General features: G+C 72.9%; 44 protein-coding genes and 1 riboswitch (1 of these 45 running past the window's edge). Of the genes, 13 read left to right on the top strand and 31 right to left on the bottom strand.

What is annotated here, in order from left to right; genetic code table 11:
• From ABEB07_RS03555 to ABEB07_RS03545, 3 genes are all read right to left on the bottom strand, one after another.
• Window positions 1-741 carry the 5' portion of a M23 family metallopeptidase gene (locus ABEB07_RS03555; protein ID WP_345666973.1) on the bottom strand. It extends 18 nt beyond the left edge of the window, so the window shows 741 of its 759 coding nt (coding positions 1-741); its start codon is at window positions 739-741; its stop codon lies off the left edge, out of view.
• Between the two features lie 12 nt (window positions 742-753).
• Window positions 754-916: riboswitch (cyclic di-AMP (ydaO/yuaA leader) on the bottom strand.
• Window positions 917-1,137: 221 nt separating this feature from the next.
• Window positions 1,138-2,526 (bottom strand): M16 family metallopeptidase, encoded by a 1,389-nt coding sequence (locus ABEB07_RS03550; protein ID WP_176150830.1) that lies wholly within the window; start codon window positions 2,524-2,526, stop codon window positions 1,138-1,140.
• Window positions 2,523-3,890, bottom strand: coding sequence for a M16 family metallopeptidase (locus ABEB07_RS03545; RefSeq protein WP_345666971.1), 1,368 nt, complete (start codon window positions 3,888-3,890; stop codon window positions 2,523-2,525). The genes ABEB07_RS03550 and ABEB07_RS03545 overlap by 4 nt, the downstream gene beginning before the upstream one ends.
• A gap of 419 nt (window positions 3,891-4,309) precedes the next feature.
• Here ABEB07_RS03545 and ABEB07_RS03540 point away from each other — a divergent pair, with 419 nt between their 5' ends.
• Window positions 4,310-6,766, top strand: coding sequence for a DNA gyrase/topoisomerase IV subunit A (locus ABEB07_RS03540; protein WP_176150829.1), 2,457 nt, complete (start codon window positions 4,310-4,312; stop codon window positions 6,764-6,766).
• 149 nt (window positions 6,767-6,915) lie between these two features.
• Here the strand turns inward: ABEB07_RS03540 and ABEB07_RS03535 are convergent, their stop codons facing one another.
• Window positions 6,916-8,091, bottom strand: coding sequence for a CobW family GTP-binding protein (locus ABEB07_RS03535; RefSeq protein WP_345666970.1), 1,176 nt, complete (start codon window positions 8,089-8,091; stop codon window positions 6,916-6,918).
• Window positions 8,092-8,332: 241 nt separating this feature from the next.
• Here ABEB07_RS03535 and ABEB07_RS03530 point away from each other — a divergent pair, with 241 nt between their 5' ends.
• Both ABEB07_RS03530 and ABEB07_RS03525 read left to right on the top strand, forming a co-directional pair.
• On the top strand, window positions 8,333-8,716 hold the full coding sequence (locus ABEB07_RS03530) for a DUF6082 family protein (protein ID WP_345666969.1): 384 nt from the start codon (window positions 8,333-8,335) through the stop codon (window positions 8,714-8,716).
• 91 nt (window positions 8,717-8,807) lie between these two features.
• The gene (locus ABEB07_RS03525; protein ID WP_203633915.1) at window positions 8,808-9,044 is read left to right on the top strand and encodes a hypothetical protein; all 237 of its coding nucleotides are present in this window, start codon (window positions 8,808-8,810) and stop codon (window positions 9,042-9,044) included.
• A 268-nt stretch (window positions 9,045-9,312) separates the two neighbouring features.
• On the opposite strand, the gene ABEB07_RS03520 is transcribed toward ABEB07_RS03525, so the two are convergent.
• Window positions 9,313-10,479, bottom strand: coding sequence for a citrate synthase/methylcitrate synthase (locus ABEB07_RS03520; RefSeq protein ID WP_345666968.1), 1,167 nt, complete (start codon window positions 10,477-10,479; stop codon window positions 9,313-9,315).
• A 106-nt stretch (window positions 10,480-10,585) separates the two neighbouring features.
• On the opposite strand from ABEB07_RS03520, the gene ABEB07_RS03515 reads away from it, so the two are divergent.
• From ABEB07_RS03515 to ABEB07_RS03505, 3 genes are all read left to right on the top strand, one after another.
• The gene (locus ABEB07_RS03515; RefSeq protein WP_345666965.1) at window positions 10,586-11,842 is read left to right on the top strand and encodes a citrate synthase; all 1,257 of its coding nucleotides are present in this window, start codon (window positions 10,586-10,588) and stop codon (window positions 11,840-11,842) included.
• 53 nt (window positions 11,843-11,895) lie between these two features.
• Window positions 11,896-12,840, top strand: coding sequence for a sucrase ferredoxin (locus ABEB07_RS03510; protein ID WP_176150823.1), 945 nt, complete (start codon window positions 11,896-11,898; stop codon window positions 12,838-12,840).
• Window positions 12,841-13,026: 186 nt separating this feature from the next.
• The gene (locus ABEB07_RS03505; protein WP_345666964.1) at window positions 13,027-14,727 is read left to right on the top strand and encodes a sensor histidine kinase; all 1,701 of its coding nucleotides are present in this window, start codon (window positions 13,027-13,029) and stop codon (window positions 14,725-14,727) included.
• A 145-nt stretch (window positions 14,728-14,872) separates the two neighbouring features.
• On the opposite strand, the gene ABEB07_RS03500 is transcribed toward ABEB07_RS03505, so the two are convergent.
• The 3 genes from ABEB07_RS03500 to ABEB07_RS03490 all read right to left on the bottom strand — a co-directional run bounded on the left by ABEB07_RS03500 (window position 14,873) and on the right by ABEB07_RS03490 (window position 17,678).
• Complete coding sequence (locus ABEB07_RS03500) at window positions 14,873-15,931, bottom strand: ABC transporter substrate-binding protein (protein WP_345666963.1); 1,059 nt, start codon at window positions 15,929-15,931, stop codon at window positions 14,873-14,875.
• Between the two features lie 78 nt (window positions 15,932-16,009).
• Complete coding sequence (locus tag ABEB07_RS03495) at window positions 16,010-16,873, bottom strand: ABC transporter permease (RefSeq protein ID WP_176150820.1); 864 nt, start codon at window positions 16,871-16,873, stop codon at window positions 16,010-16,012.
• On the bottom strand, window positions 16,863-17,678 hold the full coding sequence (locus tag ABEB07_RS03490; RefSeq protein WP_176150819.1) for an ABC transporter ATP-binding protein: 816 nt from the start codon (window positions 17,676-17,678) through the stop codon (window positions 16,863-16,865). Before ABEB07_RS03490 ends, ABEB07_RS03495 begins: the two co-directional genes overlap by 11 nt.
• A 159-nt stretch (window positions 17,679-17,837) precedes the next feature.
• Here ABEB07_RS03490 and ABEB07_RS03485 point away from each other — a divergent pair, with 159 nt between their 5' ends.
• Window positions 17,838-18,530, top strand: coding sequence for a response regulator (locus ABEB07_RS03485; protein ID WP_345666962.1), 693 nt, complete (start codon window positions 17,838-17,840; stop codon window positions 18,528-18,530).
• Between the two features lie 87 nt (window positions 18,531-18,617).
• Here ABEB07_RS03485 and ABEB07_RS03480 read toward each other — a convergent pair whose 3' ends face one another.
• From ABEB07_RS03480 to ABEB07_RS03455, 6 genes are all read right to left on the bottom strand, one after another.
• The gene (locus ABEB07_RS03480) at window positions 18,618-20,213 is read right to left on the bottom strand and encodes a solute symporter family protein (protein ID WP_345666961.1); all 1,596 of its coding nucleotides are present in this window, start codon (window positions 20,211-20,213) and stop codon (window positions 18,618-18,620) included.
• Window positions 20,210-20,764, bottom strand: a complete 555-nt coding sequence (locus ABEB07_RS03475) for a DUF485 domain-containing protein (protein ID WP_345666960.1) — start codon at window positions 20,762-20,764, stop codon at window positions 20,210-20,212. The genes ABEB07_RS03480 and ABEB07_RS03475 overlap by 4 nt, the downstream gene beginning before the upstream one ends.
• 69 nt (window positions 20,765-20,833) lie before the next feature.
• Window positions 20,834-21,523: a response regulator transcription factor gene (locus ABEB07_RS03470; RefSeq protein ID WP_176150815.1), complete on the bottom strand. Its 690-nt coding sequence runs from the start codon at window positions 21,521-21,523 to the stop codon at window positions 20,834-20,836.
• Window positions 21,520-22,671, bottom strand: a complete 1,152-nt coding sequence (locus tag ABEB07_RS03465) for a sensor histidine kinase (RefSeq protein WP_345666959.1) — start codon at window positions 22,669-22,671, stop codon at window positions 21,520-21,522. Before ABEB07_RS03465 ends, ABEB07_RS03470 begins: the two co-directional genes overlap by 4 nt.
• A complete protein-coding gene (locus ABEB07_RS03460) occupies window positions 22,668-23,192 on the bottom strand; it encodes a DUF1453 domain-containing protein (protein WP_345666958.1) in 525 nt (174 codons plus the stop codon). Before ABEB07_RS03460 ends, ABEB07_RS03465 begins: the two co-directional genes overlap by 4 nt.
• A 208-nt stretch (window positions 23,193-23,400) precedes the next feature.
• Window positions 23,401-25,524 carry a DNA gyrase/topoisomerase IV subunit B gene (locus tag ABEB07_RS03455; protein WP_345666957.1) on the bottom strand — a complete coding sequence of 708 codons (2,124 nt, stop codon included), beginning with the start codon at window positions 25,522-25,524 and terminating at the stop codon, window positions 23,401-23,403.
• Window positions 25,525-25,964: 440 nt separating this feature from the next.
• Between ABEB07_RS03455 and ABEB07_RS03450 the strand changes: the two genes are divergently transcribed.
• A complete protein-coding gene (locus ABEB07_RS03450) occupies window positions 25,965-26,195 on the top strand; it encodes a DUF7455 domain-containing protein (RefSeq protein ID WP_164587710.1) in 231 nt (76 codons plus the stop codon).
• A 133-nt stretch (window positions 26,196-26,328) separates the two neighbouring features.
• On the opposite strand, the gene ABEB07_RS03445 is transcribed toward ABEB07_RS03450, so the two are convergent.
• From ABEB07_RS03445 to ABEB07_RS03420, 6 genes are all read right to left on the bottom strand, one after another.
• Entirely contained in the window at window positions 26,329-27,189 is an 861-nt protein-coding gene (locus tag ABEB07_RS03445; protein WP_345666956.1) for a S1 family peptidase, read from the bottom strand.
• 122 nt (window positions 27,190-27,311) lie between these two features.
• The gene (locus ABEB07_RS03440) at window positions 27,312-28,853 is read right to left on the bottom strand and encodes an RNA polymerase sigma factor (protein ID WP_164587708.1); all 1,542 of its coding nucleotides are present in this window, start codon (window positions 28,851-28,853) and stop codon (window positions 27,312-27,314) included.
• 458 nt (window positions 28,854-29,311) lie between these two features.
• Window positions 29,312-30,199, bottom strand: a complete 888-nt coding sequence (locus ABEB07_RS03435) for a FadR/GntR family transcriptional regulator (RefSeq protein WP_345666955.1) — start codon at window positions 30,197-30,199, stop codon at window positions 29,312-29,314.
• Between the two features lie 162 nt (window positions 30,200-30,361).
• The gene (locus tag ABEB07_RS03430) at window positions 30,362-33,004 is read right to left on the bottom strand and encodes an ATP-binding cassette domain-containing protein (RefSeq protein ID WP_345666954.1); all 2,643 of its coding nucleotides are present in this window, start codon (window positions 33,002-33,004) and stop codon (window positions 30,362-30,364) included.
• Between the two features lie 142 nt (window positions 33,005-33,146).
• Window positions 33,147-33,905 carry an NUDIX hydrolase gene (locus ABEB07_RS03425; protein ID WP_345666953.1) on the bottom strand — a complete coding sequence of 253 codons (759 nt, stop codon included), beginning with the start codon at window positions 33,903-33,905 and terminating at the stop codon, window positions 33,147-33,149.
• Window positions 33,906-34,032: 127 nt separating this feature from the next.
• A complete protein-coding gene (locus ABEB07_RS03420; protein WP_345666952.1) occupies window positions 34,033-35,694 on the bottom strand; it encodes a DUF4192 domain-containing protein in 1,662 nt (553 codons plus the stop codon).
• Window positions 35,695-35,944: 250 nt separating this feature from the next.
• Between ABEB07_RS03420 and ABEB07_RS03415 the strand changes: the two genes are divergently transcribed.
• Together ABEB07_RS03415 and ABEB07_RS03410 are read left to right on the top strand one after the other, a co-directional pair.
• Window positions 35,945-38,110, top strand: a complete 2,166-nt coding sequence (locus ABEB07_RS03415; RefSeq protein WP_176150807.1) for a RecQ family ATP-dependent DNA helicase — start codon at window positions 35,945-35,947, stop codon at window positions 38,108-38,110.
• Window positions 38,111-38,507: 397 nt separating this feature from the next.
• A complete protein-coding gene (locus tag ABEB07_RS03410) occupies window positions 38,508-39,122 on the top strand; it encodes a hypothetical protein (RefSeq protein WP_345666951.1) in 615 nt (204 codons plus the stop codon).
• 163 nt (window positions 39,123-39,285) lie between these two features.
• Here ABEB07_RS03410 and ABEB07_RS03405 read toward each other — a convergent pair whose 3' ends face one another.
• The 5 genes from ABEB07_RS03405 to ABEB07_RS03385 form a co-directional block, all read right to left on the bottom strand.
• Complete coding sequence (locus tag ABEB07_RS03405) at window positions 39,286-39,915, bottom strand: hypothetical protein (RefSeq protein WP_176150805.1); 630 nt, start codon at window positions 39,913-39,915, stop codon at window positions 39,286-39,288.
• A 68-nt stretch (window positions 39,916-39,983) separates the two neighbouring features.
• Window positions 39,984-40,685 carry a ribonuclease HII gene (locus ABEB07_RS03400; RefSeq protein WP_176150804.1) on the bottom strand — a complete coding sequence of 234 codons (702 nt, stop codon included), beginning with the start codon at window positions 40,683-40,685 and terminating at the stop codon, window positions 39,984-39,986.
• Window positions 40,686-41,017: 332 nt separating this feature from the next.
• Window positions 41,018-41,926 carry an ADP-ribosylglycohydrolase family protein gene (locus tag ABEB07_RS03395; RefSeq protein WP_164587488.1) on the bottom strand — a complete coding sequence of 303 codons (909 nt, stop codon included), beginning with the start codon at window positions 41,924-41,926 and terminating at the stop codon, window positions 41,018-41,020.
• Window positions 41,927-41,938: 12 nt separating this feature from the next.
• Window positions 41,939-42,598, bottom strand: coding sequence for a histidine phosphatase family protein (locus ABEB07_RS03390; RefSeq protein WP_345666949.1), 660 nt, complete (start codon window positions 42,596-42,598; stop codon window positions 41,939-41,941).
• Between the two features lie 112 nt (window positions 42,599-42,710).
• Window positions 42,711-43,316: a YdbC family protein gene (locus ABEB07_RS03385; RefSeq protein ID WP_164587490.1), complete on the bottom strand. Its 606-nt coding sequence runs from the start codon at window positions 43,314-43,316 to the stop codon at window positions 42,711-42,713.
• Window positions 43,317-43,473: 157 nt separating this feature from the next.
• Here ABEB07_RS03385 and ABEB07_RS03380 point away from each other — a divergent pair, with 157 nt between their 5' ends.
• Window positions 43,474-44,010: a TerD family protein gene (locus ABEB07_RS03380; RefSeq protein WP_164587491.1), complete on the top strand. Its 537-nt coding sequence runs from the start codon at window positions 43,474-43,476 to the stop codon at window positions 44,008-44,010.
• 96 nt (window positions 44,011-44,106) lie between these two features.
• Here ABEB07_RS03380 and ABEB07_RS03375 read toward each other — a convergent pair whose 3' ends face one another.
• Together ABEB07_RS03375 and nrdR are read right to left on the bottom strand one after the other, a co-directional pair.
• Complete coding sequence (locus ABEB07_RS03375) at window positions 44,107-46,995, bottom strand: vitamin B12-dependent ribonucleotide reductase (protein ID WP_176150801.1); 2,889 nt, start codon at window positions 46,993-46,995, stop codon at window positions 44,107-44,109.
• 160 nt (window positions 46,996-47,155) lie between these two features.
• Window positions 47,156-47,719 (bottom strand): transcriptional regulator NrdR, encoded by a 564-nt coding sequence (gene nrdR, locus ABEB07_RS03370; RefSeq protein ID WP_176152155.1) that lies wholly within the window; start codon window positions 47,717-47,719, stop codon window positions 47,156-47,158.
• A gap of 484 nt (window positions 47,720-48,203) precedes the next feature.
• On the opposite strand from nrdR, the gene lexA reads away from it, so the two are divergent.
• Window positions 48,204-48,983 (top strand): transcriptional repressor LexA, encoded by a 780-nt coding sequence (gene lexA / locus ABEB07_RS03365; protein WP_164587497.1) that lies wholly within the window; start codon window positions 48,204-48,206, stop codon window positions 48,981-48,983.
• A gap of 146 nt (window positions 48,984-49,129) precedes the next feature.
• Here the strand turns inward: lexA and ABEB07_RS03360 are convergent, their stop codons facing one another.
• The 4 genes from ABEB07_RS03360 to ABEB07_RS03345 all read right to left on the bottom strand — a co-directional run bounded on the left by ABEB07_RS03360 (window position 49,130) and on the right by ABEB07_RS03345 (window position 55,887).
• Window positions 49,130-51,106: an ATP-dependent DNA helicase gene (locus tag ABEB07_RS03360; protein ID WP_345666948.1), complete on the bottom strand. Its 1,977-nt coding sequence runs from the start codon at window positions 51,104-51,106 to the stop codon at window positions 49,130-49,132.
• A 125-nt stretch (window positions 51,107-51,231) separates the two neighbouring features.
• On the bottom strand, window positions 51,232-52,041 hold the full coding sequence (locus ABEB07_RS03355) for a GNAT family N-acetyltransferase (protein ID WP_176150799.1): 810 nt from the start codon (window positions 52,039-52,041) through the stop codon (window positions 51,232-51,234).
• Window positions 52,042-52,187: 146 nt separating this feature from the next.
• A complete protein-coding gene (locus ABEB07_RS03350) occupies window positions 52,188-54,182 on the bottom strand; it encodes an IucA/IucC family protein (protein ID WP_345666947.1) in 1,995 nt (664 codons plus the stop codon).
• Window positions 54,183-54,375: 193 nt separating this feature from the next.
• Window positions 54,376-55,887 carry a diaminobutyrate--2-oxoglutarate transaminase family protein gene (locus ABEB07_RS03345; RefSeq protein ID WP_345666946.1) on the bottom strand — a complete coding sequence of 504 codons (1,512 nt, stop codon included), beginning with the start codon at window positions 55,885-55,887 and terminating at the stop codon, window positions 54,376-54,378.
• Window positions 55,888-56,364: 477 nt separating this feature from the next.
• Here ABEB07_RS03345 and ABEB07_RS03340 point away from each other — a divergent pair, with 477 nt between their 5' ends.
• A complete protein-coding gene (locus ABEB07_RS03340) occupies window positions 56,365-57,603 on the top strand; it encodes a trypsin-like serine peptidase (RefSeq protein ID WP_345666944.1) in 1,239 nt (412 codons plus the stop codon).
• Window positions 57,604-57,671 lie beyond the last annotated feature (68 nt).

The raw sequence follows: 57,671 nt of genomic DNA, 5'->3' as shown, positions 1-57,671 counted from the left end.
GTGGCGCAGGTAGGCCACCGGGTCGACGTCGGAGCCGTAGTCCGGGGAGGTGCGGGCCTCGAAGTGGAGGTGCGGTCCGGTGACGTTGCCGGTCGCGCCGGACACGCCGATCTGCTGACCAGCGGTGACCTGCTGGCCGACCGTGACGCCTATGGACGACAGGTGGCCGTACTGCGTGTACATGCCGTCGGCCATCCGGATCACGATCTGGTTGCCGTACGCCCCGCCCCAGCCGGTCTCCACGACCGTGCCGACGCCGACCGCGTGCACGGTGGTGCCGGTCATGGCGTGGAAGTCGATGCCCGTGTGCGAGCCGGAGGACCACAGGGAGCCGCCGGTCTTGTAGCCGGTGGAGACGTAGGAGCCGGAGATCGGCGGCACGAAGGCGTTCAGGCGCTCGCGCTCGGCCTCGCGGGCGGCCCGCTCCTTGGCCTCGCGCTCCTTCTTCGCCAGCGCCGCGGCCTTCACGCGCGCGGCCTGCTCGGCCAGCTTCTGCTCGGCGGCGTGCTGCTGGGCGACGGCCTGGGCGTCGATCTTCGCGGCGACGGTGTCACCGATGCTGATGACCGGGGTGAGGCCGGTGTCCTCGGGGGCCGGGGTCTCGGCGGCGAGCGCCGGGGCGGCGGCCAGGGTGCTGAGCACGCCGGTGGTGGTGAGGGCCGCTACGCCCGCCGCTCGGGCGGTGGTGCGGTGCATCCGGCTGGGCCGGCGGTGCTTCCCGGTGGCGCGGGTGAACGCCATGCAGACGTGGGTCCTTTCCTTCCCTCTCGCCTACCGGGTTAGCTGACGGGTTCGGAGCAGGAAGGTCTCCTACGGGCCCCCTCGCTGGCGCGCGGGCGTCCGATTCACCCCAGGGACTGAGTGGGTCCCCGGCTCCCCTGGCTCGCGCCGTACGGGGACTCGGCGATGGCTGTCCGGTGCCGCGGGTGCGGCGCACTGCCGACGAACAGCCGGACCGACGCTAGACGGGGCCGCTTTCAATTCCCAAACGGATCCGCTGTTTTGTAGCGCAGACCACAGGTCAGACGGGCAGCCTCTCCCGCAATTCGGACATGACGGGGCCCTGGTGACGCTTCGGTCACCAGGGCCCCACGCGCGCGTGCGCGCCGTTGCCGCCCGCGCGGGCGGCGGATGCCGCTACTCGGCTGGGACGACGGTGACCTGACCGATGCCCAGGGCCTCGACGGGCTCCTTGATCTGCGCCGCGTCACCGACGAGGACGGTCACCAGGCGGTCCACCGGGAAGGCGTTGACGACGGCCGCGGTGGCCTCCACCGTGCCGGTGGCGGCGAGCTGCTGATAGAGCGTCGCCTGGTAGTCGTCGGGCAGGTGCTGCTCCACCTGGTCGGCCAGGGTGCTCGCCACGGCGGCGGCCGTCTCGTACTTCAGCGGCGCCACGCCGACGAGGTTCTGCACGGCGACGTCCCGCTCGGCGTCGGTGAGGCCGCCGGCGGCGAGCTTGCGCAGCACCGTGAACAGGTCGTCAAGGGCCGGTCCGGTGTTCGGCGTGTCGACCGAGCCGCTGATGGCGAGCATCGCGGCGCCCGAGCCGTCGGGCGCCGAGCGCAGCACCTGGCCGAAGGAGCGCACGCCGTAGGTGTAGCCCTTCTCCTCGCGCAGGACGCGGTCCAGGCGGGAGGTGAGGGTGCCGCCCAGGCAGTAGGTGCCGAGCACCTGCGCGGGCCACACCCGGTCGTGCCGGTCGGGTCCGATACGGCCGATGAGCAGCTGCGTCTGGACGGCGCCCGGGCGGTCCACGATGATCACGCGGCCGGTGTCGTCGGCGGTGACCGGCGGAACGGGCCGCGGCTTGGCCGGCGAGCCGGTCCATGCGCCGAGGGTCTCGCCGAGCAGCTCGTCGAGGTCGATGCCGGTGAGGTCGCCGACGACCACCGCGGTGGCCGTGGCGGGCCGCACGTGCCGGTCGTAGAAGGCGCGGACGGCCGCCGCGTCGACGGCGCGGACGGTGTCCTCGGTGCCCTGGCGCGGGCGCGAGACGCGCGCGGTGGCCGGGAACAGCTCCTTGGAGAGTTCCTTGGCGGCGCGGCGGGAGGGGTTGGCCAGCTCGTGCGGGATCTCGTCGAGCCGGTTGCCCACCAGCCGCTCCACCTCGGAGTCGGCGAACGCGGGCGCCCTGAGGGCGTCGGCGAGCAGGCCGAGCCCCTTGGCCAGGCGGGAGGCGGGGACCTCCAGGCTGAGCCGGACGCCGGGGTGGTCGGCGTGCGCGTCGAGGGTCGCGCCGGCGCGCTCCAGCTCGGCGGCGAACTCCTCGGCGGAGTGCTTGTCGGTGCCCTCGGAGAACGCCCGCGCCATGATCGTGGCGACGCCGTCCAGGCCGTCCGGCTCGGCGTCCAGGGGTGCGTCGAGCAGGACCTCGACGGCGACGACCTGCTGGCCGGGGCGGTGGCAGCGCAGCACGGTGAGGCCGTTGTCCAGGGCGCCGCGCTCCGGCGCCGGGAACGCCCACGGCCTGGCCTCGCCGGCCTGCGGCTGGGGGTGGAAGTCCATGGTGGCCAGCTCGGTCACTTCGCCGTCTCCTCGGTCTCGTCGGTGGCCGCGGCGTCCGCGTCCTGGGCGTGGTCCGCGGCGGGCGTGGGCTCGTAGACGAGCACCGCGCGGTTGTCGGGGCGCAGGCGGGCCTTGGCGACCTCCTGGACCTCCTCGGGCGTCACCTCCAGGACCCGCTGGACGGCGGTCAGGGCGAGCTGCGGGTCGCCGAACAGGACGGCGAAGCGGCACAGTTCGTCGGCGCGGCCGGCGACCGTGCCGAGCCGGTCCAGCCACTCGCGCTCCAGCTGGGCCTGCGCCCGCTCCATCTCCTCGGCGGTGGGGCCCTCCTCGGCGAACCGGGCCAGTTCCTCGTCGATGGCGGCCTCGATGACCGGCACCTCCACGTCGCCGGACGCCTTGACGTCCAGCCAGCCCAGGGAGGGCGCGCCGGCCAGCCGCAGCAGGCCGAAGCCGGCCGCGACGGCGGTGCGGTCGCGGCGCACCAGGCGGTTGTAGAGCCGGGAGGACTCGCCGCCGCCGAGGACGGTCAGGGCGAGGTCGGCCGCGTCGCCGGCGCGCGTGCCGTCCTCCGGCAGCCGGTAGGCGGCCATCAGGGCGCGGGCCGGGACCTCCTCCTCGACGACCTCGCGCAGCTGCTCGCCGATGACGTCGGGCAGGGCGCCGTCGCGCGGCTCGGGCTTGCCGTCGTGGGCCTCGATGGAGCCGAAGTACTTCTCGATCCAGGCGAGCGTCTGCTGCGGGTCGATGTCGCCGACGACCGACAGGACGGCGTTGCCCGGCGCGTAGTACGTGCGGAAGAACGCGCGGGCGTCCTCCAGGGTGGCCGCGTCCAGGTCCGCCATCGAACCGATGGGCGTGTGGTGGTACGGGTGGCCCTCGGGGTAGGCGAGGGCGGTCAGCTTCTCGAAGGCGGTCCCGTAGGGGACGTTGTCGTAGCGCTGGCGGCGCTCGTTCTTGACCACGTCGCGCTGGTTCTCCATGGACTCGTCGTCCAGGGCCGCGAGCAGGGAGCCCATGCGGTCGGCCTCCAGCCAGAGGGCGAGCTCCAGCTGGTGGGCGGGCATGGTCTCGAAGTAGTTGGTGCGCTCGAAGCTGGTGGTGCCGTTGAGGGAGCCGCCGGCGCCCTGCACCAGCTCGAAGTGGCCGTTGCCCTTGACCTGGGCGGAGCCCTGGAACATCAGGTGCTCGAAAAGGTGAGCCAGACCGGTGCGTCCCTCGACCTCGTGACGGGAGCCGACGTCGTACCAGAGGCACACCGCCGCGACCGGGGTCAGGTGGTCCTCGGAGAGCACCACGCGCAGGCCGTTGGCCAAGCGGTGCTCGGTCGCTGTCAGGCCGCCGGAGCCTGCCTCGGCTGTGGCCGTGTGACCCATGGGCATGTACGTCCCTTCGATCGCGATGGCGGTCCGCAAACCGCCCTTTTCCTGCCGGTCCTGCCACTGTATTCAAGCGCGCGCACCCCTGGCGAAGTTCCCGGACGTCGTACGCCGAGAGCGAGCACGAAAGGGGGACGGCGCGGCGACTCGCCGCCGCCCGGCGGGAACCGCGAGAACCGCGGGGAGCGCGGCGGGTGGACGGGCGGTGTGCGGGGGGCGCGGCCGGGGGTGCGGACGGGGTACCGGTGGCGCGGCGGAGTGGGCGTGGCGGTCTGCGGCGGCCGGGGGCGGGGGTGTTGGGCGGGGCGGGAGGCGGTGGGCCCGGCGGCCGGGGGGCGGGGTACGGTCCGCGTTGTCAGTCGGGCGGTCCACAATGGTCCGCGTCAGATCCCGTCACACGCTTCAGCAAGGAGCCGGCAGCGATGGCCCGCCGCAGCACGAAGACCCCGCCGCCCGACGAGCCGTACGAGGAGAAGATCCTCGACATCGACGTCGTCGACGAGATGCAGGGCTCCTTCCTCGAGTACGCGTACTCGGTCATCTACTCCCGCGCCCTGCCGGACGCGCGGGACGGCCTCAAGCCGGTGCACCGCCGCATCGTGTACCAGATGAACGAGATGGGGCTGCGCCCCGAGCGGGGCTACGTGAAGTGCGCCCGCGTCGTCGGCGAGGTCATGGGCAAGCTCCACCCGCACGGCGACGCGTCGATCTACGACGCGCTGGTGCGGCTGGCGCAGTCCTTCTCGATGCGCGTCCCCCTGGTCGACGGCCACGGCAACTTCGGCTCGCTGGGCAACGACGACCCGCCGGCCGCCATGCGGTACACCGAGTGCCGGATGGCCGAGGCGACGAGCCTGATGACCGAGTCGATCGACGAGGACACGGTCGACTTCGCGCCCAACTACGACGGCCAGGAGCAGGAGCCGGTGGCGCTGCCCGCCGCCTTCCCGAACCTGCTGGTCAACGGCGCGTCGGGCATCGCCGTCGGCATGGCCACGAACATGCCGCCGCACAACCTCGGCGAGGTGATCGCAGCCGCCCGGCACCTGATCCGCTACCCGAACGCGGACCTGGACGCGCTGATGAAGTTCGTCCCGGGACCCGACCTGCCAACCGGCGGCCGGATCGTCGGCCTCTCCGGCATCCGGGACGCCTACGAGAGCGGCCGCGGCACGTTCAAGATCCGCGCCACGGTCACGGTGGAGACGGTGACGGCGCGCCGCAAGGGCCTGGTCGTCACCGAGCTGCCCTTCGCGGTGGGCCCGGAGAAGGTGATCGCCAAGATCAAGGACCTGGTCGGCTCGAAGAAGATCCAGGGCATCGCCGACGTCAAGGACCTCACCGACCGCGAGCACGGGCTGCGCCTGGTCATCGAGATCAAGAACGGCTTCGTGCCGGAGGCGGTCCTGGAGCAGCTCTACAAGCTGACGCCGATGGAGGAGTCCTTCGGCATCAACAACGTCGCCCTGGTCGACGGCCAGCCCCTCACGCTGGGTCTGAAGGAACTGCTGGAGGTCTACCTCGACCACCGCTTCGAGGTCGTGCGGCGCCGCAGCGAGTACCGCCGCGGCAAGCGACGCGACCGGCTGCACCTGGTCGAGGGCCTGCTCACGGCGCTGGTGGACATCGACGAGGTCATCCGTCTGATCCGCTCCAGCGACAATTCCGCACAGGCCAAGCAGCGGCTGATGGAGCGGTTCTCGCTGAGCGAGGTCCAGACGCAGTACATCCTCGACACCCCGCTGCGCCGGCTCACCAAGTACGACCGGATCGAGCTGGAGGCGGAGAAGGAGAAGCTCCTCGCGGAGATCGAGGAGCTGACCCGGATCCTGGACTCGGACGCGGAGCTGCGCAAGCTGGTCTCCACGGAACTGGCGGCGGTGGCCAAGAAGTTCGGCAACCCGCGGCGCACGGTGCTGCTGGAGGCGGGCGCCGTGCCGGTCGCCGCGGTGCCGCTTCAGGTGGCGGACGACCCGTGCCGCGTCCTGCTGTCCTCGACCGGCCTGCTGGCGCGCACCCCGAACGGCGGTCCGCTCCCCCGGGACGCGGACGGCAGGCGGGTCAAGCACGACGTGATCGTCTCCGCGGTCGAGGCCACCGCGCGCGGCGAGGTGGGTGTGGTGACCTCGGCCGGCCGCCTGCTCAGGGTGAACGTCGTCGACCTGCCGCAGCTGCCCGAGACGGCGACCGCGCCGAACCTCTCCGGCGGCGCGCCGATCGCCGAGTTCGTCTCCCTCGGGGACGACGAGACGGTGATCTGCCTGACCACGCTGGACGAGTCCTCGCCGGGTCTCGCCCTCGGCACCGAACAGGGCGTCGTGAAGCGGGTGGTGCCCGACTATCCGACGAACAAGGACGAGTTGGAGGTCATCACCCTCAAGGAGGGCGACCGCATCGTCGGCGCGGTGGAGCTGCGCACCGGCGAGGAGGACCTGGTCTTCGTCACGGACGACGCACAGCTGCTGCGCTACCAGTCCTCCCAGGTCCGGCCGCAGGGCCGCCCGGCCGGCGGTGTGGCGGGCATCAAGCTCACCGAGGGCGCCAAGGTCATCTCGTTCACGGCGGTGGACCCGGCGGCGGACGCGGTGGTCTTCACGGTCGCGGGCTCGCGCGGCACGCTCGACGACTCCGTGCAGACGACGGCGAAGGTCACGCCGTTCGACCAGTACCCGCGCAAGGGCCGGGCCACCGGCGGCGTGCGCTGCCAGCGGTTCCTCAAGGGCGAGGACTGCCTGTCGTTCGCCTGGGCGGGCCCCGTCCCGGCGCGGGCGGCTCAGAAGAACGGCACCCCGGCCGAACTCCCGGACATCGACCCGCGCCGTGACGGCTCGGGCGTGTCGCTGGCCAAGACGGTGGCGGCGGTGGCTGGGCCGGCCTGATCCGGAGAGGTGGCCCGGGCCCGGGTCGGGTCAGGCGTCCGTCCGGGTGAGGGTGCGGGTGCGGGGCCGGGTGCGGGTGCGGGGCCGGGGTCTTCGTCCGTCCGGGCGTACGGCCTGGGTCTGGATCCGCCCGGACGCAGGGCCTGGGCCTAGAGCTCGGGCGTCCGGTGCGGGTCGGGCGTCCCGAAGTCGAGTGTCCCGGTGTCGAGTGCGTCGGTGGTCCGCGGGGCGTCCTGGGCCCCCGGTTCCTCAGGCTGCGGCACGTAGCGCAGGACACCCCACATGGCGTGCTCGTCGGCGGTGTGCGGGGCCTCCGACTCGCACGCCTGGAGCTCCTTGTCCAGGGCCGGTACGTCGATGCCGGCGCCGATCAGCACGAGCTGGGTGCGGCGGGGCGCGCCGGCCGGCCACGGCTCGGGGTAGAAGCGCAGGAACCGGCCGACGGCGTGCACCGCGTACCGGTTGCGGGCGTCGTGGGGCCCGAAGTCGACGTACCCCTTGACGCGGTAGAGGCCCTCGGGGCGGCTGTCCAGGAAGCGCATCAGCCGGCGCGGGTCGAGCGGCGTGTCGCAGGCGAAGGACAGGGTGTCGTAGCCGGTGTGCGGGTGGCCGTGGTGGTCGCCCTCGGCGCCGTCCTCCTCGTGCACGTGCAGGTCGTCGAAGGACAGCTGCCCGACGCGCTCCTCGCTCGGCCGGCAGTCGAACAGGAAATCGGGGTCGACGCGTCCGTAGGCGGCCCGGACGACGGCGGCCCGGTCGACCAGGGACCGTACGAGTCCGAGCACCCGTTCGCCCCCGTCGCCCCCGTCGGCCCGGTCGGCCTTGTTGACGACCACGAGGTCGGCGAGCGCGAGGTGGCGGTCGATCTCCGGGTGCTGGGCGCGCGTGGCGTCGAACTCGGCGGCGTCCACGACCTCGACGAGACCGCCGTACACGACCCGGGGGTTCTCGCTGGCGAGGACCATGCGGACGAGTTCCCGGGGTTCGGCGAGCCCGCTGGCCTCGATCACCACGACGTCGATGCCGGCGGCGGGCCGGGTGAGCCGGTCGAGGTAACCGTCGAGCTCGCCGGCGTCGACCGCGCAGCACAGGCACCCGTTGCCGAGGGAGACGGTGGAGTCGCCGAGCGCCCCGGCGACGGCCATGGCGTCGATCTCGATGGCGCCGAAGTCGTTGACGATCGCGCCGATCCGGCTGCCGCCGCTGTGGTGCAGGAGGTGGTTGAGGAGCGTGGTCTTCCCGGAACCCAGGAATCCGGCGAGCACGACGACCGGAATCTGCCGCACCGTGGGGCCGGGGCCCTGAACCGGGCTCGACTGCTTCACCGCGCTACCTCGCTCACACCGACACGCGCACCGGCTCACGGCCGCGGTGCGCGCAGGACACTGGACGGCGCCCAGGATACGAGCCGCGCGACTCGTGCCGAGGTGAACGGTCGGCAGCAGCGCGCACCGGGCAGACGTCGGGCACGGCGCTGGAGTGTGCGACCCTCGCCTCGGTTCCCTCCGTGCGCCGCCTCTCCGCCTCCCCGCCGACCGGCGGACGGCCGCCTGAACGGGGGTTGACATGGGCACATGGAAGAAGGGCGCGGGGAGATTCGGCTCCGCCGCGACCGGGCTGCCGCTCGCCACCGCCACGCTGACGCCGGCCGCGCGCCGACGCCGACTGGAGGCGGAGCGGCTGGCGGCGCGGCGGCGGAAGCTGGGGGAACTGTCCTCCCGGCGCGACACCCTGCGGCACCAGCAGCGCATGCACGGGGACCTGGACGAGCGGGAGCTGTTCGGACGGCTGCGCGAGATCTTCCAGGACCCGGTGATGCGGGACTACTGGGAGGAGTCGAGGGAGCAGCGCGCCACTCTCGAACACACGTCGGACGAAGCACGGATGGGGCGGATGGTCGACGGCCTCATCCGCGCCCGGGAGTGGGGAACGAGGGCCCCGCACGGGTGACTTTCAGGTCGTGCGGCCACATCCTGCCCATCGGCCCCAGTACCGTGCTCTGGCCACAACTGTGCCCAGAACGTGTAAGGACCGGTGACCCTTGAAAATCGTGCGCCGCATCGGTGTGCCGCCGAGCGCCCGTGGCAGTACCTCGGGAGCCAACTGCCCCGACCTCTTCGAGCTGAGCGACGGCGACTTCGCCGTCATCGGCACCGAGGCCACCGAGGCGCTGGAGCGTGAGCTGCCCGCCGACGCCTCCCGCGCGGACTACGAGCGCATCGTCGTCGTCAGCCGGGAGACCCTGATCCGCGCCAAGGCGGACATCCCCGACGCCTGACACTCCCGCACGAGCACGCGTCCACCCCTGACCCGGCCCGTCGCTCCTCCCGGCCGCACGCAACCGCCCACCGCGCCGGATCCGTCCGCCCGGCGAGCGGTCCGGCATCCCGTCCCTGCTCGACGCCCCGCCGATGAGGTCTGGTGCCAGAACGGCACCAGGCCGCACGCCCGCTCCCGTTCTCGCCCGCGCTCCCGCCGCCTTGCGGTCGTCTCCCCCGTCTCTCTCGTCGCCCTCGCGCCCCCGACGGCGCCCCCTCCGGTTCGCCTCAGGCCGCCGCCGGCAGCTCCGCCGGCGCCTGCGGGCCCACGTACCGCGCCGCCGGCCGGATGATCTTCGAGTCCTCCGCCTGTTCGAGGATGTTCGCGCTCCAGCCGACCACGCGGGCCGCCGCGAAGGTCGGGGTGAACATCTCCCGGGGCAGGCCGCACAGTTCCATGACGACGCCGGCGTAGAACTCGACGTTCGTGTGGAGTTCGCGGCCGGGCTTCAGCTCGGCGAGGATCGCCTCGACCCGCCGCTCGACCTCGACGGCGAAGTCGACCCGCGGCCCGCCGAACCGCTGCGCCGTCTCGCGCAGCATCCGCGAGCGGGGGTCCTCGGTGCGGTAGACGGCGTGACCGAAGCCCATGATGCGCTCACCGGCCAGCACCCGTTCGCGGATCCAGGCGTCGACGCGGTCGGGTGTGCCGATGGCGTCCAGGGTGTCCAGCGCCCTGCTGGGCGCGCCCCCGTGCAGGGGCCCCGACAGCGCGCCGACCGCGCCCACCAGGCAGGCCGCCACGTCCGCGCCCGTCGACGCGATCACCCTGGCGGTGAAGGTTGACGCGTTGAAGCCGTGGTCAACGGTGGAGATCAAGTACTGCTCGACCGCCCTGACCCGCTCCGGGTCCGGGTCCTCCCCCGTCAGCATGTAGAGGTAGTTGGCCGCGTACGACAGGTCCGCGCGCGGCTCGACCGGCTCCAGCCCCCGGCCGAGCCGGTGCAGCGCGGTCAGCAGGGTGGGGACGGCGGCGCACGCCACCAGCGTGTCCCGGCGCCGCTGCTCGGCGTCGACGTCGTACACCGGGCGGAAGCCGCGCGCGGCCCCGAGCAGCGACAGCGCCGTACGCAGCCCGGCGAGCGGGCCGGAGCCGGCGCTCGCCGCGGCCACGCCGGGCAGCGCCGCGCGGACCTCGTCGGGCAGCCGGCGCAGCTCGGCGGTGCGCGCCGCGAAGGCGGCGCCGCGGTCCGCGTCCGGCAGCTCACCGTGGACGAGCAGGTGCCAGACGTCCTCGAAGCGACGGTGGTGCGCGAGGTCGACGGCGGAGTACTGGCGGTAGTGGTAAAAGCCTTCGAGTCCGCGGACGTCACCGATTCGGGTGTCCGTCACGACGACTCCGGCGAGCCCTCGCGGCGCGTCGAGGACTGTGGACGCGGTCCTGTCGCTGGTCATGATTCCTCCCTTTACTTGATTCGACTGTCCATGCTTGACTATAAGGCTGTCAATATTGATTACATCAATGCTTCGTCCGTACGTCCGGACGGTTACGGTGTGCTCCATGCGTGATCAAGAAGCTCCCGTCGGCCCCGCGGAGCGGCGGCTGAGCACGAAGGAGACCGCCGAACTGCTCGGCGTGAAGCCGGAGACCGTGTACGCGTACGTGAGCCGCGGACAGCTCGGCAGCCACCGCGTACCCGGCGGCCGGGGCAGCACCTTCGACGCCGCGGAGGTCGAGGCGCTCGCCCGGCGCAACAGGCGGGAGAGCGCGGCCACCGCCGGCGCCGGCGCGGAACTGTCGGTGCGGACCCGCCTCACCCTCATCGAAGGGGACCGGTACTACTTCCGCGGGGTCGACGCGACGGAACTGGCCGCCCGGCACACCTACGAAGAGGTCGCCGAGTGGCTGTGGACCGGACGGCTGCGCCCCGGAGCCGCCTTCACCGCGCCCGAGGCGTCCGCCGCCGTCGCCCGCCGGGCCGTCGACGCGCTGCCCGAGCACGCGAGCCCCACCGACCGGCTGCGGGTCGCCGCCATCGCCGCGGCGGCGGCCGACCCCCTGCGGTTCGACCTGTCGGAGGACGCCGTGCTCGGCACCGCGCGGGTCCTCATCCCGACCCTCGTCGACGCGCTGCCGCCGGTCCTGCACGGCCACCGCGACGAGGGGCCGCTCGCCCGGCGCCTGTGGGCCCGGCTGACCGGCCGTCCGGCCGACGACGCCTCGCTGCGCGTCCTGGACACCGCGCTGGCCCTGCTCGTCGACCACGACCTGGCCGCCTCGACCCTCGCCGTGCGGGTGGCCGCCTCCGCCCGCGCCCACGCGTACGCCGCCGTCTCCGCCGGGCTCGGAGTCATCGAGGGGCCCCTGCACGGCGCGGCCGGCGGCCTCGCCCACCGGCTGATCCTGGAGGTGCTGGACCGGGGCTCGGCCGGCCCGGTGATCGCCGACGAACTGCGCGAGGGCCGCCGCATCCCCGGACTCGGCCACCGCCTCTACACCGGCGAGGACCCACGCGCGCGTGCCCTGTTCACGCTCCTGGAGGATCTTCCGCAGGCCGCGCCCGCCCTCGCCGCGGCCCGGGACATCGTGGCGACCGCCGCCCGCAGCACCCCGCTGCACGCCAACGTCGACCTGGCCCTCGCCGTGTTCACCACCTCCAGCGCCATGCCCGCCACCGCGAGCGAGACCGTCTTCGCCGTCGCCCGCACGGCCGGCTGGATCGCCCACGCCCTGGAGGAGTACGGGGAACGCCCGCTGCGCATGCGCCCGAGCGGCCGCTACGTCGGGCAGCGGCCCCCGCAGCCGCTGCCGGAGTAGCCCGTCCCGCGGCCGGAAGTCACCGTGCGCGCGGGCAGGTTAGGCTTACCTCTGTGAGTACGTGCGCGACTGTCTCCCGGCAGCTCGACGAGCCGGTGTCCGCCACCGCGCCCACGGCGACGACGTGGCTGCTCCTGGAGCAGTCCGGGCCGTGGGGCGCCGAGGCGCTCACGTCGAGCCACCTCGACCCGGCCCTGGGACGCGCCCTGGAGCGGGCGGCCCAGGGCACCGGTGTCCGGGTGGCGCTCATCCGCCGCCCCGGCCGGCACGCCGACTTCCACGCCCCCGCCGCGCGGCACGTGTACGCCGCCCACACGGTCCCGGGCGGCGCCTGGCTGCACGGCGCCCTGACCACCGCGCCGGAACGCCTGCTGGACCTCGACTTCCACGCGCTGGGCGGCGGCGACCACCGCACGTTCGACACGGCTCTCGGCGGCCGGCCGCACACCGGCGACCCGCTCGCCCTCGTGTGCACCAACGGCAGGCGGGACCGGTGCTGCGCGCTGCTCGGCCGGCCGCTGGCGGCGGAACTGGCGGCTTCCGGAGTGCGCGGCGTCTGGGAGTCCACCCACCTCGGCGGCCACCGCTTCTCGCCGACGCTGCTGATCCTGCCGTACGGATACGCGTACGGCCGGGCCGAGGCGCGCACCGTCAAGGAGGCCCTGCGGGGCGTGCGGGAGGGCCGCGTCGTCCTCGACGGCTGCCGGGGCCGCACCGCCTGGCAGCGGCCCGCGCAGGCGGCCGAGCTGGCCGTGCGCGAGGCCACCGGCGAGTACCGCGCCGACGCGCTGACCGTGACGCGCGCCGACGCCCTGGGCGCCGACGGCGACACGCCCCGCTGGGAGGTGACCGTCAGCCACACCGACGGTCACCAGTGGCACGTCGTCGTGGCACAGGGCGCCGCCCTACCGCCCCGCCCGGAGAGCTGCGGCGCGGCGGTACTGGGCGGCCCGTCCCGGATGGACGTGGTGTCCGTCCGGGAACTCGCGCTGTCCTGAGACGGGGGCAGGGGCGCCCGGCGGCGGCCCGCGCCGAGACGGACTCGGGGAGGGCACGGCGCGGGGAGGGCACGGCGCGGGCGCGGGGTGGACGTGGGCACAGGTGCGGGCGGGACGCGGGAGGCGTCTGGGAGATCCGTGCCGTACCCCTGTGGGCGGCGCGTGCCGCCGCGTACCGTCGTCGCCATGACGTCCACCGCCCCAGCACGCCGCCGGCGCCTCGGTCTGCCGCGGCGGGTGTTCTCGCAGGTGCTGCTGATGCAGCTGGCGGTCGCCGCCGGGGTCGCCGTCCTCGCGACCGGGCTGTCCCTGGCCCCGCTCAGCCACCAGCTGGACGACCAGGCGATGCGCCGCGCGCTGGCCATCGCCGAGACCACCGCCCAGGACCCGCGGATCGCGCGGGACCTGCGGAGCACCGCGCCGAGCGTGCGGGGGCCCGTGCAGCGGGAGGCGGAGCGGATCCGGCTGGCCACGAGCGCCGAGTACGTCGTCGTGATGGACATGCGCGGCACCCGCTGGTCCCACACCGACCCGCGGCAGATCGGCCACCGCGTCTCGACGGACCCCAGGGCGGCCCTGGACGGCCACGAGGTCATGCAGATCGACACCGGCACCCTGGGCCGCTCCGCCCGCGGCAAGGTGCCGCTCCGCGATCCCGACGACCACCGCGTCATCGGCGCGGTCTCGGTCGGCATCGCCTACGACAGCGTCCGGGCCAGGCTGGTCGACGCGATCCCGGGCCTGCTGGCGTACGCGGGCGGCGCGCTCGCGGTGGGCGCGCTGGCCGCCTGGCTGATCTCCCGGCGGGTCCAGCGGCAGACGCGGGACCTGGCCTTCTCGGACATCGCCGCCCTGCTCGCCGAACGGGAGGCGATGCTGCACGGCATCCGGGAGGGTGTCGTCGCCCTGGACCGCGGCGGTCGCGTCCGCCTGCTCAACGACGAGGCCCGGCGGCTGCTCGGCATCGGTGACGAGGCCGTCGGCCGCACCCCGGACGAGGCGCTCGGCGAGGGCCGTACGACCGACGTGCTGGCCGGCCGGGTGACGGGCACCGACCTGCTCGCCGTGCGCGGCCGGCGGGTCCTGATCGCCAACCGCATGCCTACCGACGACGGCGGCGCCGTCGCCACCCTGCGCGACCGCACCGAACTGGAGCAGCTGGGCCGGGAGCTGGACTCCACGCACGGCCTCATCGACGCGCTGCGCGCGCAGGACCACGAGCACGCCAACCGCATGCACACTCTGCTCGGGCTGCTGGAGCTGGAGATGTTCGACGACGCGGTGGAGTTCGTCGGCGAGGTCGTCGGCGACCACCGGGCCACGTCGGAGCAGGTGATGGAGAAGATCCGGGATCCGCTGCTGGCCGCCCTGCTGGTCGGCAAGGCGACCGTCGCGGCCGAGCGCGGGGTCGCGCTGTGGGTGTCGGACCGGACCTGGCTGCCGGACGGACTGGTCGACCCCCGGGGTCTGGTGACGGTGGTCGGCAACCTGGTGGACAACGCGCTCGACGCCGTGGCGGCGACACCGCACGCGCGCGTGGAGGTGGAACTGCGGGCCGAGGGGCGGACCGTCGTCCTGAGGGTGTGGGACACCGGCCCGGGGATCCCGGCCGACCGGCGCGACCTGATCTTCACCGAGGGCTGGTCCACCAAGCAGCCCCCGGCGCACGGCAAGCGTGGCCTGGGCCTGTCCCTGGTGCGCCGGCTCGCCGAACGGCACGGCGGCGGCGTGACGGTGGGCGAGGCGCACGGCGGCGGCGCGGAGTTCACCGTCGTCCTGCCCGAGGCGCTCGCCGAACCGGCCCTCCAGCCCTCGACGGCGCACCGCGCGGAGGCCGGGCCGGCCGGCGCCGCCGACGTGGAGCGGGCCGGCGGGACGGCGCGTTGAGCGGGGTACCGGCGGACGCGGCGCCGCGGGCCGCCCGGACACCGCTCGGGTGGGGGCGGCCCGCGGCCGACGGCCCGGCCCGTGGGGCGGGGGCGGTGGCGGTGTCCCTCCCCCGCGTACGGATGCGGCCGATGTCCTGCTCGTCTCAGCCGGTGGCCTTCTTCACGAACTCGGTGGTGTAGGTCTTGCCCAGGTCGACGTCGGCGTTCTTGATCGTGGGGTTGAACGCCTTGAGGACCTTCTCGACGGTCTCGGGGCCGCCCTCCGGCATGACACCGTCCTCGGTGAACATGGGCAGGGTGCTCTTGATGGCCGCCGCGTACAGGAACTTGTTGCCCTGCGAGTAGTCGTCGGGCATCTTGTCGGCGATCTCGGACGCGCTGTGGGTGGACATCCACTTGAGCGTCTTGACGAACGCGTTGGCGAGCTTTTGGACGGTGTCCTTGTGGCCGTTGACCCAGTCCGTGCTCATGTAAAGACTTGACGAGGGATAGGGGCCGCCGAGGGCCTCCAGCGAGCCCTGCGGGGTCCGCATGTCGACGAGGACCTGCCCGGCCTTCTTGTCGAGGATCGTGGCGACGGTCGGGTCGGTGGTCATGCCGCCGTCGATGGAGCCCTTCTGGAGCGCGGAGACGAAGGTCGGCCCGGCGCCGACGGCGACCGGCGTGAACTCGCTGACGCTCACCCCGTTCTTGACCGCGAGGTACTTGGTGAGGAAGTCGGTCGAGGAGCCGAGGCCGGTGACGCCGAGCTTCCTGCCCTTGAAGTCCTTGGGCGAAGCGATCTCGTCGGCCGCCTTGGCGGAGACGACCTCCACCTCGCCGGGCGCGTGCGAGAACTGCACCACGGACTCGATGTCCTTGCCCTTGACCTGGAGGTCGAGGGTGTGGTCGTAGAAGCCGACGGCGCCCTGCACCTGCCCGGAGACGAGGGCGGTCTCGGCCTGGACGCCGGCGGGTTCGCTCAGCAGCTCGACGTTCAGGCCCTGGGCGGAGAAGTAGCCGAGGCGCTGGGTGAGCATGGCGGGCAGGTAGATGACCTTGTCCAGACCGCCGACCATGATCTTCACGTGCTCGCCCTTGCCGCCGCCCCCGCCGCCGGAGCCGGCGGTGGTGCCGGCCGCGTCGTTGGCGCAGGCGGTGAGGGTGGACAGGGCGAGCAGGCCGGCGGCGGCGGACGCCGCGAATCTGGCGGGCTTGCGCATGGCGGTTCACGTCCTTGTGAGGGAATGGTACGAGGAGGAGAGGGTCCGGGGAGGGAAGAGTGCGGGGCCCGAGTTCGCTCAGTCGCCCGTGTCCGTGGGCTTCCAGCGGAAGATGCGCCGCTCGGCGAAGGTGAGCAGTCCTTCGGCGACGAGGGCGACCGCGGCGAGGATGACCATCGCGGCGTAGACGCCGGCCGCGTTGAACGTGCCCTGGGACTGCGCGACGAGCAGGCCGATGCCCTTGGTGGCGCCGATGTACTCGCCGACGATCGCGCCGATCAGCGCGAAGCCGAAGCTGACGTGGAGGCTGGTGAAGATCCAGGAGGTCGCGGACGGGATGACCACCTGGAGCGTCACCCTGCGGTCGCTCGCGCCGAGGATCCGGGCGTTGGAGACAAGGTTGCGGTCGACCTCGCGGGCGCCCTGGAAGGCGTTGAAGAACACCGGGAAGAAGACGAGGACGACGGCCGAGGCGATCTTGGAGACCGGTCCGAGCCCGAACCAGATGACGAAGATCGGCGCGAGCACGATCCTCGGGATGGAGTTGAGCACCTTGATGTAGGGGCCGAGGACGTCGGCCAGGAAGGCGACGCGGCCCAGCGCGATGCCGAGGACCACACCGGCCACCACGCCGAACACCCAGCCCAGCAGCGCTTCGTAGAGCGTGTACCAGATCTGCTCGCCCAGTGAGCCGAGCGCGGTGCCGTGGGTGATCCAGGTCCAGATCTGGTCCCAGATCCGCGAGGGCATCGAGAAGTTGAAGGGATCGATGACCTCGGCGCGGGAGAGCACCTCCCACAGACCGAGCACGGCCACCAGGAGCAGGGCGCGGGCCGCGTTGACGGTCGCCTTGCGCCGACGGGCGGCGCGGGCCCGCGACTGGGCCCGGTCGGGCGTCCCGGCCGTGTCGACGACGGGCGTGTCGAGGATCTCAGGCGACACGGGCGGCACCCCTCTCGCGGGTGATGCGGACCTCTTCGCCGAGGGACTCCCAGATCTCCCGGTAGATCTCGATGAACCGGGTCTGCAACCGCACCTGTTCGACCTTGCGCGGCCGGGGCAGAGCGATGTCGAAGACCCGCTTCACGGTGGCGGGACCGGCCGTCATCACCACGACCCGGTCGGCGAGCGCGATGGCCTCCTCCAGGTCGTGGGTGACGAAGACGACCGAGGCGCCCGTGCCCTCCCACAGCTCCAGCAGCTCGTCCGACATCAGCGCCCGGGTCTGCACGTCGAGCGCCGAGAAGGGCTCGTCCATCAGCAGGATCTCGGGGTCGTTGACGAAGGTGGCGGCGAGGGCGACGCGCTTGCGCTGGCCGCCGGAGAGCTGGTGCGGATAGCGGTCCTCGAACGCGGCGAGCCCGACCCGGTCCAGCCAGGCGCGCGCCTTCTCCTTGGCCTCCGCCTTCGGCACGCCGCGGAAACGCGGCCCGGCCATCACGTTGGACAGCACCGTGCGCCAGGGGAAGGTGGCGTCCTGCTGGAAGACGAAGCCGACCTTGCCGCCGACACCGCGAACCGGCTCGCCGGCCACCAGCACATCGCCCTGAGTGGGCTCCTCCAGGCCGCTGACCAGTGTCAGGGTGGTCGACTTGCCGCAGCCGGTGGGGCCGACCACGGCCACGAACTCGCCCCGGCGGACGGTGAGGTCGAGGTCCCGGACGGCCGTGTGCAGGCCCCCGGACGGGGTCCTGAACGTTTTGCTCGCGCCCCGCAGCTCGATGGCGGGGCTGGTGTCTGTGCTCATGGCCCGGGACGGTAGGTGTGGCCCCGGCCACAGCAGCAGTCTTTGGGGCGCAAGCCGTTCTTTTGCTCGCAAGGACCTGTTGTGCTCGTTTTGCTCGCGCTACAACAACGGAGCCGGAACACGGGCTGAACACTCGCCCGGCCTGGAGGAAGAGGCCCGATGATTGACGTCCTGGTGGTCGACGACGACTTCCGTGTCGCCGAGATCAACGCCAAGTACGTGGGAAAGGTTCCCGGTTTCCGGGTGGCCGCCCGCGCGCACAGTGCCGCCCAGGCGCTGGCCACCGTGGAGCGCGGGGACATCGACCTGGTGCTGCTCGACCACTATCTGCCCGACCGGACGGGCCTGGAACTCGTCCACCGCATGCGCGAGCAGGGGCTGGGCGCCGACGTCATCATGATCACCGCGACCGGGGACGTGGCCACCGTGCGGCAGGCGATGCGGCTGGGCGCCCTGCACTACCTGGTCAAGCCGTTCACCTTCGCCGCGCTGCGCACCCGCCTGGACTCCTACGCCGCCCTGCGCCGCACCGTCGACCGGGTCGGCGGCCGGGGAGTGGCCGGGCAGGAACAGGTGGACCGGATCTTCGGCGCGCTGCGCACCGGGCCCGCGCCCTCCTCCCCCGGCCTGCCCAGCGGCCACTCGGAGCCGACGACGGACCTCATCTGCGGCGTCCTGCACCGTGCGGGGCAGCCCCTGTCGGCCCACGAGGTGGCCGCCCGCACCGGCCTGAGCCGCTCCACCGCGCAGCGCTACCTCCGCCACCTGGAACAGGCGGGCCGCCTGCGTCTGTCCCTGAAGTACGGCGACACCGGCCGCCCGGAGCACCGCTACGCCTGGGTGGCGCCGTAGCGCCACGCCGACGCGGGGCGCGCCGCCGCGACGGCCGACGGACCGCCCGACCGCCGGACCGCCCGACCGCCGGCGCCGGGACCGGCCCTACACGGCCCCCGCGCCGGTCAGCGACCGCACCTCGGTCTCCGCGTGCTTGGCCTCGTCCGGCAGTTCGGCGGAGGTCACGGTGCCGAACCAGCCGGCGAGGAAGCCCAGCGGAACGGAGACGAGGGCGGGGTTGTCCAGCGGGAAGAACTGGAAGTCCACGCCCGGGAACAGCGAGCCGGGGCTGCCGGAGACCACCGGGGAGAGCGCGACGAGCCCCAGGGCCGGGATCAGCCCGCCGTACACGGCCCACACCGCGCCACGGGTGGTGAATCCGCGCCAGAAGAGCGAGTAGAGGAGGACGGGCAGGTTCGCGGAGGCCGCGACGGCGAAGGCGAGACCGACCAGGAAGGCGGTGTTGAGGTCGCGGGCGACCAGACCCAGGGCGATCGCCACCACCCCGATGCCGACCGCCGCCGCGCGCGCCACGGCGACCTCGCCGCGCGGCCGGCCGCCCCTGCGCCGCCGCAGCGACGCGTACAGGTCGTGTGCCACGGACGCCGACGAGGCGAGCGTGATCCCGGCGACCACGGCGAGGATGGTGGCGAAGGCGACCGCGGCCACCACCGCGAACAGCACGGTGCCGCCGGTGGAGGACGCGCCGCCGCCCAGATCGAGGGCGAGCAGCGGCACCGCCGTGTTGCCGGCCCCGTTCGAACCCCGGACAGCCTCGGGTCCGACGATCGCGGCCGCGCCGAACCCGAGGACGATCGTCATCAGGTAGAACGCGCCGATGAGCCCGATGGACCAGATGGTCGAGCGGCGGGCGGCCAGCGCGGTCGGCACGGTGTAGAAGCGGGACACGATGTGCGGCAGGCCGCCCGTGCCGAGCACCAGGGCGAGGCCGAGGCTGATGAAGTCGAGGCGGGAGGTCCAGTCCCCGCCGTATCGGAGGCCGGGTGCGAGGAACTCGCTGCCGTGCCCGCTGCGCTCGGCCGCGGTAAGCAGCAGCCGGTCGAGGTCGCCGTGGAAGCGGACCATGACGAGCGCGGTCAGCACGACGGTGCCGCCCAGCAGCAGTACCGCCTTGACGATCTGGATCCAGGTGGTGGCCCGCATCCCGCCCAGCGACACGTAGATCACCATGAGCGCGCCGACCCCGATGACGGTCCACACCTGGGCGGCGCCGCCGGTCCGCCCGAGCAGCAGCGCGACCAGGCTCCCCGCGCCCACCATCTGCGCCACCAGGTACAGGACCGACACGGTGACGGAGGAGGTGCCCGCCGCGATGCGCACCGGCCGCTCGCTCATCCGCGCCGCGACCACGTCGGCCAGGGTGAACCGCCCGCAGTTGCGTACCAGTTCGGCGACGAGGAACAGCACCACGAGCCAGCCCACGAGGAATCCGACCACGTACAGCACGCCGTCGTAGCCGAACAGGGCGATCAGTCCGGGCACGCCCAGGAAGGAGGCCGCGGACGCGTAGTCGCCGGCGATGGCAAAACCATTCTCCATGGGCGAGAAGAGCCGTCCACCGGCGTAGAACTCCTCCGCCGAACCGTGCCGGTGGCGGCTCACCCAGGTCGTGATCCCCAGCGTGACCGCCACGAACACGCTGAACAGCAGCAGCGCCAGGGTCTGATGATCACCGGTCACGACACACCGCCCTGAACGCCGCGGGTCAGTTCCTGGGTGTCCCAGCGCAGTTCGAGCGCGGCGCGGTCCCGGCGCAGCCGAGCGTGCCGGGCGTAGGCCCAGGTGAGGAGGAAGGTGGTCAGGAACTGGCCGAGTCCGGCGAGCATCGCCACGTTGACCGCGCCCGCCACCGGCCGCGCCATGAGACCCGGTGCGGTCGTCGCGGTCACGACATAGCCGACGTACCAGATGAGGAACGCCGTCACCGCGGGCACCACGAACCTGCGGTAGCGCCGGCGCACCTCCTGGAACGCCGCACTGCGCTGGACCTCGAGGTACGCCTCGGCCGCGGCGCGGGCGCCCCCGCCCGTCTCGTCCTCACGGCGTGCCGCCGGCACCGGCGCGGTGGGGACTCCGCCGCCGTCGCCCTCCCCCCATCCGGATGCCAGGGCGTCGTACCAGGGGTCGCGGTACGCCGTCTCCTCCCGTGCCGGTTCCTGGCCATCGTGGTTCCCGGGCGCCCTGTCGGGGCCTCCCCCGTCCCCTGTGGGACGGCCGTCACTTGACTGCATGCCCAAGCATGGACAGACCGGGAAGATCCCCGACTTCCCTTCCTCCCGCTGTTCACCCCATCAGGTGATTCACCTCGCCGGTGGCCGCACCAGTCCCTTCGCGTAGGCGTAACGCACGGCCTGCGCGCGGTCCTTGAGGCCGGTCTTGGCGAACAGGTTGTTGATGTGGGTCTTCACGGTCGCCGTCGACACGTGCAGCCGGCGGGCGATCTCCTGGTTGGTCAGTCCCTCGGCGATCAGCACCAGCACCTCGCACTCGCGGGCGGTGAGTCCGTCCGGCGCCTCGTCCGGTGCGGCCGCCCAGGGCTGCGGCTCGGGCTCGGACAGGCGTTCCAGCAGCCGTCGCTGGATGCTGGGTGACAGTCCCGCCTGGCCGGACAGCACGCTCTCCACCGCGCGGACGATCTCGTCGCCGCCCGCGTCCTTGGTCAGATACCCGCGTGCTCCCGCTCTGAGGGCGGGGAAGAGCGAGTCGTCGTCCGCGAACGTCGTCAGGACCACCACCTGTGTCCCGGGGTGCTCGGCGCGGATCCGCCGGGTGGCCTCGACGCCGTCGCAGCGGGGCATCCGCAGATCCATCAGGACCACGTCGGGAGCGAGTTCCGCGACGAGCCGCACGGCCTCGTCGCCGTCTCCGGCCGCTCCCACCACCTCGATGCCGGGCAGCAGGCCGAGCAGCATCACGATGCCCTCCCGCACCACGGTCTGGTCGTCGGCGACCACCACCCGCGCGGGCCTCTTGCCGGCCTCCTGCGTCATACCGGCACCTTCAACGTCACCGCGAACCCCTCCTCGCGCGGTCCTGCCTCCAGCGAACCGCCCAGCAGCTCGGCACGCTCCCGCATGCCCAGCAGACCGTACCCGCCGCCGGCGCCGGTGAGTTCGCCCGGAGAGCCGCCGAAGTCGCTGACGTCCAGCACGACCTGGTGCTCGCCGTAGTCCAGCCGCACCCGGACCTTCGCGCCCGCGGCGTGCTTGCGGACGTTGGTCAGGGCCTCCTGGGCGACTCTGCGCACGGCCTGCGACGCCTCGGCGGGCAGCGGTCTGCGTTCACCCGAGACGGTGACCTCCGCCCCGGCGTTCGCCTCCACCAGCTCGCTGAGGAACTCCTCCAGGGGCGTCAGCTCGCCGCGCAGGGCGGACAGTGCCTGCCGGGTCTCGGCGAGGCCGTCCCGGGCCATCCCCCGGGCGGCGACCACCCGCTGGAGGATCTGCTCCCGGTCCGCGCCCCGCTCGATGAGGAGCCGGGCCGCCTCCAGGTGCACCATCTGCGCCGAGAGGCTGTGGGCGAGCACGTCGTGGATCTCGCGCGCGATCCTGGCCCGTTCCGCGAGCGCCGCCGACTCCGTCTCCGCCGCGTGCGCCGCTCGCTCCTGGGCGAGAAGCCGTTGGGCGTTGCCGCGGGCGTCGGCGTCCAGCCGCAGCACATAGCCGGCGAGGGCGAGTCCGATCGTCGTGGCGACGGTGGTGAGCCATCGGTCGTCGTCGACCACGGCGTACGTGGTCAGGGCGAGCGCGGCCACGGGCGTGGCGGCGGCGAGGGGCAGCCGTTCCAGTGCCACGACGGCGCAGCCGCACCAGATGACGAGACCGGGCACGTCGAAGCCGCCGGTCCGGACGGCGGCTCCGACGCCGAAGAGCACCGTGAGGAGGCCGAGGGAGGGCCAGAGGCGGTGGGCGAGCGTGGTACGGAAGAAGGCCCAGGCCAGGCCCGCGGCGGCCAGGACGCCCGCCGCGGCCGCGACGGCCGCCCAGATGTGCACGTGGTGGTTGTGGACGGCGCCCCATAGCAGCATGCCGATCACCAGCAGCCGCACGCCCCAGCCGAGCAGGCGCCGGGGCCGTGAGATCCCTTCGCGGCTCAGCGCTTCTTGTGAGGGCCAGCGCGTCCAGACGTTGTCCGTCATACACGCTCCTTCCACGCGGGCCGCGGCTCCCCGTCACCGTACGCCGCGCTTCCGGCGTCCGCCGGGGCGAGGACCTTGGTGCGCTGGACGAGGACGGCCGAGCGGACGAGGAGGGTCGCCGCGAGCGCGAGCAGGACGGCGGCGCTGTCCTGGTGCACGCCCAGCAGCGCGCCGAGTGCGAAGAGGCCGACGCGCAGGAGGATGCCGCCGAGCCACACGGCGATGCTCGCCTTGGTGCTCTTGGTCCACACGGCGCCGTCCGGCTCCGTCCATATGCGCGTGGTCCAGGCCCAGCCGGCTCCGATGCCCAGGCCGACGATCAGTTCGGCGGCGAGCAGCGCGGCGGACCCGGTGCGGTGGTGGGCGTCGAGTATGCCGGGCTCGCGCAGCGCGACGACCGCGAGGATCGCGGGCAGGAGCCAGCAGCGCCGGGTCGTGTCGAGCCGGCGTGCGCGGAACTGCCGCGAGATCACCAGTGCCGCGACGGCGACGATCACCAGCGCGTTGACAAGCCCGGACATGGAGCCTCCGTGGAGCGGGAAGGGAGAGGCCGGCGGCGGAGCACCGTCGACGCCTTCGACGCTACGGAAAAGCGCGGGCTGCTTGATCGGAGCGGGGGTGGACCACGGGTGGATCATGGGTGGACCCCGCGGCACCGCTGATCTCCACCCGCGGGTGGAGATCAGCGGTGTTCACCGCCCGTCGCGGCCGGGCGGGGAGCCGAGGCGGCTACGCGTCGATGCGCGAGCGGTCCAGCGTGGCCGCCGAACTCGCGATGAACTCCTTGCGGGGCGCCACGTCGTTGCCCATGAGCAGGTCGAAGACCTGTTCCGCGGACTCCAGGTCGGAGAGGTTGATCCGGCGCAGGGTGCGGTGGCGCGGGTCCATCGTGGTCTCGGCCAGCTGGTCGGCGTCCATCTCGCCGAGGCCCTTGTACCGCTGGATCGAGTCCTTGTAGCGGATGTTCTTGCTCTGGAACTCGAGCAGCTTGTCGCGCAGTTCCCGGTCCGAGTACGTGTAGACGTACTTGTCCTGGCCCTTCTTCGGCTGGACGAGTTCGATGCGGTGCAGCGGCGGCACCGCGGCGAACACCCGGCCGGATTCGACCATGGGCCGCATGTAGCGGTGGAACAGCGTCAGGAGCAGCGTCCGGATGTGGGAGCCGTCCACGTCGGCGTCGGTCATCATGATGATCTTGCCGTAGCGCGCCGTGTCCAGGTCGAAGGTGCGGCCCGAGCCCGCTCCTATGACCTGGATGATCGCCCCGCACTCGGCGTTCTTCAGCATGTCCGTGACGGACGACTTCTGGACGTTGAGGATCTTGCCGCGGATCGGCAGCAGCGCCTGGAACTCGGAGTTGCGGGCGAGTTTGGCCGTGCCGAGCGCGGAGTCGCCCTCGACGATGAACAGTTCGCTGCGGTCGACGTCGTCGCTGCGGCAGTCGGCGAGCTTGGCGGGCAGCGAGGAGGACTCCAGGGCCGTCTTGCGGCGCTGGGCGTCCTTGTGCTGGCGGGCGGCGATGCGCGTGCGGGCGGCGGCGACCGCCTTCTCCATGACCACCCGGGCCTGCTGGGCGTCGTCCCGCTTGGTGGAGGTCAGGAACGCCTTGAGTTCCTTGGTGATCACGTTGCCGACGATGCGGCGGGCCGCCGAGGTGCCGAGGACCTCCTTGGTCTGGCCCTCGAACTGCGGCTCGGCCAGGCGCACGGTGACGACGGCGGTGAGTCCTTCGAGGGCGTCGTCCTTGACGATGTCGTCCTCGGCCACGCGCAGCATCTTCTTGGCGCGCAGCACCTCGTTCATCGTCCTGGTGACGGCCTGCTCGTAGCCGGCGACGTGGGTGCCGCCCTTCGGGGTGGCGATGATGTTGACGAAGGAGCGCAGGGTGGTGTCGTAACCGGTTCCCCAGCGCATCGCGACGTCCACGCCCAGTTCGCGGGTGACCTCGGTGGGCGTCATCTGGCCGTGCTCGTCGAGGACGGGGACGGTCTCCTTGAAGGTGCCCTGCCCGTTGAAGCGCAGGACGTCGCAGACGGGCCTGTCGCCGGCCAGGTACTCGCAGAACTCGCTGATGCCGCCGTCGAAGCGGAAGGACTCCTCGCCCTTGCTGCCGCCCTCGCCCAGGCCGTACTCGTCGCGGACGACGATGGTCAGGCCGGGCACCAGGAACGCCGTCTGGCGGGCGCGCTGGTGCAGCGTCTCCAGGGAGAGCTTGGCGTCCTTGAGGAAGATCTGGCGGTCGGCCCAGTAGCGCACGCGCGTGCCGGTGCGCGCCTTGGGGATCTTCCTGGCCTTGCGCAGCCCGCTCGTGGCGTCGAACTTCGCCTCGGGGCCGCTGCCGGTGAAGGCGCCGGGCACGCCGCGGCGGAAGCTGATGGCGTGGGTGTGGCCGCCGCGGTCGACCTCGACGTCCAGCCGCGCGGACAGGGCGTTGACCACGGAGGCGCCGACGCCGTGCAGGCCGCCGGAGGCCGCGTACGAGCCGCCGCCGAACTTGCCGCCCGCGTGCAGCTTGGTCATGACGACCTCGACGCCGGACAGGCCGGTGCGCGGTTCGACGTCGACGGGGATGCCGCGGCCGTTGTCGCGCACCTCCACGGAGGCGTCGTCGTGCAGGACGACCTCGATGTGGTCGCAGACGCCGGCCAGGGCCTCGTCCACGGAGTTGTCGATGATCTCCCACAGGCAGTGCATCAGACCGCGGCTGTCGGTCGATCCGATGTACATGCCCGGACGCTTGCGCACGGCTTCGAGGCCCTCGAGGACGAGCAGGTGCCGCGCGGTGTAGTTGGAACCGTCCCGGTCTGCTCCTGCCAGCAGCGCTGTGGACGGCACGGACGTATCGGCGGTCACGCGGTTCGCTCCTCGCTGAATTTCAGTTGAGGCCCTGGTGGGTAAGGGCGTGGCTTCGGTTGCCGCTCAGAGGGTACCGAGCCCTGGTAGAGCCCTTGTAACGCCACCCTCGGCAGCGACTCAGACTAGTCCAGAGTCGCATACACGTTCGATCCCTCGATGGAGTGAAGCACATATCACGTTCCCTTCGGGGCATGAACCATTTAGGCTCCGGGCACGTCCTCATGAACAACCGGCAATCCGGCCGGGAGGACCGACCATGACCGACAGCGCGAACCCGTAAGACACACAGACACGTAATACGGCACATTCGCCGCCAAACCGGCAACGGACAGCCGCCCCGGAAAGATTTTTCGGGGAAAAGCCGCGAGCGGGAACGTTTGGGGCTGGTTGGATGTTGACCCTGGTACGACAGCTCGTCGAGCTAGAGAAGAGGCGACGTGACTACTGTTCTGACCCCCGCGAGCCCGCTGACGGCCGCTGATCGCTGCGACCGCTGCGGCGCCCAGGCATACCTGCGCGTCGTGCTGCTCAGCGGCGGAGAGCTGCTCTTCTGCGCCCACCACGGGCGCAAGTTCGAGCCGGAACTCAAGAAGATCGCCGCTGAGATACAGGACGAGACGGAGCGTCTGACCTCCGCCCCGGCCAGCGCGTCCGAAGAAGAGCGCTGACACCACCTGGCACGACGAGCCAGCTCCGGCACAGGCCGGCGAACGGGCGGCCGCCCCTGTCATGACAGGGGCGGCCGCCCGTTCTCGTCTCCGGCGCCACCGCGTCGGCGCCCGCCGTTCCTCCCCGGCGCGGTCAGGTCGCGTCGGCCCCCGGGCGCAGCGCCTTGGCGCCGTCGGCCCGGCTCAGGGTCCTCACCACCTCGGACACCCGCGTGTACACGCCAGGGCTGTCCGCGCGCCCGCAGCCGTTACCCCAGGAGACCAGCCCGATCAGCCGTCCCTGGGCCACCAGCGGCCCGCCGCTGTCTCCCTGGCACGCGTCCCGGCCCCCCGTGGTCTCGCCCGCGCACAGCATCGTCTCGGCCGCGTACGTGCCGTCGCCGCCGCCCGGGTACGCCCGCTCGCACCGTGCGTCGGGCAGGACGTGCACCCGCGCGCCGCGCAGACTGTGGGCGTACGCGCCGTTGCCGTCGGTGTCCCCCCAGCCGTAGACCGTGGCACTGGTGCCGGGCGTGTACGCGGGGTCCCCGGCGCCCGCCATCGGCACGACGGCGCCGCTGGGCAGCGGTTCGGCGAGGGTGAGCACGGCGAAGTCGCCGCCGTTGGTGGAGCTGTCGTAGCCCGGGTTGACCCAGACGGAACGCACCGCGATCTCCTTGCCCTGGTCGGAGAGGAGGTCGGTGCGGCCGGTGATGACCTTCAGGTCCGGTGTCGGCGGGGCGCCCACGACGTCTCGGCCGAGGCAGTGGGCCGCGGTGAGCACGGCGGTCGGGGCGACGGCCACGCCGCCGCAGAACTGCCCCGCGCGGGTGCCTCCGAACAGGTCACGGCTGGCGAGCGCCACGGTCCACGGGCTCTGTGACACGTCGACGGGGAAGCCTCCGACGACAACGCTGTCGGCGGTCGCGGGCGCCGCGTTCAGCAGCGGTATCGCGACCCCGACGGCCGCCATGACCAGCGGCCGGGCCAGTGCCCGGACAATACGGCCTCGCATGCGCGCTCCTCACTCCGGATGATCGTTGAACACCCAGAGTCGGACAGGGCGGCGCACACCGCAGCACGAGGGCCCGGCTCCCCGCGGGGGAACCGGGCCCTCGGTGTCGGACGGGCCGCGACCTAGTCGAGGTAGTCGCGCAGCACCTGCGAACGCGACGGGTGGCGCAGCTTCGACATGGTCTTGGACTCGATCTGGCGGATCCGCTCACGCGTGACGCCGTACACCTTGCCGATCTCGTCGAGGGTCTTGGGCTGACCGTCGGTGAGACCGAAGCGCATCGAGACGACGCCCGCCTCGCGCTCGGACAGGGTGTCGAGGACCGAGTGCAGCTGTTCCTGCAGCAGGGTGAAGCTGACCGCGTCGGCCGGGACGACCGCCTCGGAGTCCTCGATGAGGTCGCCGAACTCGCTGTCGCCGTCCTCGCCCAGCGGGGTGTGCAGCGAGATGGGCTCGCGGCCGTACTTCTGGACCTCGATGACCTTCTCCGGGGTCATGTCGAGCTCCTTGGCCAGCTCCTCCGGGGTGGGCTCGCGGCCCAGGTCCTGGAGCATCTGGCGCTGGACGCGCGCGAGCTTGTTGATGACCTCGACCATGTGCACCGGGATGCGGATGGTGCGGGCCTGGTCGGCCATAGCGCGGGTGATCGCCTGCCGGATCCACCAGGTGGCGTACGTGGAGAACTTGTAGCCCTTGGTGTAGTCGAACTTCTCCACCGCGCGGATCAGACCGAGGTTGCCCTCCTGGATGAGGTCCAGGAAGAGCATGCCGCGGCCGGTGTAGCGCTTGGCCAGGGAGACCACCAGGCGGAGGTTGGCCTCCAGCAGGTGGTTCTTGGCCCGCCGGCCGTCCTCGGCGATGATCTCCAGCTCGCGCTTCAGCTTGGGGGCGAGCTTGTCGGAGTTGGCCAGCTTGTCCTCGGCGAAGAGGCCCGCCTCGATGCGCTTGGCGAGCTCCACCTCCTGCTCGGCGTTGAGCAGGGGGACCTTGCCGATCTGCTTGAGGTAGTCCTTGACCGGGTCGGCCGTGGCGCCGGCCGCGGCGACCTGCTGCGCGGGCGCGTCGTCCTCGTCCTCGTCGGAGAGCACGAAGCCGGCGTTCTCGGTGCCCTCGGGCTCCTCCGCGCCCTTCGGGTCCTCGAGCACCTCGTCCTCGAGGATCTCGGCGTCGTCCTTCTTGCCGGCGGTGGTCTTCTTGGCCGCCGTCTTCTTGGCGGCGGTGGCCTTCTTGGCCGCCGTCTTCTTGGCCGGGGCCGCCTTCTTCGCCGCCGCCTTCGTGGCCGGGGAGTCGTCCTCGGCCGACGAGTCGGCGGTGGGCGCCGCCGGCGTGGCGGTGGCGGTGGCCTTCCTCGTGGTCACCGTCTTCGCCGCGACCGTCTTGGTGGCGGTGCGCTTGGCCGGGCTCTTCGCTGCGACGCTCTTTCGGGTGCGCTTGTTTGGCTCCGCGGCACTGACCATCAGCGTCACACCCTCTTCCTCGAGGATCTGGTTGAGGCTGCGCAGTACGTTCTTCCACTGAGTGGCCGGAATCTGGTCAGCTTCGAAGGCCCGACGCACATCGTCGCCGGCGATCTGCCCCTCAGCCTTTCCCCGCTCAATGAGCGCCATGACAGAGACGGACTCGGCGATCTCCGGCGGGAGCGTACGGGATGTGCTGGCCGACACGAACAACCTCTCGGAACGTTGGAAAACGGCTTCCGGCCCCGTCCACAGTGGACAGGAGCCGACCACCGGCCTGGGAATGGGCCGACGGCGCGGGCGGGGGCCGGGGAAGAGGCACAGCGCCATGAACGGCGTCCGTATTCCCTCCGCGGCTGTCACCTCTTAGGTCATCGCGCTGTTTCCACGAGCGTTACGCCCAATCCGCGTGGCCCGAGTCACACCCCGTAAGTGCTTAAAAGTGGCCATATAAGGGCAAATTTGATCAACTGAAGTCATCGGTGATCGCAATACGGAAGCATGCGCCGGGGCTCTCCCGCCCGCCACAGGCGCGGACCCCGCCGTACGCGGAGGATCCTCCGCGGCGGGGTCCTGCGGGAGGCCGCTCACCGGCCCGACGGGGCCGCCGGAGGACGGCAGGGCGCGGTCGCCGTGCCGTCCGGGCCCGAAGCGGCGCGCACGGCTCAGTGCTCGCGCGGCGCGGGAACCACCCGCTCGATCTCCGGGTGCACGGTGAGGAGCTGGCGCATGGCGTTCTCCGCGGCCGCGCCGTCGGCGGCGGCGAGCGCGTCGACGATCCGGGCGTGCTGCGCCACCGAGGTCTCATTGGGGCGGTCACAGCCCGTGACGGGTCCGCCGGACACCTGGAGGGCGGCCGAGACGATCCCGGAGAGGTGCTCCAGCATCCGGTTGCCCGCGACCTGAATCAGCAGCGAGTGGAACTCGGTGTCGGCACGGGAGAAGGTGAGCGCGTCGCCCTGCCCGAGGGCATGCCCCATGATCTCGACCATGTCGACGAGGCGCTGCTGGACGTCCTCGCGCCCGTGCCCGGCGGCGAGCCGGGCGGCGAGCGGCTCGATCGTCCAGCGCAGCTCGCTCAGCTCGCGCCGCTGGTCGTCGCGCTGCGGCCCGAAGGCACGCCACTCGATGATGTCCGGGTCCAGGAGGTTCCAGTCGCTGACCGGGCGCACCCGGGTGCCGACGTTCGGCCGGGCGCTGACCAGCCCCTTCGCCTCCAGAACGCGCAGCGACTCGCGGACGACGGTGCGGGAGACCTCGAAGCGCTGCCCGATCTCCTCGGGCACCAGCGGCCGGTCGGCGCCCAGGTCCCCGGAGACGATCATCTGTCCGAGCTGCTGGACGAGTTGGCCGTGCAGTCCGCGGCCGCGATTGCCGGCGGTGCGGCGGCCGACGCGGCCGAGCTCCGGCTCCGTCCCCTCCCAGGCGGGGCTTCCGACACGGTCGGGAACAGGCGCCTCGGCGTACGGGTAGCGGTCGAGTTCGCCCGGGCCGACGAGACCGGAGTCTGTGGGGCGGGCGGCGGTCATCATGGTGTGCGCAAGGGTACTCACGCATCCTTTGTCGGCGTTGTTTCCAACTCCCTTGAGGTCTTTGGTGAAAAGCACACGAAAGGGTGATCGCTCACTCTGCCGCAATTGACGCCTTATTGGAAAGAAATGGACTTTCCGTGATGAGTTGCGCACGGTGAGCGACCGAAAATGCTCGGGTATTTGTCACCTGCCCCGGCTCCGCAGGACCGTCACCGCATACCCGCACCCCAGCGCGACCAGCGACAACGCCACTGAACCCGCCAAGGGTTGAGTGATCACGCGGGCCGCGGCGGCGAGGTAGCGATCTCCCCCGAAAGGCCACTCCAGCAGGAACGCCCGGCGCAGCCGTGCGGGGAGGCCGTCCGCGTCCCAGGCCGCCCCGCCCATCGTGAGCTGCACGAGCGGAGCGACGACGACCGGCGCGGCCACCACCGCGGCCAGCCCCGCCGTCGTCGAACGGAACAGGCCCGCGGCCAGCAGTCCGGTCCAGGCGCACCCGACCACGAGCCCGAACCAGCCCGCCCCCAGCGAGAGCCAGTCGCCGGGAACCTGGGTGAGCTCGCGTCCGTAGACGAGGTAGAGGACTTCGGCGTCGCAGCCGATCGTGAGGAAGGCCAGCGTCAGCCCGGTCGCGGCGGCGACGAGGAGCTTGGCCGCGAGCAGTCCGAGACGGCGCGGCACGGTGCCGCGGTCCACCGCCAGCGCGGGATGGCGGAACTCGTCGCCGAAGGCGAGCGCGCCGAGCAGACCGGCGCCGAGCGCCGCGGGCGGCAGGGGCAGTTGCTGCGGCCACGCCGCCAGCAGCCGGGGCTGCGGGCTGTGTCCGACGCCTCCCATGATCAGGGCGGTGAGGGCTGATACGACCAGGACCACGGCGCTGGTCCCGAAACCCGTGCCGATGCCGGAGGCACGGCGCAGTTCGTAACGCAGGGGGCGCAGCGGGCCGGGGCCGAGGCGGACGGAGATGGGGGGCGGGAGCGGGGACGAGGCGTCGAACCTGACGCCCTCGGCCGGGCGCGGGGTGGGGATCGACGCGTGGACTCCGGTGCCGGTGGCGGGCGGCGGCGCCGGCTGCCCGGTCGCGGGGCGCGCGGCGGCGGACCGCGAACCGCCGTGCCGGGGATCGCCGTGACGGGAGTGGGCGTGGCGGGAGTCGACGTGCTCGGAGGCCGGCGGCTGTTCCGGTGCGGGGCGGAGGCTGTCCGAGGCGTGTGCCCGTACCGGCTCGTCCGGGAGGAGCCCGGAGAGGCGCTCGGCATCCGGGCGGTCGGCCTTGAACGCATGGCTGGGGCCCCGGGAGGCGGACGAACCGTCCGGACGGGGCGCGGCGGAGTGGATGTCGGGGTGGACGTCGGGGTGAGCGAGGGCCGCCGGCGGCGGGTTCTCGGGGACGATGACGAGAGCGCGGGGCTCGGCGCGGAAGCGGGCGGGAGCCGTGCCGGATCCGTCGTCCGCGGCCTCCGACGGACGGCCGTCGTTCCGCGGACGGCCGTCGTTCCGCGGGGGCCCGTCGTGCCGGCCGATCTCTGTGGTCGCCGTGTCCGCGCGTGCCGTGGCGGACGCGCCGTCGGGGCGCTGGGCGGCGGAAAGCGTCTTGGCGGAGATCGTCCGGGCGGGGGCCGTCCTGGCGGCGCTCGACGGCCGGCCGGGGCTCGCCGTGTCCTCGGCGGGCGAGGCGGCCGGGGTGGCGGTCGCCGCCGGTTCGGGAAAGTCGTCGTCGATGACGGCCGCCCCTCGTTCGAACAGCGCCCGCCCGGGCGGCGGCGTGCGCTCGGGCGCGTGGGAGTCCGCGGTCCTCCGGGCGACGGCGGACTCACCGCGCCCGGCGGAGGGTGCGTCGCCGGACGCCTGCCCCTCCTCGACGGTGTCCGGCCGGTCGCTCGGGGCCACCGCGGCGCGGGCCGGGCGGCCAATCCTGGAGGCGGCGGCGCCCGCGGCGGTTCCCGTACCCGGACCCATGTCGCCGACCTCGTCGGCGAGTTGATGGATGAGGACGCCGTGCCGGAACGCCGCCTCGCCGATGTCCGCGCACGTACTGCCGTAGACGGACAGACGGTTGCCGTCCTCGCGCACGACTTCCACCGAGCGGCGGCCGGTGCGCGCCTCCTTGGTCAGCAGGTCCGCGAGGCGGGCGGCGTGCGGGCTGCGCACGGCGACGCGGGGACGCAGCCGGTGGCGGGCGAAGTCCGCGGCGTCCTGATCGGCGACGAGCACGCCCCGGTCGAGGGTGAGGACGCGGTCGGCCGTGCGGGCCGCTTCCTTGGGGTCGGCGGTGGTGAACAGGACGGTGCCGCCCTGGCCCGCATGGGCCCGCAGCATGCCGTGCAGCCACCGCCCTTCCCGTGCGGAGAGTCCGTCGGCCGGATTGTCGAGCACCAGGGCGTGCGGCTCGGACAACAGGGCGCAGGCCAGGCCAAGACGCCGGTCCATACCGCGTGAGAGAGTGCCCAGCCGCTCCTCGCGGAGGCTGACGAGCCCGACCGCCTCAAGGACTTCGTCGGCGCGCCGGGCCGGCAGGCCGGCCGCCGCGCACAGCATGCGCAGATGACCGCGCACGGTGCGGGAAGGATGACCGGGGACGTCTCCCAGCAGGGCGCCGACCTCGTGCGACGGGCGGGCGACGCGGTGCAGCGGCCGCCCCCTGAAGTAGGTGATGCCCCGGCCCCGTTGGAGTTCGAGCATGAGTCTGAGCGTCGTCGTCTTGCCCGCGCCCGCCGCCCCCAGGAGCGCGGTGACGCGCCCCGGGTGCACTTCGAAGGAGACGTCGTCGACGGCGGAGGGAAGGTCCTTGCGGGAGTCGCTGGTCAGTCCGAAGGCCTGGATCACCCGCAGCAAGATAGCGCGTTATGTCCCTTTTATGGCGATCGCGACGCGCAGTCGTCCTGCGCCGAAGCCGTCGCTCGCCTCTGTGCTCGCCCTTCGTGCGGGCGGCTCACGCGGCGGCGCGGTCGACGGCCCGGGTGGTGGATCAGACCTCGGGGCGGAGCATGGGCGGGTTGAGCAAAGTGGCACCACCGGCCCTGAACAGCTGCGCCGGACGCCCGCCCTGACGGGTGGTCGTGCCTCCGGTGGGCACCAGAAATCCTTGAGTGCCCGTCACCTTGCGGTGGAAGTTGCGCGGGTCGAGCGCGACGCCCCACACCGCCTCGTAGACACGGCGGAGTTCCCCGACCGTGAACTCCGGCGGGCAGAACGCCGTCGCCAGGGACGAGTACTCGATCTTCGAGCGGGCCCGCTCCACACCGTCCGCGAGGATCTGGGCGTGGTCGAAGGCGAGCGGGGCCGGCGGTTCGTCGTCGCGGCCGTAGCCGTCCTGCTCCAGCAGCTCCGACACGGGCGCCCAGCGGGCGTCGCCGGCGTCGCCGCCCGCCCTGGGCGCGGGCAGGTCGGGGGCGAGGGCGAGGTGGGCGACGCTGACCACCCGCATCCGGGGATCGCGCTTCGGGTCGCCGTAGGTCGCGAGCTGCTCCAGGTGGGCGCCGTTGTCCGGGGCGGGCGACGACGGGTCGTGGGCGTGCAGGCCGGCCTCCTCGGCCAGTTCCCGCGCCGCCGCCCGCGCCAGGTCCTCGTCGGCCCGCACGAAGCCGCCGGGAAGCGCCCAGCGCCCCTGGAACGGCGGCTCCGCCCGGCGCACCGCCAGCGCGCACAGGGCATGGCGGCGCACGGTCAGCACGACCAGGTCCACGGTGACGGCGAAGGGCGGGAAGGCTGACGGGTCGTAGGGCATGCCGCGATCATAGTCGTCTTCCTGACGATAAACACTCCCTCCGCCGGCCCTGATGATCGCGTTCCGCGCCGTCCTCCGTGCCCGCGGCGTGCGCGCCGCACGGTCCCGCCCGCGCGTCGGGGCATGGTCACGCCGGGCCCTCGGGAATGTGCCGGCGAGGGCCGGCACCCGACCGGCGGGCGTCCCGGTGCCGCAGCGCCCATTTCCCGTCCGTGCCCTTCCCGTCCGCGCGTGGGCGGGTGCGGCCCGGCGCCGGGTGCGGGCCGGGGCGGGCGCCGTCGTGCCGGGACGTCGGCGGGCGTGTGCCCTCGGCCGTCGGGCAAGTCGCGCCGGACCCGTCGGATCGTGACCGGCGCCGACGGCCGGGCGTCGGCTGCGGCAGCGCGCACGTCGTGTCCCGATCCTCTCGAGCTCCCGCGGCCCCTGCCGCGGAGGCCGCGTCCGCGTCATCCCGGGCGGGTGGACCGCCTGCCCCGACTCCACAGTCCGGCCCTCCCCCGGCCGGTGATCCCCCCTCGCCCTCACCGTTCTCCTCGGCAGCCTCGCCACCGCCGCCGGGGTCCGTCTCGCCGGTGGCCGATCCGGAGCGCGCGTGCCGTTCCGTGCGCAGGCAGCGCCGTACCGACTCGGGGTCCAGGCCCTCGTTGCACGCCTGGTGCAGCAAGCGGGCGAAGAGATAGTCGGGGTCCGCGCCCAACGCCATGGCCAAGGCCTCCCTGGCCTCGACGCCGTCACCGGACGACCAGGCGACCCAGCCCGCGAGGGTCAGCGGCGCGGCCGCGTGCTCCCCGTACGACCCGACGCAGCGACGGGCCAGGGCCCGCCACAACCGGAGGGCCGGACCGGCCTCGTCCCCCTCCATCCACTCGGCCGCCCGGTCGCGGGTCGTGCGGTCCTGCAGGCCGAGGATCAACGCGGCCGCCTCCTCGTCCCCGAGCAGTTCGTCGTCCCGCAGGTCGGCGGTGGACGCGTCGGCGGCGAAGGGCGCCTCGGCGAACCGCCGCATGACGTGCTCGGCCAGGTCCAGGGTCGTCGCGGCCACCTCGGCCCGTCCGGCCTCGTCGAGGATCCTGGGCACCAGCGCCCGGTTCGCGGCGTCCAGCGCGCTCTCCTGGCCGTGGGCCGCCGTGAGCTCGCGGGGGAACAGCCTGGCCCGCAGTTCCCGCAGGCTGCCGCGCACCTGGATGCCGGCGTAGGTGGCCGCGGCGGCCAGGACCGAGGTGCCGGGCAGCCCCATGGGCAGGCCGTCGTCGGGGCAGCACCCGGTACTGGGGCAGCAGTAGGACCAGAAGCGGCCGCCAGAGATGCACAGCGCCTCGATCACCGGGACGTCCAGGCGGCCGCATTCCGTGCGCAGTTTCTGGGCCAGCGGCCGCAGCCTGAGCATGACCTCCCGTCCCGACTCGCCGGGCGACGGCTCCTGGCAGACGAAGGCGACCATCTGCTCCGGCCTGGCGCCCCGGCGCTCGCTGCCGGTGATCAGGCCCTGTGCCAGCTGGCGGGCGGCGGACCCCCAGTCGGCCGGGTTCGGCGGGATGCCGAGCCGGGCCCGGCCGCCGAACCTGCCCCGCCCGCCCTGTTCGTGCAGGGCGGCCAGGACGATGCTGTCCTCGGGCGGATAGCCGAGGAGGTAGGGCAGCGCGTCGGCGAGCTCGGCCGGAGTGCGCAGGGTGACCTGGTGTTCGGGGGTGGGACCGTCGTAGGTGATGTCACCGTTGTCGGCGGCGTTGTCAGAGGAGTTGCCCGAGGCGTTTTCGGATGATCCAGCCGTTTCGCTGTGGTTCGTCATGCGCCGACGATCTCGCGGAACGCGGATTTCCGCTCGGCCTGTGGATAAGTCCGCTGTGGACAACTTCGACCAGGAACATGTCAACAGCGTCGAGGAGCGGTCGGCCCACAGCACCGGGGAGCGGTCATCCCACAGCGCCGAGGTGCGGCCGGCCCAGAGTGCCGAGGAGCGGCCGGTCCGGTCCGGCTCCGGGGCCGTCGCACGGCCCGGCCCGTGCCGATTGTCAGTGCCGTCCTGTTGTATGGAACGCATGGAGCACACCAGCAACGCGGAACTCCGGGCGGCGGCCGACGCGGTCCTCGCCCGCCTCGTCGGCGACGCCACGGGCGCCGCCCGGCTGCGCGAGGACCAGTGGCGGGCGATCGAGGCGCTGGTCGCCGAACGGCGCCGGGCCCTGGTCGTCCAGCGCACCGGCTGGGGCAAGTCCGCGGTCTACTTCGTGGCCACCTCCCTGCTCCGGGCGCGCGGCAGCGGCCCCACCGTGATCGTCTCCCCACTGCTCGCGCTGATGCGCAACCAGGTGGACGCCGCGGCCCGCGCCGGCATCCACGCCCGGTCGATCAACTCGGCGAACACCGAGGAGTGGGACACCGTCCAGGCCGAGATCGCCGCCGGCGCGGTCGACGTCCTGCTGGTGAGCCCCGAGCGGCTGAACAACCCCGACTTCCGCGACCAGGTGCTGCCCAAGCTCGCCGCCGCGACGGGGCTGCTGGTGGTGGACGAGGCGCACTGCATCTCCGACTGGGGCCACGACTTCCGGCCCGACTACCGCCGGCTGCGGACCATGCTCGGCGAGCTGCCGCCGGGCGTCCCGGTCCTCGCCACCACCGCCACCGCCAACGCGCGGGTGACGGCCGACGTGGCGGAGCAGCTGGGGACCGGGGACGCCTCGGACGCCCTGGTGCTGCGCGGTCCGCTGGACCGGGAGAGCCTCAGTCTGAACGTGCTGCGGCTGCCGGACGCCGCGCACCGGATGGCCTGGCTCGCCGATCACCTCGACGAGCTGCCGGGGTCGGGAATCATCTACACGCTCACGGTGGCCGCGGCCGAGGAGGTGACCGCCTTCCTGCGGCACCGCGGTCACACCGTCGCCTCCTACACCGGCCGCACGGAGAACGCCGACCGGCAGCAGGCCGAGGACGATCTGCTCGCCAACAAGGTCAAGGCGCTGGTCGCCACGTCGGCTCTCGGCATGGGATTCGACAAGCCCGACCTCGGTTTCGTCGTGCACCTGGGCTCGCCCTCCTCCCCCATCGCCTACTACCAGCAGGTGGGCCGCGCCGGCCGCGGCGTCGAGCACGCCGAGGTGCTGCTCCTGCCGGGCAGGGAGGACGAGGCGATCTGGGAGTACTTCGCCTCGCTCGCCTTCCCCTCCGAGGAACTGGTGCGCCGGACCCTCGACGTGCTGGCCCGCGCGCAGGGACCGGTGTCGCTGCCCGCCCTGGAGCCGCTGGTCGAGCTGCGCCGCTCCCGCCTGGAGGCCATGCTCAAGGTGCTCGACGTGGACGGGGCGGTCCGGCGGGTCAAGGGCGGCTGGGTCTCCACCGGACAGCCGTGGACGTACGACGCGGAGCGCTACGACTGGGTGGCGCGGCAGCGGGCGGTCGAGCAGCAGTCGATGCGCGAGTACGCGGCCGCCTCGGGATGCCGGATGGAATTCCTGCAACGCCTTCTGGACGACGAGACCGCCAGACCGTGCGGCCGCTGCGACAACTGCGCGGGCGCCCGGTTCACCGCCGACACCTCCACGGCCGCGCTGGACGCCGCCCGCGTCGACCTCGGCCGGGCCGGGGTGGAGGTCGAACCGCGCCGCATGTGGCCGACGGGCCTGCCGGCGATCGGCGTCGAACTCAAGGGCCGTATCCCGGCCGGTGAACAGGCCGCCGAGGGGAGGGCGTTGGGGCGGCTGTCGGACATCGGCTGGGGCAACCGGCTGCGGCCGATGCTCACCGCGCACGCCCCGGACGGCCCCGTGCCGGAGGATGTGGCGCGGGCCGTGGTGGGCGTGCTGGCTGACTGGGCCAAGGGGCCCGGCGGCTGGGCCGCCGGGGCGGCGGACGCACCGCCGCGCCCGGTCGGCGTCGTCACCGTGGCCTCCCGCACCCGGCCCCGGCTGATCCAGTCCCTGGGCGCGCACATCTCGCAGGTCGGCCGGCTGCCGCTGCTGGGGTCCGTCGAGTACGCCGAGGACGCGCCCCGGGTGCCGCGCAGCAACAGCGCCCAGCGCCTCAAGGTCCTGGACGGGGCGCTGACCGTGCCGCCCGCGCTGGCCTCCGCGCTCGCCGACCACCGGGGCCCGGTGCTCCTGGTGGACGACTACACCGAGACCGGCTGGACCCTCGCGGTCGCCGCTCGCCTGCTGCGGAGGGCGGGGGCGCAGGGAGTGCTGCCGCTGGTTCTCGCCGTTCAGGGGTGAACCGGCGTCGCGCCGGCCGGTGACCGGGCGGGCACCGGCCGGCGCCCGTTCGGCCTCACGCAACGTGACCGGTGCGGCCGGATGCGGGACGGCCGCCGGAACGGGACGCGCATGCCTTCTGACCGCCGTGTCTCCGCGCCGGGCGGCGGGGCGGGGACGTCGCGGCGCGGGCTCCTCAGGCGTCGTCGGGCAACACACTGGGTAGGGATATAAGACGCGCCTCGCCCGATAACGGTCGGTGGCCCCAATTGCTCGTTGCCGCATCCAAGTTCGACAGGAAGAATCGGAGTCCGCTCCCCGCACGGCCCGGCCGTGGTCCGGCAGGGCTCCCCCGCGGTGTGCGCTCCCCGACATCCGACCCCGCCCGCAGTGTGGGCGCGTAGCCGAAGGGAGGAACGTGACCTTCGGATTCGCTCCGTCCTCGGCGGCCTCGTTGTCCGCGTCCGCCGCCTCCGCCCATCGTGTGCTCGAACCCGCGGAGTGGGCCGCGGCGGGCATACCCCTGCTGCGCAACCCGCGGGAAGTCGTCAGCGGACTGCACTCCCGGCACCGTCCCGGCCCCGCCACCGCCGTGGTCGCGGTCCTCGATCCGGACGAGCGGCTGCGGGCGAGCGCGTCGTTCTTGCGCCGCCCGGCGACCGCCGACGGCTGGATCTACCGCAACGCGCTGCTGGACCAGTTGCGCCGGGTCATCCCGCACGATCTGCGCCGCCGTACCCCGGTGCGCACCGCCGTACTGCTCTACTGCCGTGAGGGCGACGCGCGTTGGACCGAGGAGGACGGGGCGTGGATGTGGGGTCTGCGTGACGCCTGCACGCTGCACGGGCTGCGCTGCGGGGCGTACATCACGCTGACCCGGGACGGCTGGCAGGTCTTCGGCGAGGGCCGGGGCGGCCGACGGCCGAGCGCCGACTCCGCGCCCGAGCCGTTCGGTTCGGCCGGCACGCGGCCACCGCCGCTCCGCACCGGCGGAGCGGCCTCCGAGGTGCTGCGCCGAGCCGTGGCCCGCTGACCCCGGCCGGCCCCAGAACGTCCCCCACGGCTTCGCCCGACGGACACACCGTGCGCGCGGCCCGGGCATGCCGAAGCGGCCGTCGCGCGGCGGTACCGCGACGACGGCTGCGGCCCGGCACGGCCCCGGACGGGCCGAGCCTTCCGGACGCGTCCGGAACGGCTCAGACGCCCGCGCCCAGCACCGAGTTGATCTGCTGCGGGTCACCGCAGACGATCAGCAGGGCACCGGCCCGGGAACGGGCCAGCGGCAGGACACCGGCGGCGACGCCTTCGGCGCCGCCGTTGACGGCGACGACGACCACCGGACGCGACACGGCACGGGAAGCGACGGCGGCGTCCGCGTAGAAGACGTCGTCGCCCGCGTCGTGCTGCGCCCAGTAGGACGCCTCGCCGAAGGACAGCTCGTGCGTGGCCCAGGGGTGCGGGTCGCCCGTGGTGATCACCAGGATGTCACCGGGGGCGCGACCGGACTCCAGGAGCAGGTCTACGGCCTCCTCCGCGGCGTCGAGCGCACCCTCGGCGGAGGCCGGGAGCAGCTGGACCTGCGGGGCGGCAGGGGCGGCGGGGGCAGCCGGACCCGCGGGTCCGGGCTTGGTCACGGCCGTGTCCCGCGCCGTGCGTTGCACCGGCGGCGCCGGCCGCGCGGGGCCGGGGCGACCGGGGCGCGACGGAGCCGCGGGACGGGGGCCGGGTACAGGACGGGGGGTCGGCGCGGTACGGCCGGAGGCCGGTGTGACGCGGGGACCCTGGGCGCTCTCGTGAATCTGAGGCTCCTCGGGAATGAGAGGCATGGGCTGATATTTATCAAACATTGGTGCGACTCGCGCGGGCGGGTGGCACATCCGGACAGGCGGAACCGTCAGAAGTCGAAGCCGAGCTGACCCTCGATCTCCGGAACGCCTCCGTCCGCCTGGACGCGGACCTTCTTGAGGTGCTGCCACCGCGGCAGCGCATCAAGATACGCCCACGACAGCCGGTGGTACGGGGTGGGTCCCCGTTCCGCCAGCGCGGCCTTGTGCACCGGCGACGGATAGCCGGCGTTGGCCGCGAAAGCGAAGTCTGCATGCTCGCCGCCGAGTTCGGCCATCATTTTGTCGCGGTGGACCTTGGCGATCACCGAGGCCGCCGCGACCGCCACGCACGACTGGTCGCCCTTGATGACCGTGCGGACCCGCCAGGGGGAGCCGAGGTAGTCGTGCTTCCCGTCGAGGATGACCGCGTCGGGGCGCACGGGAAGCGCCCCGAGGGCCCGCGAGGCCGCGAGCCGCAGCGCGGCGGTCATCCCGAGGTCGTCGATCTCCTCGGGCGAGGCGTGCCCGAGGGCGTACGCCGTCACCCACTTCCGCAGTTCCGCGTCGAGTGCGGTGCGTCGCTTGACGGTGAGGAGCTTGGAGTCGGTGAGGCCCGCAGGGGGCCGGCGCAGTCCGGTCACCGCCGCGCAGACGGTGACGGGGCCGGCCCACGCACCGCGCCCCACTTCGTCGACACCGGCAATGACCTTCGCTCCGGTCGTGGCGCGCAGGGAGCGCTCGACGGTGTGAGTGGGTGGTTCGTACGGCATGGCGCCCTTAGCCTACGCCGCCCCGATCCCGCGGCGACACCCCGGTTTCCGTCAACGGTCGGACCGCCGCCACCTTCACTCGCGCACACGATTCGCCCGTACGCCACCACGGCTCCGGACACCCAGGGGACGCGACCGCCGCCCATGGCGCCGGAGCACGGCCGCCCCAGCATTTCGCGCACCAACGCGAAGGGCGATCACGCCTCAGGTGACGCAAGAGGCGACGGCGACGCTGTGCGGCGGGCAGGTCCCCGCACCACGCGCATCGCATTCGCGAATTACAGAGGCGAAGCGGAGGAACCGGTACCCGACGTATGCCGAAGGGCGTCGGTTCAGACGGCCGCCGGGACCCACTCCGGCAGTGCCTCGGTGCGCCGTACCCACTCGTCCGGCGGCGTCCCCGCCGCGCCGGCGGCCAGCACGCCGCCCACGATGGCGCAGGTGGTGTCCACGTCGCCGCCCACCTGGGCGGTCGTCCAGAAGGCCTCCTCGAAGTCGCCGAGCCGCCGGGCGGCCGACCAGAGGGCGAACGGCACCGTGTCGTGGGCGCTCGTGCGGCGGCCGCAGCCGAGGACGGCGGCGACCGTGCCCGCGTCGCCGTAGTCGAGCATGTCGCGGGCCCGGCGCAGGCCCGCGCCGACGGCGCTCCTGGCCGGCACGAGCGCGATGACGCCGTCGAGCAGCGCCTGGGGGCTCGGCGGTCCGCCGGGAGCGGCGGCCAGGGCGGCGGCGGCCGCCACGGCCATGGCGCCGACCACCGCCTCCCGGTGCTGGTGGGTGGGGTAGGCGGAGATCTCCGCCTGGTGGGTGGCCTGCTCGGGGTCGTCCGCGTACCAGGCACCCAGGGGCGCGATCCGCATGGCGGCGCCGTTGCCCCAGGAGCCCCGGCCGTCGAAGAGGGCGGCGGCCAGTTCCCGCCACTCCCCGCCCTCCCGGACCAGGCGCAGCAGGCGGTTGACGGCGGGGCCGTAGCCGCGGTCGAAGTCGTGGTGGTGGGCGAAGGAGTGGGCCAGCGCGTCCTGGTCGATGCGCTGATGGGCGGCGAGCACGGCGACCACGGAGCAGGCCATCTCCGTGTCGTCCGTCCACTGCCAGGTGCCGGGCGGCGGCTCGCGCCGCTTGAGCAGCGGATGGTTCACCGGGACGAAGAACTGCGAGCCGAGCGCGTCCCCCACCGCGAGTCCGCGTGCGCTGGCCAGGGCGCGGTCCAGGCGCCCGCCGGGAGAGGAGTCAGGGTTCATCGCTCAGCCACTCTATCCAGTGATCCCGTACGGTTCCGGGTCGCGCCATCGATCGAACGGCCGGTTGAGAACGTACCTGCCGTCGTCCCCGAGAACGAGCATCCGCATCTCGGCGTTCCCGGGGTTGGACAGCGACTCGAATTCCGCGACGGTCCAGTGGAACCACCGCATGCAGAACAGCCGCATCGCCAGGCCGTGGGTGACCAGGAGGACGTTGGGCGGGTGGTCGGGGGCCTCGAAGCTGCGGAAGAGGCTCTCCAGGAAGCCGCCGACGCGGTCGTAGACGTCGGCTCCGGACTCTCCCTGGGCGAAGCGGTAGAAGAAGTGGCCGTAGGCGTCCCGGTAGGCCTTCTGGAGGCGTACGTCGTCGCGGTCCTGCCAGTTCCCCCAGTCCTGTTCGCGCAGCCGCGGCTCCTCCCGCACCCGTATCAGGTCGGGGTCGAGGTGGAAGGCGCGCAGGGTCTCGTGGGTGCGGCGGTAGGGGGAGACGTAGACGCTGACGTGTTCCCGGCCGAACAGGTCGCGCAGTTCCTTGCCCCGCTCCCCGGCCTGCCGCAGGCCGCGCTCGGTCAGGGCGAGCGCGTGGTCGGGCTCGCGCTCGTAGACCGAGTCGTCGATGTTGCCCTCCGACTCGCCGTGCCGGACGAGGACGATGCGCCGTGGTCGTGCCATGCCGAAACACTAGATCGGACGAGCGCCGATCGAAGACTCGGGCGAGCCGCGTACGGTGTACGTCACACGGACCGGGCGGGCCTCGGGCGCCCCGGTGAGCCGGGTGGGCGCCTCACACCGTCCAGGCGGGCTCCAGTCCCACGATGTCGCCCGTGAGCGCGGCGACGTCGGCCTCCGTCTGGGCGCGCAGCGCGAGCCGCTCCACCCGCTCGGTGCGGTACTTGCCGTGCTCGGCGGAGGACTGCCACATGGACAGCACCAGGAACTCGTTGCCCGGCGCCTCGCCGAACAGTCCGCGCACCATGCCGGGGGAGCCGGCCATCGCCGGGTTCCAGACCTTCTCCTGCATCAGGGTGAAGTGCTCGGCGCGCTCCTCGTGGACGCGGCACAGGGCGACGCGCAGCAGGTCGGCGTCGGTGAAGCGGGGTTCGAAGCCCGTCTTCACGTCGAACCGGTGGTCGAACAGCCGGACTTGGGCGTCCTTGAAGGTGCCGCTCTGGGACGCCGCCAGCCGGTCGTGCGAACGGGCCATGAAGGAGTCGTAGAAGGCGCGGCTCTCCCAGAAGGCGAAGATGTGCGCCACTTCCTGCCGCCCCCGGCTCCAGCCACCCCCTTGTCCCCGAAACCCCGGCTCTCCCAGAAGCCCCGCCCACTTCCGCTGCCCCCGCTCGAACCCCCGGCGGTCCACCACGGTGCAGCGAATCCACTTGACCAGCACCGCGCCATCGTACGGCCCAGGAGCGTGGTGTCGGTCACTTCCGTGGGGACTGCGCCCGCGCGTGCACCCCCGGGTACGTGGCACGATGGACAACGAGCGCCCGCCAACAGGTAGTTGAAGCAGGAAGGGCGCACGGGAACCGGGAAGGGGGAGTCCGGTGAGCGGGCTCAGCAAGGGAATCCGCAAGGTCGAGGCCGCGATCAAGTGGGATCCGAGTCCGGCGGGGCAGCCGCCCACCGACCTGGACATCGTCGCGGGCGCCTATCTGGCGAGCGATCCGTACGGCGCGCCGGACTATCTGGTGCACTTCGACAGCCGCTCCCCCGACGGCACGATCTACCTCAACCGGGACAGCACGGACGGCAAGGGCTTCGGCTGGGACGAGGTCATGACGCTGGAGCTCGAACGGCTCTCCGAGCGGTACGCGCGCGTGGTCGTCGGTGTGGTCATCCAGCAGCGCTCCGCACCGCGCACCTTCTCCGGGGTGCTCGACGCGGGGCTGCGCATCCGGGAAGGCTACACCGTGCTCGTCGAGGACGACTTCGGCGGTGTGCCGTCGGCGACGGCGGCGGCCGTGGCCGAGTTCGCGCGGGACGAGTCCGGGAACTGGCGGATCAATACCGCCCTGCACGGTTTCGAGGGCGACCCGGCACAGTTCACCCGCGTCATGGGCCGCGCACACCGCACCTCCTGATCTGTTCGATCTGTGCGTACGGGCGGCTGCGCATACGGGTAAGGGGCGCCGGCCATGGCCGGCGCCCCTTACCTCACCTCAGGGCATGCCCGGGGGTCAGCTGCAGCCGCTCGTCGAGCCGCAGCCCTCGCAGATGTAGCAGGATCCGGCCCGCTGCATCTTGGTGCCGCAGGAGAAGCACAGCGGGGCGTCGGCCTGGATGCCCAGCTGCATCTCCACCAGCTCGGCGCTGGTGTGGGCCTGCTTCGGGGCGGGCTGCGCCGCCTCGATCTCGGCCTTCGGCGTGGCGACGGCCTTCAGGTCGGTCTGCCGCGGCGCGGACTGGGCCAGTCCCTCCACGTCGACGTCCTCGTCGATCGGCTCGTAGGAACCGGTCTCCAGGTGACGCTGGCGCTCCTCGGCGGAGTGGATGCCGAGCGCGGAGCGCGTCTCGAAGGGCAGGAAGTCCAGCGCCAGGCGGCGGAAGATGTAGTCGACGATCGACTGCGCCATCCGCACGTCCGGGTCGTCGGTCATGCCGGCCGGCTCGAAGCGCATGTTGGTGAACTTCGAGACGTACGTCTCCAGCGGCACGCCGTACTGGAGGCCCACCGAGACGGCGATGGAGAAGGCGTCCATCATGCCCGCGAGGGTCGAGCCCTGCTTGGACATCTTCAGGAAGACCTCGCCGAGACCGTCGTCCGGGTAGGAGTTGGCGGTCATGTAGCCTTCGGCGCCGCCGACGGTGAAGGAGGTGGTGATGCCGGGACGACCCTTCGGAAGGCGCTTGCGGACCGGGCGGTACTCGACCACCTTCTCGACCTTGGCCTTCGGCTCCTCGACGGTCTCGGTCTTCTTCTCCGAGTCCTTCGTCTTGGCCGACAGCGGCTGGCCGACCTTGCAGTTGTCGCGGTAGATCGCGAGCGCCTTGACGCCCAGCTTCCACGCCTCGTAGTAGATCTCCTCGACCTCCTCGACGGACGCCGTCTCCGGCATGTTGACCGTCTTGGAGATGGCGCCGGAGATCCACGGCTGGATCGCGGCCATCATGCGCACGTGGCCCATCGGGGAGATGGCGCGCTCGCCCATGGCGCAGTCGAAGACCTCGTAGTGCTCCGGCTTGAGACCGGGGGCGTCGATCACATTGCCGTTCTCGGCGATGTGGGCGACGATCGCTTCGATCTGCTCCTCCTGGTAGCCCAGGCGGCGCAGGGCCTGCGGGACGGTGCCGTTGACGATCTGCATCGAGCCGCCGCCGACCAGCTTCTTGAACTTGACCAGGGCGAGGTCGGGCTCGACGCCGGTGGTGTCGCAGGACATCGCCAGGCCGATGGTGCCGGTCGGCGCGAGGACGGACGCCTGGGAGTTACGGAAACCGTTCTTCTCGCCGAGGCGCAGCACGTCCTGCCAGGCCTCCGTGGCGGCGGCCCACACCGGGGTGTCCAGGTCGTCCATGCGCACGGCGGTCGCGTTGGCGTCGTGGTGCTGCCGCATGACGCGCTGGTGCGGCTGGGCGTTGCGGGCGTAGCCGTCGTAGGGGCCGACGACGGCGGCCAGTTCGGCGGAGCGCTTGTAGGCGGTGCCGGTCATCAGGGAGGTGATGGCGCCGGCGAGAGCGCGGCCGCCGGTGGAGTCGTAGGCGTGGCCGGTCGCCATCAGCAGGGCGCCGAGGTTGGCGTAGCCGATGCCGAGCTGGCGGAAGGCGCGGGTGTTCTCGCCGATCTTCTGGGTCGGGAAGTCGGCGAAGCAGATCGAGATGTCCATCGCGGTGATGACCAGCTCGACGACCTGGGCGAACCGCTCGACCTCGAAGGACTGGTGGCCCTTGCCGTCGTCCTTGAGGAACTTCATCAGGTTCAGCGAGGCGAGGTTGCAGGACGTGTTGTCCAGGTGCATGTACTCGCTGCACGGGTTCGAGCCGTTGATCCGGCCGGACTCCGGGCAGGTGTGCCAGTGGTTGATCGTGTCGTCGTACTGGATGCCCGGGTCGGCGCAGGCCCAGGCGGCCTCGGCCATCTTGCGGAAGAGGGACTTGGCCTCGATCTCCTCGATGACCTCGCCGGTCATCCGGGCGCGCAGGCCGAACTTGCCGCCCCGCTCGACCGCCTTCATGAACTCGTCGTTCACCCGGACGGAGTTGTTGGCGTTCTGGTACTGGACGGACGTGATGTCGTCGCCGCCCAGGTCCATGTCGAAGCCCGCGTCGCGCAGGGCGCGGATCTTCTCCTCCTCCTTCACCTTGGTCTCGATGAAGTCCTCCACGTCGGGGTGGTCGACGTCGAGGATGACCATCTTGGCGGCCCGGCGGGTGGCGCCGCCGGACTTGATGGTGCCGGCGGAGGCGTCGGCGCCGCGCATGAAGGAGACCGGACCGGAGGCGTTGCCGCCGGAGGAGAGCAGCTCCTTGGAGGAGCGGATGCGGGAGAGGTTCAGGCCGGCGCCCGAGCCGCCCTTGAAGATCATGCCCTCTTCCTTGTACCAGTCGAGGATCGACTCCATGGAGTCGTCGACGGACAGGATGAAGCAGGCGGAGACCTGCTGCGGCTGGGGCGTGCCGACGTTGAACCAGACCGGGCTGTTGAAGCTGAAGATCTGGTGCAGAAGGGCGTAGGCCAGCTCGTGCTCGAAGATCTCGGCGTCGGCGGGCGAGGCGAAGTAGTTGTAGTCCTCACCGGCCTTCCGGTACGTCTTCACGATGCGGTCGATCAGCTGCCTGAGACCGGTCTCGCGCTGCGGGGTGCCGACGGCACCGCGGAAGTACTTGCTGGTGACGATGTTGACCGCGTTCACCGACCAGAAGTCGGGGAACTCGACGCCACGCTGCTCGAAGTTGACCGAGCCGTCGCGCCAGTTGGTCATGACGACGTCACGGCGCTCCCAGGCCACCTCGTCGTACGGGTGCACGCCGGGGGTGGTGTGGATGCGCTCGATGTGCAGCCCCTTGTTCCCCGCCTTCGCGCCCTTGGCTCGGGAACCTCGTGCCGGACCGCTCGCCGTCTCTGTCATGCCGCCTCCCTGTACGGGCGAAAACGCCCTGAAGTGCCCGGATGTTCCGAGACACGGTGTGCTGTCTGGTACTGCGGGCATCCGTTCCGCTGCCGCCCGCAGCCGTCTTTCCCGCCGCCGCTGAGCCGGCCCCGGAGTGTGGTCCGGGCCGGCCCGCCTGTCAGTCGGCGGCGCGCGCGGGCGCGGGGACGTCGGCCGTCCCACCGCGCCCGCGGTCGTCTTCTTCCGGGCTCCCCGCGACGGCGTCCCCGCCGTCCCGCTGCGCTGCGGCGGGGTGCCGCGCGCCGTCCCGGAGTTCCGTGATGGCCGCCTCGAAGTCCTCCAGCGAGTCGAACGCCCGGTAGACGGACGCGAACCGCAGATAGGCGACGAGGTCGAGTTCCTGCAAGGGGCCGAGTATGGCGAGCCCCACCTCGTGGGCGGCGACCTCGGCGCTTCCGCTGGCCCGGATCGCCTCCTCGACGCGCTGCCCGAGCAGGGCGAGCGCGTCCTCGGTGACCGGCCGTCCCTGGCACGCCTTGCGCACCCCGTTGATGACCTTGGTGCGACTGAAGGGCTCGGTGACGCCGGACCGCTTGACCACCATGAGCGAGCACGTCTCCACGGTCGTGAACCGACGGGAGCAGTCAGGGCACTGGCGGCGCCTGCGGATCGACGTGCCGTCGTCCGTCGTACGGCTGTCGACCACACGGCTGTCGGGGTGCCTGCAGAAGGGGCAGTGCATGGACTCCATCCCTCCTCACAGCAGACTCAGAAGCCTCGTCGGGCCTCATGGGCCCCGCGAAGCAGCCCCAAGCATAGGCGATGAAAGAGGCGCCGCAGACCCGGGTCACCACAACTTCTGGGACGTGTTGACCGGACAACCACTACATGTGGGGATCGACTCGCGCGCAGTGACCGTCGGCGGCGTGTCGCGCCGCAGGGCCGGGAGGCGTCTGCCCCGGTCGTGGCCGCTCACACCCCGCCGGGCGCCGGTGCTCGGCGCGGGCGACGGCGGATGGCAGACTGGGCGCGGACGGCGGGCCTCCACCCCGGCGGTGCAGGCTATCGCAATGGGCCCATTTGTCCGTGCGGTGGGGCGCAAGCCATACACCCTGAGACGTGATCAAGTCCGTATCTCCACGTTTTTTCACTCGAACGTGTGTTTGGCGCAACCTTTCGAAAGCCACTACCGTTGTGCCGGAGGGAGACCATCGAGAGGGGCCGACGTGACCACCACCGCAGACAGTGCCACCATCACTGCCCAGGACCGCCCCCAGGGCCGACTCGAGCCGGTGCATGCCATGAACGAAGCCGTGACCCCGGAGGGACCCAAGCGTTCCCTGCCGGGCCGACCTCCAGGCATCCGGGCGGACAGCTCGGGCCTCACCGACCGGCAGCGGCGGGTGATCGAGGTCATCAGGGACTCCGTCCAGCGGCGCGGCTATCCGCCGTCGATGCGCGAGATCGGCCAGGCCGTCGGCCTCTCCAGCACCTCCTCGGTCGCGCACCAGCTGATGGCGCTGGAGCGCAAGGGCTTCCTCCGCCGTGACCCGCACCGCCCGCGCGCCTACGAGGTCCGCGGCTCGGACCAGGCGGCCACGCTGCAGCCCACGGACACCGTCGGCAAGCCCGCCGCGTCGTACGTCCCGCTGGTCGGCCGGATCGCCGCCGGCGGACCGATCCTCGCCGAGGAGTCGGTCGAGGACGTCTTCCCGCTCCCCCGGCAGCTGGTCGGCGACGGCGAGCTGTTCGTCCTGAAGGTCGTCGGCGACTCGATGATCGAGGCCGCGATCTGCGACGGCGACTGGGTGACGGTCCGCCGTCAGCAGGTCGCCGAGAACGGCGACATCGTGGCCGCCATGATCGACGGCGAGGCCACCGTCAAGCGCTTCAAGCGCGAGGACGGCCATGTCTGGCTCCTGCCGCACAACGCGGCCTACGAGCCGATCCCGGGTGACGACGCGACCATCCTCGGCAAGGTGGTGGCCGTCCTGCGGCGCGTCTGAGCGATCGCGGTGGACGGGTACGCCCGCCGCCCCCTGATCGGGCCCCGGAACCTCTGCGCCGGTTCCGGGGCCTTGTGCTGCTCAGACACCGGGGCGCGCCTCGTGCTGTTCAGCTCACGCTGCTCAGACGGCGGCCGCCCGGCCCGTCACGTCGCCTCCGACTGCCGCGCCACCGCGTCGATGGCCGCCAGGGACTTGCGTACCTGATTGCGGTCCGTGGTGTACCAGAAGTCCGGCAGCGACGCCTTCAGATAGCTGCCGTAGCGCGCCGTCGCCAGCCGCGGGTCCAGTACGGCGACCACGCCCCGGTCGCCCGAGGCCCGGACGAGACGCCCGGCGCCCTGCGCCATCAGCAGCGCGGCGTGGGTGGCGGCGACCGCCATGAAGCCGTTCCCGCCGGCTTCCTCGACCGCCTTCTGGCGGGCGCTCATCAGCGGGTCGTCCGGGCGCGGGAAGGGGATCTTGTCCATGACCACCAGCTGGCAGCTGGGGCCGGGGACGTCGACGCCCTGCCAGAGCGAGAGCGTGCCGAACAGGCAGGTCTTCGGATCGGCGGCGAAGTTCTTGATCAGTTCGCCCAGCGTCTCCTCGCCCTGGAGCAGGATCGGGAACTCCGGGACCCGGCCGCGCAGCTCCTCCGCGGCGAGCTGGGCCGCCCGCATCGAGGAGAACAGCCCGAGCGTCCGGCCGCCGGCCGCCTGGATCAGCTCCGTCAGCTCGTCCAGCATGTCGCCGCGATCGCCGTCCCGGGCCGGGCGGGCCAAGTGCTTGGCGACGTAGAGGATGCCCTGCCTCGGGTAGTCGAACGGCGAGCCGACGTCCACGCCCTTCCACTGCGGCACGTCATCGCCCTCCGTGCCCTCCGGGGCGAGCCCGAGGGAGGCGCCCACACCGTTGAAGTCGCCGCCGAGCTTGAGGGTCGCCGAGGTCAGGACCACGGAGCGCTCGGTGAACAGCTTCTCGCGCAGCAGCCCCGACACGGACATGGGCGCCACCCGCAGGGAGGCGCCGAACCGGTCGTGCCGCTCGTACCAGACGACGTCCCACTCGGAGCGTTCGGTGATGCGCTCGGCCACGTCGTGCACGTTCTCCACCGAGGCCAACGCCTGCTTGCGCACCGCGTCCTCGTCCTGGACCGACTTGTCGCGGGTCGCACCGATCCCCGAGATGACGTTGCGGGCGGCGTCCCGCAGCGCCAGCAGCGCGTAGCCGAGGTCCTCCGGGACCTCCTCCAGCCGCCCGGGCAGGGCCAGCTCCATCACCCGCTCGAAGCCCTCGGCGGCGGTCTGCAGCTGATCTGCGGCCTTCTCGTTCACCAGTTTCGCGGCGCGCCGCACCGCGCGGTTGACCATGCCGGGAGTCAGCTCGCCGGTGGCGACGCCGGTCACCCGCGACACCAGCTCGTGCGCCTCGTCCACGATCAGCACCTCGTGCTGCGGCAGGACCGGTGCGCCCTCGATGGCGTCGATCGCGAGCAGCGCGTGATTGGTGACGACGACCTCGGCGAGCTTGGCGCGCTCGCGGGCCGTCTCGGCGAAGCACTCCGCGCCGTAGGCGCACTTCGAGGCGCCCAGGCACTCGCGGGAGGACACCGACACCTGCGCCCAGGCCCGGTCGGAGACGCCGGGCGTGAGGCCGTCGCGGTCACCGGTCTCGGTCTCGTCCGACCAGTCGCGCAGCCGCAGCAGGTCCTGGCCCAGCTTGCTGCTCGGCGCCGCCGCCTCGAACTGGTCGAACAGGCCCTCCTCCTCGTCCTGCGGAATGCCCTCGTGCAGCCGGTGCAGGCACAGGTAGTTGGAGCGGCCCTTGAGCATGGCGAACTCCGGGCGGCGGCGCAGCAGGGGGTGCAGGGCGTCGACCGTGCGCGGCAGGTCCCGCTCGACCAGCTGGCGCTGGAGGGCGAGGGTGGCGGTCGCCACGACGACCCGCTCCCCGTGCGCGAGCGCGGGCACGAGGTAGCCGAGGGACTTGCCGGTGCCGGTGCCGGCCTGGATCAGCAGATGCGATCCGTCGTCGATCGCGTCCGCGACGGCCTGGGCCATGGTCACCTGGCCGGGGCGCTCCGTGCCGCCGACGGCGGCGACCGCGGCGTGGAGGAGTTCGGGGAGGGAGGGCTTCGTCATAGCCCGACCACCCTACGGCCCGGGACTGACAAACGGGTTCCCGAGCCGAGGACCGGACACCGACCCCGCTCCGGTACGGACAGAACCGATCGGAACCGGGCACGACCGCGACGCGGGCCGGAACCTCACATCAGGTGCCTCAGGGAGCGGTCCCGGAGCATGAGGGCGGCCCGTTTGCCGGGCAGGTCGATCTCGGCGGCGTAGCGGAAGCCGGCGGCGAGGAACGCGGTCACGGAGGACGCGTTGCGCAGGTCCGGTTCCGCCACGACGCGGGCGCAGGCGGGGCGCGTGTCCAGGATGAGGTCGGCGACGGCTCTCAGCAGTGCGCTGCCGAGTCCTCGCCCGCGGTCGGCGTCGCTGCCGATGAGGAGGTGGACTCCGGTGTCGTGCGGCCGGGCCGGGTAGTGGCGGGCCAGCGGGTCGAGATCGGCCCGGTAGATCTCCCAGTAGCTCATCGGTGTGCCGTCGAGCAGGCCGACGCAGGGGACGCTGCGGCCGTCGCCGTCGAGCTGCCCGCCGAGGTGGACCTCGGTGAGCCGCTGTTCGCCGGCCAGCTGCCAGAACTCGGCGACGGCGGGGTCGTTCATCCAGCGGGCGACGAGCGGCAGGTCGCGTTCGAGGCGGACGGTGACCAGCTGGAGGACGCCGACGGGGGTGGCGACGGGGCCCCGGTCGCCGACCCCGTCCAGCAGATCGTCCGCGGGCGGCCGGCCGGCCCCCTCGACGAAGCGCGCGACGAAGTCGTCCGGCAGGTGCAGGTCGAGCGTGTCCTCGGCGTCGGCCACGGCGTCGGTCCCAGCGTCGGCCACGATGTCGGTACCGGTACCGGCCTGGGTGTCGGTCCCGGCGCCGGCCGGGGTGCCCGGGGCCGGGTCGGGGGCGGTCGCGTCGGCGGGGGCCTGTTCGACGGCGGTGCCGGCGTCGGTGGGAGGCAAGGCGCGCTCCTCTCGGAGGACGGGGAAGGCGGAGTGGGGCTGTGAGCGGACGGGTCCCGGGTCGGGGGGTGGGGACGCGGCCGTACGACGGCGGTGCCGGCGTACGGCGGTGCCAGCGTACGGCGGCGGGCGCGGGCCGGACGCGGTCAGGTGTGCAGGGGGTTGGCGATGGTGACGTAGACGGACTGGGTGTCGACCGGGCCGACGAGTTCGTCCAGGCCGTGCAGCCGGGTCAGCAGATTGGCCTTGCAGCGCAGTTCCGGGGAGTCGAGCAGGCGGGCCGGCAGGGTGGAGCGCATCCGGCCCGGACCGGCGGCGGCCTCGCCGAGGAAGCGGCGGAGGGCGGCCAGCAGCAGCCCCTCGTCGGCGAGCCGCTGGGAGCCGAAGGCGCCGATCAGGCCGAAGGCGTTGTTCACGGCGAGGTAGTAGGCGAGGCGTTCGTCCGCGACCTCGTCGGCGACGAAGGTGTCGCTGCGCTCGCCGAGGCCCGGCAGCAGCGCCGTCAGCTCCGTCTGCCGGGAGGCGCGGAAGTAGTAGCCCTGGTTGTCGCGGTAGCGGCCGCCCGCCGGCCAGCCGTCGCCGTCCAGCAGCAGCAGCGTGTTCTGCTGGTGGGCTTCGAGGGCGATGCCCACCTCGCCGTCCAGCCAGAGCACGGGGCGGATCACCTGTTCGAGGTAGCGCAGGAACCACTCGGCGGCGACGGCCCCGCGCGGCCGGCCGGTGCGGGCGGCGAGCCGCGTGACGATGTCGGCCAGGCGCGACCGCACGCCGGGCGCGGTGCCGGGGCGCGGGGATCCGCCGGGGTCCGGACACGGTCGCGGGGAGAGGAGTCCGGCGACGCAGGCGACGTCGTCCGCCGGGCCGAACGGGTTGTGGCGGATCATCACGTCCAGCCCCGGAACGGGGGCTCCGTCCGGGTCGTCGACGGCCAGCCAGGCCGGGTCGCGGACGATGTCGAAACCGTCGTGCGCCGCCCGCCACCGCTGCCGCAGGCCGCCGCGCAGCAGCCGGTGGACCTCGACGCCGCGGTGCAGTTCCTTGCGGAGGTTCTCGCGCCGGGAGTTGGTGATGCGCAGGCCGAGGGAGAGTTTGAGCATCGCGGCCGCGCCGGTGCGGTGGACGGTGCGTACGGAGGAGGTGGGGTGCCAGGACGCCCCGTACGGGCCCAGGTCGCGCAGGAGTCCCGCCGCCAGCAGTGCCGCCGTGTCGGGGCGGTACCGGATCTCGCGTGCCTGCCAGGGGTGCAGCGGCAGGGCGGCCCAGCCGTCGGGGAGCGGCAGTCCCGCCCCGGCGAGACGGGCCGTGAGCCGGTCGGCGGGCACCGGGCGGCCACGCTCGGTCCAGGCCGAGTCGGCGGCGAGGAGTCGGGGGGAGAGCGCCGTCCAGTGCAGGGGGAAGGAGCCGCGCAGCTCGGGTGAGCAGGGCCGCGCCTCCGCTTCGGACAGACCCTCGCGGCTCTTGGGCGCCGGGTGCAGGGGGTGCCCGAGGATCAGGGCCTGCTCGGCGGCGAGGAAGAGGTCGGGGCCGTCGGCGGGGCGCGCGCGGCGGTCGGCGAGGAAGACGGCGGTACGGCGGACGGAGTCGGCGACCCGCGCCACCAGGTCCACGGCGGCGGCCGGGTCCGGGGCGGCGGACGGGCCGGGAGCGGCTGTGTCGGCGGAGGCAGCAGGGCGCGCCGCCGGGTCCGGGCCGGACGGGCCGGACGGGCCGGACGGGGCCACCGGGGACGGGGCGGGTTCCCCCGACGCCTCCCGGGCGAGCAGGGCGGCGACCGTCACCGCGTCGGCCGGCGCTGCGGACGCCGGGGCGCCGGCCAGGCGCGGCGCGCCGAACCGGTGCCAGCCCGTCACCGACCAGTGGAGTACGGGCACGAGCAGGGCGGTGCCGCTGGCCGGGAGCGGGACGTGGAGGGTGTCGCCGTGGGGGGCGGCGGCGCCGGTCTCGCGCGCCCAGCAGCGCAGCAGGTTCTCGACTCCCGCGGCCTGGGCGGCGGTGTGCGGGTCCGGGTGCTCCAGGAGGTCGGTGACCGCGCCGTCGTCCGTCCCTTGCTGGTGCGGTGACCTGATGGCTTGGCGGGGAACCGTGTCGGCCGGGTCGTGCGGAGGGGTGGGGCGGCCGTGCGGGGTCGGGGCGGTGGTCAAGACGGTTCCTCGGGGTGTCGTACGGGTCGTCGGTCGATGAGGGCGGACAGCGGACGGACGGGTGGGCGGAGGGCGGGTTGACGGAAGGATGGGCAGACAGCCCGATAGCCGGACTGGCGGACAGTCCGACAGACTGACAAACGCACTGGCGGACAGTCGGACGAGCGGACCGACGAGCGAGAGGGCCGAAGCCCTAGTCCGCCTCCGCCCCCTCCGCGGCCCCGGCGACGGCTCGGCGCGGACGGCGGGTCACGGGCGTCCGGCCGCCGCCCTGGCCGGTGCGCTCCCGGCCGGCGTGCTCCCGCGCCGCCGCGTCGACCGCGTCGGCCAGCCGTTCCAGTACGGCCGTCGCCTGCTCGTCGGTGATCGTCAGCGGCGGAAGCAGCCGTACGACGCTCGCGTGGCGGCCGCCGAGTTCGACGATCAGACCGCGCCGCAGGCACTCCCGCTGGACCGCGGCGGCGAGTTCGGGCGCGGCGGGCCGGGGCTGCGGGGAGTGGTCCTCCAGCAGGGCGACGCCCTGGCCGTCGGCGCCGCGGTCCTCGCGGCGCGGCTCGGCCTCCGGGTCGACCAGTTCCACGCCCAGCATCAGCCCCCTCCCCCGCACCTCGCCGACGCAGGGGTGTTCCCCGGCCAGCGGGCGGAGTCGGTCGAGCATGCGGGCGCCCAGCTCGGCAGCGCGTTCGGCGAGGCGGTTCTCGCGGACGTGGGCGAGGGTGGCGGTGCCCGCGGCCATGGCGAGCTGGTTGCCGCGGAACGTCCCCGCGTGCGCGCCCGGCTCCCAGACGTCGAGGTCGTCCCGGTAGACGACGACGGCCAGCGGGAGGCTGCCGCCGATGGCCTTCGACAGCACCATCACATCCGGTGTCACCCCGCTGTGCTCCACCGCCCAGAACACGCCGGTGCGGCCGACGCCGGTCTGGATCTCGTCGGCGATCAGCGGAACGGACCGCTCCGCGGTGATCCGCCGCATGCGCCGCAGCCACTCGTCCGGCGCCGGGAGGACCCCGCCCTCGCCCTGCACCGGTTCGAGGATCATCCCGGCCGGCAGCGGCACCCCGGACTTGGGGTCGTCCAGCACGGACTCGGTCCAGCGCGCGGCGAGTTCGGCGCCCCGGCGACCGCCGACGCCGAACGGGCACCGGTAGTCCTGCGGGTACGGCAGTCGGGCGACCCGTACGTCCGTGGCGTGTCCGGAGGCGGCGGACGCCTCGGCGGTCATCCCGTGGTACGCGCCGGCGAAGGCCATGATCGGGCCGCGGCCGGTGGCGGCCCGGACCAGTTTGAAGGCGGCCTCCACCGCGTCCGTGCCGGCCGGGCCGCAGAACTGCACGCGCGCGCGGGCCGCGAGTCCGGGCGGCAGCGTGGCGAAGAGTTCGCTGACGAAGGCGTCCTTGACGGGGGTGGCCAGGTCGAGGGCGTGCAGCGGCGCGCCCGAGTCGAGCACCTTGCGGACGGCGGCGAGGACCACGGGGTGGTTGTGTCCGAGAGCGAGGGTGCCCGCGCCGGAGAGGCAGTCCAGGTAGCGGCGGCCGTCGGCGCCCTCGATGGTGAGCCCACGAGCGCGCACCGGCACGATGGGCAGGGTGCGCGCGTAGGTGCGCGCCGCCGACTCGCGCGCCGACTGGCGCCGCAGGATCCCCTCGTTCAGGGCGCGCTCGTCCGCGGAGGCGTGTCCTCCGGGCGCAGACTCCGTCACGGTCACGGCTCGCCGTCCTCCCGCTGTCCCAAGGTCTCGGCCGCCCCCTGTCCCGAGGGGCCCGGCTGCCACTGCCCGCGCGGCACGCGGGCCGGCGGCGGGGGCCCGAACGCGGACAGCGGGCCCCCGCCGCTACAACCGCGGACCGTCCGCTCGGTTACGGGTTGCGGGGAGATCCACGCCCTGACGCAGCAGTGGCCGAACCGCCGCGGCTCCCGACTCCCGCCCGCACCCGGCGTCCGGGCCGGCGGCGGCTCGCGGCCGGCCTCGCGCGAAAGGGCGTCAAATCGGCGAATCTACGGATGATTGACCAGGTCAGACGCTTGTAGCCGAACCGTTGCCGTTCCGTCGGCACCGCCCCACGGCGACCGCATAGTGTGTGGTGGCGTTCCGGCACGCCGCGACACGCCCGCATCCGAACGGAGTTGGGCGCGTGGGCGCGGCGGCAGCAGCAAGTCCGTTCATCCCAGGGGGAGTCAGAGCATGCGACCCATTCGCCCGTCCGTCACCGGCCGTCGGAGAGGGGGCGCCCGGCGCGCGGCCTCCCCGGTGCTGGCCGCCGTCGCGCTGGTTCCGGTCATGGCCCTCGCCGCCACCGGGTGCAACTCGGGTGACGACGACGCGGACGCGAAGTCCTCCGCCTCCGCGACCGCCGCGGGGGCAGGCGCCACCGGCGACGGCAGGATCAAGATCCCGGAGGACCTCCGCAAGAAGCTCAAGGACCACGGGATCGACATCGACAAGTGGAAGAACGGCGCCTGGAAGAACTGGGACAAGGACGACTGGCTGCGCGAGGCCAACGACTTCGTCAACCCGATCATCCAGGGCCTGTGGGACCCGGACCGGATGCGCCGGGCCAACGACCCGGACAAGCGCGTCGACACCAACGACATCTCCGGTGACCAGGGCGTCACCGACCCGACGCCGGCCCCGGTCAGGGCGCAGGCGGTGTCGCCCGCCTACCACGCCAACGCGGCCACCGCGGGCAAGGTGTTCTTCGACTCCCCCGAGGGCACGATGGTCTGCTCGGCGACGGTAGTCGAGGACCCCGCCCATCCGGGCAAGTCCAACCTGGTGTGGACGGCCGGCCACTGCGTGCACGCCGGCAAGAAGGGCGGCTGGTACCGCAACATCGCCTTCGTTCCGTCGTACAACGACGCGGGCCGCAGCGCCGCTCAGTTGCAGGGCGCGAGCCGGGACGAAGTCGCCCCGTACGGCGTGTGGTGGGGCGACGGGGCGCAGACCTCCGACCAGTGGATCGCGAACGGCGGTGCGACCGGCGGGCAGGGCGCGCCGTACGACTTCGCCGTGATCCATGTGACGCCGGAGAAGGGCGGGAACGGCAAGTCCCTCCAGGAGACGGTCGGCGCGGCGCTGCCGGTGAACTTCGACGCCCCGGCCGTGCCGAAGGTGCGGAGCATCACCGCCACCGGCTACCCCGCGGCGCCGCCGTACGACGGGCAGCGGCTGTACCGGTGCCAGGACCGGCCCGGACGGCTGTCGGTGACCGCCTCCGACCCGACGATGTACCGCATCGGCTGCACCATGACCGGCGGTTCCTCCGGTGGCGGCTGGGTCGAGACGGGTGCGGACGGCAAGCCGGCGCTGGTCTCCAACACCTCGATCGGCCCGGTGTCGGCGGGCTGGCTCGCCGGGCCGCGCCTGGGTCCGGTGGCCAAGAGCGTGTACGACACGGTCAGCAAGAAGTTCGCCGGGCGGTGAGCGCCGCTCGATGAGCGGGCCGTGACCGCGCTGGCGGCGGCCGGGCGCCGGAACGCGCGCCCGGCCGC

The organism is Streptomyces similanensis, assembly GCF_039543625.1.
Lineage (GTDB): Bacteria > Actinomycetota > Actinomycetes > Streptomycetales > Streptomycetaceae > Streptomyces > Streptomyces similanensis.
Note: the sequence above shows the minus strand (reverse complement) of the source record. Positions and strands in the feature narration are given on the sequence as shown.

Bases quoted from the DNA above. Each gene is read 5' to 3' on its own strand.
- ABEB07_RS03390 (WP_345666949.1), bottom strand. From the start codon at position 42,598: ATGGCACGACCACGGCGCATCGTCCTCGTCCGGCACGGCGAGTCGGAG.
- ABEB07_RS03405 (WP_176150805.1), bottom strand. From the start codon at position 39,915: ATGCCTCTCATTCCCGAGGAGCCTCAGATTCACGAGAGCGCCCAGGGT.
- ABEB07_RS03500 (WP_345666963.1), bottom strand. From the start codon at position 15,931: ATGCGCAAGCCCGCCAGATTCGCGGCGTCCGCCGCCGCCGGCCTGCTC.
- ABEB07_RS03460 (WP_345666958.1), bottom strand. From the start codon at position 23,192: ATGTCCGGGCTTGTCAACGCGCTGGTGATCGTCGCCGTCGCGGCACTG.
- ABEB07_RS03465 (WP_345666959.1), bottom strand. From the start codon at position 22,671: ATGACGGACAACGTCTGGACGCGCTGGCCCTCACAAGAAGCGCTGAGC.
- ABEB07_RS03545 (WP_345666971.1), bottom strand. From the start codon at position 3,890: ATGCCCATGGGTCACACGGCCACAGCCGAGGCAGGCTCCGGCGGCCTG.
- ABEB07_RS03485 (WP_345666962.1), top strand. From the start codon at position 17,838: ATGATTGACGTCCTGGTGGTCGACGACGACTTCCGTGTCGCCGAGATC.
- ABEB07_RS03470 (WP_176150815.1), bottom strand. From the start codon at position 21,523: ATGACGCAGGAGGCCGGCAAGAGGCCCGCGCGGGTGGTGGTCGCCGAC.
- ABEB07_RS03415 (WP_176150807.1), top strand. From the start codon at position 35,945: ATGGAGCACACCAGCAACGCGGAACTCCGGGCGGCGGCCGACGCGGTC.
- ABEB07_RS03340 (WP_345666944.1), top strand. From the start codon at position 56,365: ATGCGACCCATTCGCCCGTCCGTCACCGGCCGTCGGAGAGGGGGCGCC.
- nrdR (WP_176152155.1), bottom strand. From the start codon at position 47,719: ATGCACTGCCCCTTCTGCAGGCACCCCGACAGCCGTGTGGTCGACAGC.
- ABEB07_RS03420 (WP_345666952.1), bottom strand. From the start codon at position 35,694: ATGACGAACCACAGCGAAACGGCTGGATCATCCGAAAACGCCTCGGGC.
- ABEB07_RS03425 (WP_345666953.1), bottom strand. From the start codon at position 33,905: ATGCCCTACGACCCGTCAGCCTTCCCGCCCTTCGCCGTCACCGTGGAC.
- ABEB07_RS03530 (WP_345666969.1), top strand. From the start codon at position 8,333: ATGGGCACATGGAAGAAGGGCGCGGGGAGATTCGGCTCCGCCGCGACC.
- ABEB07_RS03475 (WP_345666960.1), bottom strand. From the start codon at position 20,764: ATGCAGTCAAGTGACGGCCGTCCCACAGGGGACGGGGGAGGCCCCGAC.
- ABEB07_RS03515 (WP_345666965.1), top strand. From the start codon at position 10,586: ATGCGTGATCAAGAAGCTCCCGTCGGCCCCGCGGAGCGGCGGCTGAGC.
- ABEB07_RS03505 (WP_345666964.1), top strand. From the start codon at position 13,027: ATGACGTCCACCGCCCCAGCACGCCGCCGGCGCCTCGGTCTGCCGCGG.
- ABEB07_RS03490 (WP_176150819.1), bottom strand. From the start codon at position 17,678: ATGAGCACAGACACCAGCCCCGCCATCGAGCTGCGGGGCGCGAGCAAA.
- ABEB07_RS03360 (WP_345666948.1), bottom strand. From the start codon at position 51,106: ATGACGAAGCCCTCCCTCCCCGAACTCCTCCACGCCGCGGTCGCCGCC.
- ABEB07_RS03445 (WP_345666956.1), bottom strand. From the start codon at position 27,189: ATGCGAGGCCGTATTGTCCGGGCACTGGCCCGGCCGCTGGTCATGGCG.
- ABEB07_RS03520 (WP_345666968.1), bottom strand. From the start codon at position 10,479: ATGACCAGCGACAGGACCGCGTCCACAGTCCTCGACGCGCCGCGAGGG.
- ABEB07_RS03400 (WP_176150804.1), bottom strand. From the start codon at position 40,685: ATGCCGTACGAACCACCCACTCACACCGTCGAGCGCTCCCTGCGCGCC.
- ABEB07_RS03395 (WP_164587488.1), bottom strand. From the start codon at position 41,926: ATGAACCCTGACTCCTCTCCCGGCGGGCGCCTGGACCGCGCCCTGGCC.
- ABEB07_RS03375 (WP_176150801.1), bottom strand. From the start codon at position 46,995: ATGACAGAGACGGCGAGCGGTCCGGCACGAGGTTCCCGAGCCAAGGGC.
- ABEB07_RS03540 (WP_176150829.1), top strand. From the start codon at position 4,310: ATGGCCCGCCGCAGCACGAAGACCCCGCCGCCCGACGAGCCGTACGAG.